Source organism: Pseudomonas sp. GW823-FHT02C02, from assembly GCF_058797635.1.
Genome location: NZ_JBXAJV010000012.1, coordinates 1 through 56,032, shown reverse-complemented (window position 1 = coordinate 56,032; position 56,032 = coordinate 1). Strand labels below are relative to the sequence as shown.

The 56,032-nt window shown below is 61.2% G+C and carries 52 protein-coding genes and 2 pseudogenes (1 of these 54 cut by a window edge); 26 read left to right on the top strand and 28 right to left on the bottom strand.

The features are described from left to right. Together AC1ROI_RS21030 and gcbA are read right to left on the bottom strand one after the other, a co-directional pair. A protein-coding gene (locus tag AC1ROI_RS21030) for a methyl-accepting chemotaxis protein (protein WP_370655148.1) crosses the window boundary here: on the bottom strand, window positions 1-863 show its 5' portion. Its footprint begins 181 nt before the window's first position; only the first 863 of its 1,044 coding nucleotides appear in the window; it begins with the start codon at window positions 861-863; its stop codon lies beyond the left edge, outside the window. A gap of 955 nt (window positions 864-1,818) precedes the next feature. Continuing rightward, entirely contained in the window at window positions 1,819-3,489 is a 1,671-nt protein-coding gene (gcbA, locus tag AC1ROI_RS21025; RefSeq protein ID WP_010463874.1) for a diguanylate cyclase GcbA, read from the bottom strand. Between the two features lie 288 nt (window positions 3,490-3,777). Here gcbA and AC1ROI_RS21020 point away from each other — a divergent pair, with 288 nt between their 5' ends. The 7 genes from AC1ROI_RS21020 (at window position 3,778) to AC1ROI_RS20990 (ending at window position 11,333) form a co-directional block, all read left to right on the top strand. Then, entirely contained in the window at window positions 3,778-4,845 is a 1,068-nt protein-coding gene (locus AC1ROI_RS21020) for a DUF2333 family protein (protein ID WP_102595311.1), read from the top strand. A 3-nt stretch (window positions 4,846-4,848) separates the two neighbouring features. Next, entirely contained in the window at window positions 4,849-5,406 is a 558-nt protein-coding gene (locus tag AC1ROI_RS21015; RefSeq protein WP_010463869.1) for an NUDIX hydrolase, read from the top strand. 178 nt (window positions 5,407-5,584) lie between these two features. Continuing rightward, window positions 5,585-5,956 carry a translation initiation factor Sui1 gene (locus tag AC1ROI_RS21010; RefSeq protein WP_010463867.1) on the top strand — a complete coding sequence of 124 codons (372 nt, stop codon included), beginning with the start codon at window positions 5,585-5,587 and terminating at the stop codon, window positions 5,954-5,956. 223 nt (window positions 5,957-6,179) lie between these two features. Then, window positions 6,180-8,093, top strand: coding sequence for an arginine decarboxylase (speA, locus tag AC1ROI_RS21005; protein WP_010463866.1), 1,914 nt, complete (start codon window positions 6,180-6,182; stop codon window positions 8,091-8,093). A gap of 232 nt (window positions 8,094-8,325) precedes the next feature. Next, on the top strand, window positions 8,326-9,645 hold the full coding sequence (locus AC1ROI_RS21000; RefSeq protein WP_102595310.1) for a type VI secretion system Vgr family protein: 1,320 nt from the start codon (window positions 8,326-8,328) through the stop codon (window positions 9,643-9,645). Further along, window positions 9,642-10,439 carry a DUF4123 domain-containing protein gene (locus tag AC1ROI_RS20995; RefSeq protein ID WP_102595309.1) on the top strand — a complete coding sequence of 266 codons (798 nt, stop codon included), beginning with the start codon at window positions 9,642-9,644 and terminating at the stop codon, window positions 10,437-10,439. Before AC1ROI_RS21000 ends, AC1ROI_RS20995 begins: the two co-directional genes overlap by 4 nt. A gap of 18 nt (window positions 10,440-10,457) precedes the next feature. Next, window positions 10,458-11,333, top strand: coding sequence for an alpha/beta hydrolase (locus tag AC1ROI_RS20990; protein WP_077748978.1), 876 nt, complete (start codon window positions 10,458-10,460; stop codon window positions 11,331-11,333). Here AC1ROI_RS20990 and AC1ROI_RS20985 read toward each other — a convergent pair. Together AC1ROI_RS20985 and AC1ROI_RS20980 are read right to left on the bottom strand one after the other, a co-directional pair. Further along, entirely contained in the window at window positions 11,327-12,676 is a 1,350-nt protein-coding gene (locus AC1ROI_RS20985) for an MATE family efflux transporter (protein ID WP_083375133.1), read from the bottom strand. The genes AC1ROI_RS20990 and AC1ROI_RS20985 overlap by 7 nt on opposite strands. Window positions 12,677-12,739: 63 nt before the next feature. Next, a complete protein-coding gene (locus AC1ROI_RS20980) occupies window positions 12,740-13,033 on the bottom strand; it encodes a hypothetical protein (RefSeq protein ID WP_010463857.1) in 294 nt (97 codons plus the stop codon). 235 nt (window positions 13,034-13,268) lie between these two features. Here AC1ROI_RS20980 and AC1ROI_RS20975 point away from each other — a divergent pair, with 235 nt between their 5' ends. The 5 genes from AC1ROI_RS20975 (at window position 13,269) to AC1ROI_RS20955 (ending at window position 17,545) form a co-directional block, all read left to right on the top strand. Beyond that, entirely contained in the window at window positions 13,269-13,571 is a 303-nt protein-coding gene (locus tag AC1ROI_RS20975) for a MazG-like family protein (protein ID WP_010463855.1), read from the top strand. Beyond that, window positions 13,571-14,320, top strand: coding sequence for a methyltransferase domain-containing protein (locus AC1ROI_RS20970; protein WP_010463853.1), 750 nt, complete (start codon window positions 13,571-13,573; stop codon window positions 14,318-14,320). The genes AC1ROI_RS20975 and AC1ROI_RS20970 overlap by 1 nt, the downstream gene beginning before the upstream one ends. Window positions 14,321-14,332: 12 nt before the next feature. Continuing rightward, on the top strand, window positions 14,333-14,950 hold the full coding sequence (locus AC1ROI_RS20965) for a DUF4136 domain-containing protein (RefSeq protein ID WP_010463851.1): 618 nt from the start codon (window positions 14,333-14,335) through the stop codon (window positions 14,948-14,950). A gap of 54 nt (window positions 14,951-15,004) precedes the next feature. Further along, a complete protein-coding gene (locus AC1ROI_RS20960; protein ID WP_010463848.1) occupies window positions 15,005-15,562 on the top strand; it encodes a DUF4136 domain-containing protein in 558 nt (185 codons plus the stop codon). Window positions 15,563-15,703: 141 nt separating this feature from the next. Next, a complete protein-coding gene (locus tag AC1ROI_RS20955; RefSeq protein WP_083375132.1) occupies window positions 15,704-17,545 on the top strand; it encodes a pilus assembly protein TadG-related protein in 1,842 nt (613 codons plus the stop codon). On the opposite strand, the gene AC1ROI_RS20950 is transcribed toward AC1ROI_RS20955, so the two are convergent. Both AC1ROI_RS20950 and AC1ROI_RS20945 read right to left on the bottom strand, forming a co-directional pair. After that, window positions 17,515-20,274 carry a PAS domain-containing sensor histidine kinase gene (locus tag AC1ROI_RS20950; protein ID WP_102595308.1) on the bottom strand — a complete coding sequence of 920 codons (2,760 nt, stop codon included), beginning with the start codon at window positions 20,272-20,274 and terminating at the stop codon, window positions 17,515-17,517. The genes AC1ROI_RS20955 and AC1ROI_RS20950 overlap by 31 nt on opposite strands. Continuing rightward, on the bottom strand, window positions 20,271-20,711 hold the full coding sequence (locus AC1ROI_RS20945) for a TadE/TadG family type IV pilus assembly protein (RefSeq protein ID WP_010463843.1): 441 nt from the start codon (window positions 20,709-20,711) through the stop codon (window positions 20,271-20,273). The genes AC1ROI_RS20950 and AC1ROI_RS20945 overlap by 4 nt, the downstream gene beginning before the upstream one ends. Before the next feature lie 75 nt (window positions 20,712-20,786). Here AC1ROI_RS20945 and AC1ROI_RS20940 point away from each other — a divergent pair, with 75 nt between their 5' ends. The 3 genes and pseudogenes from AC1ROI_RS20940 to AC1ROI_RS20930 all read left to right on the top strand — a co-directional run. Beyond that, entirely contained in the window at window positions 20,787-21,257 is a 471-nt protein-coding gene (locus tag AC1ROI_RS20940) for a prepilin peptidase (RefSeq protein WP_010463841.1), read from the top strand. Between the two features lie 124 nt (window positions 21,258-21,381). Next, window positions 21,382-22,164 (top strand): response regulator transcription factor, encoded by a 783-nt coding sequence (locus AC1ROI_RS20935; RefSeq protein ID WP_102595315.1) that lies wholly within the window; start codon window positions 21,382-21,384, stop codon window positions 22,162-22,164. 807 nt (window positions 22,165-22,971) lie between these two features. After that, a pseudogene (locus AC1ROI_RS20930) lies at window positions 22,972-23,267 on the top strand (DUF6124 family protein); the annotation flags it as partial. A 98-nt stretch (window positions 23,268-23,365) separates the two neighbouring features. On the opposite strand, the gene AC1ROI_RS20925 reads toward AC1ROI_RS20930, so the two are convergent. From AC1ROI_RS20925 to cpaB, 8 genes are read right to left on the bottom strand one after another with little or no spacing between them, the layout of a single operon-like run. Then, entirely contained in the window at window positions 23,366-23,635 is a 270-nt protein-coding gene (locus AC1ROI_RS20925) for a DUF3613 domain-containing protein (RefSeq protein WP_010463836.1), read from the bottom strand. 10 nt (window positions 23,636-23,645) lie between these two features. After that, complete coding sequence (locus tag AC1ROI_RS20920) at window positions 23,646-24,359, bottom strand: tetratricopeptide repeat protein (RefSeq protein WP_083375129.1); 714 nt, start codon at window positions 24,357-24,359, stop codon at window positions 23,646-23,648. Between the two features lie 10 nt (window positions 24,360-24,369). Next, window positions 24,370-25,260 (bottom strand): type II secretion system F family protein, encoded by an 891-nt coding sequence (locus tag AC1ROI_RS20915; RefSeq protein ID WP_102595838.1) that lies wholly within the window; start codon window positions 25,258-25,260, stop codon window positions 24,370-24,372. Next, window positions 25,257-26,141: a type II secretion system F family protein gene (locus AC1ROI_RS20910; RefSeq protein WP_102595839.1), complete on the bottom strand. Its 885-nt coding sequence runs from the start codon at window positions 26,139-26,141 to the stop codon at window positions 25,257-25,259. Before AC1ROI_RS20910 ends, AC1ROI_RS20915 begins: the two co-directional genes overlap by 4 nt. A gap of 10 nt (window positions 26,142-26,151) precedes the next feature. After that, window positions 26,152-27,432 (bottom strand): TadA family conjugal transfer-associated ATPase, encoded by a 1,281-nt coding sequence (locus tag AC1ROI_RS20905; RefSeq protein ID WP_010463832.1) that lies wholly within the window; start codon window positions 27,430-27,432, stop codon window positions 26,152-26,154. After that, on the bottom strand, window positions 27,429-28,619 hold the full coding sequence (locus tag AC1ROI_RS20900; protein ID WP_010463831.1) for a CpaE/TadZ family protein: 1,191 nt from the start codon (window positions 28,617-28,619) through the stop codon (window positions 27,429-27,431). The genes AC1ROI_RS20905 and AC1ROI_RS20900 overlap by 4 nt, the downstream gene beginning before the upstream one ends. Next, window positions 28,616-29,878 carry a type II and III secretion system protein family protein gene (locus AC1ROI_RS20895; protein WP_102595840.1) on the bottom strand — a complete coding sequence of 421 codons (1,263 nt, stop codon included), beginning with the start codon at window positions 29,876-29,878 and terminating at the stop codon, window positions 28,616-28,618. Before AC1ROI_RS20895 ends, AC1ROI_RS20900 begins: the two co-directional genes overlap by 4 nt. 21 nt (window positions 29,879-29,899) lie before the next feature. Further along, on the bottom strand, window positions 29,900-30,841 hold the full coding sequence (gene cpaB, locus AC1ROI_RS20890; protein WP_102595841.1) for a Flp pilus assembly protein CpaB: 942 nt from the start codon (window positions 30,839-30,841) through the stop codon (window positions 29,900-29,902). 326 nt (window positions 30,842-31,167) lie between these two features. Here cpaB and AC1ROI_RS20885 point away from each other — a divergent pair, with 326 nt between their 5' ends. Both AC1ROI_RS20885 and AC1ROI_RS20880 read left to right on the top strand, forming a co-directional pair. Next, complete coding sequence (locus tag AC1ROI_RS20885) at window positions 31,168-31,380, top strand: Flp family type IVb pilin (protein ID WP_102595842.1); 213 nt, start codon at window positions 31,168-31,170, stop codon at window positions 31,378-31,380. A 68-nt stretch (window positions 31,381-31,448) separates the two neighbouring features. Next, window positions 31,449-31,859, top strand: a complete 411-nt coding sequence (locus tag AC1ROI_RS20880; protein WP_010463827.1) for a response regulator — start codon at window positions 31,449-31,451, stop codon at window positions 31,857-31,859. Between the two features lie 107 nt (window positions 31,860-31,966). Here AC1ROI_RS20880 and AC1ROI_RS20875 read toward each other — a convergent pair whose 3' ends face one another. Both AC1ROI_RS20875 and AC1ROI_RS20870 read right to left on the bottom strand, forming a co-directional pair. Then, entirely contained in the window at window positions 31,967-32,821 is an 855-nt protein-coding gene (locus tag AC1ROI_RS20875; RefSeq protein WP_102642682.1) for a MaoC family dehydratase, read from the bottom strand. Between the two features lie 2 nt (window positions 32,822-32,823). Further along, a complete protein-coding gene (locus AC1ROI_RS20870; protein ID WP_102595221.1) occupies window positions 32,824-34,176 on the bottom strand; it encodes a 3-oxoacyl-ACP reductase in 1,353 nt (450 codons plus the stop codon). 222 nt (window positions 34,177-34,398) lie between these two features. Here AC1ROI_RS20870 and AC1ROI_RS20865 point away from each other — a divergent pair, with 222 nt between their 5' ends. Next, complete coding sequence (locus tag AC1ROI_RS20865; protein ID WP_083375122.1) at window positions 34,399-35,676, top strand: acetyl-CoA C-acetyltransferase; 1,278 nt, start codon at window positions 34,399-34,401, stop codon at window positions 35,674-35,676. Here the strand turns inward: AC1ROI_RS20865 and AC1ROI_RS20860 are convergent. Beyond that, a complete protein-coding gene (locus AC1ROI_RS20860; protein WP_102595220.1) occupies window positions 35,663-36,691 on the bottom strand; it encodes a bile acid:sodium symporter family protein in 1,029 nt (342 codons plus the stop codon). The two genes, AC1ROI_RS20865 and AC1ROI_RS20860, sit on opposite strands and share 14 nt — an antisense overlap. A gap of 84 nt (window positions 36,692-36,775) precedes the next feature. On the opposite strand from AC1ROI_RS20860, the gene AC1ROI_RS20855 reads away from it, so the two are divergent. Beyond that, window positions 36,776-37,567 (top strand): AraC family transcriptional regulator, encoded by a 792-nt coding sequence (locus AC1ROI_RS20855; RefSeq protein ID WP_077750211.1) that lies wholly within the window; start codon window positions 36,776-36,778, stop codon window positions 37,565-37,567. A 165-nt stretch (window positions 37,568-37,732) separates the two neighbouring features. On the opposite strand, the gene AC1ROI_RS20850 is transcribed toward AC1ROI_RS20855, so the two are convergent. Both AC1ROI_RS20850 and AC1ROI_RS20845 read right to left on the bottom strand, forming a co-directional pair. Beyond that, window positions 37,733-38,461 carry a methyl-accepting chemotaxis protein gene (locus AC1ROI_RS20850; protein ID WP_370654461.1) on the bottom strand — a complete coding sequence of 243 codons (729 nt, stop codon included), beginning with the start codon at window positions 38,459-38,461 and terminating at the stop codon, window positions 37,733-37,735. A 129-nt stretch (window positions 38,462-38,590) separates the two neighbouring features. Continuing rightward, a pseudogene (locus AC1ROI_RS20845) lies at window positions 38,591-39,523 on the bottom strand (cache domain-containing protein); the annotation flags it as partial. A gap of 603 nt (window positions 39,524-40,126) precedes the next feature. On the opposite strand from AC1ROI_RS20845, the gene AC1ROI_RS20840 reads away from it, so the two are divergent. Further along, window positions 40,127-41,020 (top strand): PA4780 family RIO1-like protein kinase, encoded by an 894-nt coding sequence (locus AC1ROI_RS20840; protein ID WP_010463815.1) that lies wholly within the window; start codon window positions 40,127-40,129, stop codon window positions 41,018-41,020. A 136-nt stretch (window positions 41,021-41,156) separates the two neighbouring features. Then, window positions 41,157-42,374 carry an MFS transporter gene (locus AC1ROI_RS20835; RefSeq protein WP_102595218.1) on the top strand — a complete coding sequence of 406 codons (1,218 nt, stop codon included), beginning with the start codon at window positions 41,157-41,159 and terminating at the stop codon, window positions 42,372-42,374. Here the strand turns inward: AC1ROI_RS20835 and cueR are convergent. The 3 genes from cueR to AC1ROI_RS20820 all read right to left on the bottom strand — a co-directional run bounded on the left by cueR (window position 42,328) and on the right by AC1ROI_RS20820 (window position 45,722). Beyond that, the gene (gene cueR / locus AC1ROI_RS20830) at window positions 42,328-42,741 is read right to left on the bottom strand and encodes a Cu(I)-responsive transcriptional regulator (RefSeq protein WP_010463810.1); all 414 of its coding nucleotides are present in this window, start codon (window positions 42,739-42,741) and stop codon (window positions 42,328-42,330) included. The genes AC1ROI_RS20835 and cueR overlap by 47 nt on opposite strands. Next, window positions 42,738-45,131, bottom strand: coding sequence for a heavy metal translocating P-type ATPase (locus AC1ROI_RS20825; RefSeq protein ID WP_010463808.1), 2,394 nt, complete (start codon window positions 45,129-45,131; stop codon window positions 42,738-42,740). The genes cueR and AC1ROI_RS20825 overlap by 4 nt, the downstream gene beginning before the upstream one ends. Window positions 45,132-45,338: 207 nt before the next feature. Continuing rightward, a complete protein-coding gene (locus tag AC1ROI_RS20820; protein WP_010463805.1) occupies window positions 45,339-45,722 on the bottom strand; it encodes a hypothetical protein in 384 nt (127 codons plus the stop codon). Window positions 45,723-45,869: 147 nt separating this feature from the next. On the opposite strand from AC1ROI_RS20820, the gene AC1ROI_RS20815 reads away from it, so the two are divergent. Further along, window positions 45,870-46,067 carry a cation transporter gene (locus AC1ROI_RS20815; protein WP_010463804.1) on the top strand — a complete coding sequence of 66 codons (198 nt, stop codon included), beginning with the start codon at window positions 45,870-45,872 and terminating at the stop codon, window positions 46,065-46,067. Between the two features lie 219 nt (window positions 46,068-46,286). Then, window positions 46,287-47,483 carry a multidrug effflux MFS transporter gene (locus tag AC1ROI_RS20810; RefSeq protein WP_102595216.1) on the top strand — a complete coding sequence of 399 codons (1,197 nt, stop codon included), beginning with the start codon at window positions 46,287-46,289 and terminating at the stop codon, window positions 47,481-47,483. Window positions 47,484-47,491: 8 nt separating this feature from the next. Here the strand turns inward: AC1ROI_RS20810 and AC1ROI_RS20805 are convergent, their stop codons facing one another. The 3 genes from AC1ROI_RS20805 to AC1ROI_RS20795 all read right to left on the bottom strand — a co-directional run bounded on the left by AC1ROI_RS20805 (window position 47,492) and on the right by AC1ROI_RS20795 (window position 49,155). Then, window positions 47,492-47,665, bottom strand: coding sequence for a hypothetical protein (locus AC1ROI_RS20805; protein ID WP_010463800.1), 174 nt, complete (start codon window positions 47,663-47,665; stop codon window positions 47,492-47,494). A gap of 150 nt (window positions 47,666-47,815) precedes the next feature. Continuing rightward, complete coding sequence (locus AC1ROI_RS20800; RefSeq protein ID WP_102595215.1) at window positions 47,816-48,829, bottom strand: zinc-binding alcohol dehydrogenase family protein; 1,014 nt, start codon at window positions 48,827-48,829, stop codon at window positions 47,816-47,818. Between the two features lie 32 nt (window positions 48,830-48,861). After that, complete coding sequence (locus AC1ROI_RS20795) at window positions 48,862-49,155, bottom strand: putative quinol monooxygenase (protein ID WP_102595214.1); 294 nt, start codon at window positions 49,153-49,155, stop codon at window positions 48,862-48,864. A gap of 116 nt (window positions 49,156-49,271) precedes the next feature. Between AC1ROI_RS20795 and vimR the strand changes: the two genes are divergently transcribed. After that, window positions 49,272-50,201: a transcription regulator VimR gene (gene vimR / locus AC1ROI_RS20790; protein ID WP_010463794.1), complete on the top strand. Its 930-nt coding sequence runs from the start codon at window positions 49,272-49,274 to the stop codon at window positions 50,199-50,201. A gap of 297 nt (window positions 50,202-50,498) precedes the next feature. Next, on the top strand, window positions 50,499-51,233 hold the full coding sequence (locus tag AC1ROI_RS20785) for an ArsR/SmtB family transcription factor (protein ID WP_010463793.1): 735 nt from the start codon (window positions 50,499-50,501) through the stop codon (window positions 51,231-51,233). Window positions 51,234-51,329: 96 nt separating this feature from the next. Here AC1ROI_RS20785 and AC1ROI_RS20780 read toward each other — a convergent pair whose 3' ends face one another. The 3 genes from AC1ROI_RS20780 to AC1ROI_RS20770 all read right to left on the bottom strand — a co-directional run bounded on the left by AC1ROI_RS20780 (window position 51,330) and on the right by AC1ROI_RS20770 (window position 54,557). After that, the gene (locus AC1ROI_RS20780; RefSeq protein WP_102595213.1) at window positions 51,330-52,283 is read right to left on the bottom strand and encodes an adenosine deaminase; all 954 of its coding nucleotides are present in this window, start codon (window positions 52,281-52,283) and stop codon (window positions 51,330-51,332) included. Between the two features lie 82 nt (window positions 52,284-52,365). After that, entirely contained in the window at window positions 52,366-53,331 is a 966-nt protein-coding gene (locus AC1ROI_RS20775; protein ID WP_102595212.1) for a 2-oxoglutarate and iron-dependent oxygenase domain-containing protein, read from the bottom strand. A 143-nt stretch (window positions 53,332-53,474) separates the two neighbouring features. After that, the gene (locus AC1ROI_RS20770; RefSeq protein ID WP_010463786.1) at window positions 53,475-54,557 is read right to left on the bottom strand and encodes a BMP family ABC transporter substrate-binding protein; all 1,083 of its coding nucleotides are present in this window, start codon (window positions 54,555-54,557) and stop codon (window positions 53,475-53,477) included. 298 nt (window positions 54,558-54,855) lie between these two features. Between AC1ROI_RS20770 and AC1ROI_RS20765 the strand changes: the two genes are divergently transcribed. Next, a complete protein-coding gene (locus tag AC1ROI_RS20765) occupies window positions 54,856-55,944 on the top strand; it encodes a calcium:cation antiporter (protein ID WP_010463784.1) in 1,089 nt (362 codons plus the stop codon). The last annotated feature ends 88 nt before the right edge of the window (window positions 55,945-56,032 follow it).

Here is a 56,032-nt window from a genome sequence, read left to right as displayed (position 1 = left end):
CGCACGGCGGTGTCGGAAATGGTCTGGATCGCCCCGACGATTTTATCCAATGCACCGTCGGCAGCCTGAGCCTGATTGGCCGTGGCTTCGGCGTGTTCGACCTGGGCGCGCATGCCTTCCACCGATTGCCGCGCGGCGGTTTGCAGGCCGGCGATCAAGGTCTGGATCTCTGCGGTGGCCCCGGCCGTGCGTTGCGCCAACGAGCGAACCTCTTCCGCCACCACCGCAAATCCACGACCCATTTCCCCGGCGCGGGCGGCTTCGATGGCGGCGTTCAGGGCCAGCAGGTTGGTCTGGTCGGCAATTGAGCGGATGACCGTCAGCACGCCGCCGATGGTCGCCGATTCTTCTGCCAGGTGTTCGATCATCTGCGCATTGCCTTGCACTTCACCCACCAGCGCATGCAGGCCGGTGAGGCTCAGACCGATAACTTTCTGGCCATGCTCGACCGCGATTCCGGCATGACGACTGGCGTCGGCGGCCTGGCTGGCATCGCCAGCAACTTGTTGGATCGTTGCTTCCAGTTCGCCGAGAGAATCGCGGATCAGCGCGGTGTCGCCGGCCTGATGTTCGGCACCGCTGTGCAAGTCGTTGCTCAACTCGGCCAAAGTGCGGCTACTGCCGGCGACCTGCTCGGCATTGAGACGAATAGTCCCGACCAGGTCCGCCAGGTATGCGCGCAAGCGGTTGAGCGAGGCTTCAATGTCATGCAGTTCGCGATTGGTCTTGCCCAATTGAATTTCCTGGCTGAAGTCGCCTTCGGCCCAGGTCGACAGGGCCGGAGCGAGGTTGGTCAGTGTCCGGGCCAGCTTGCGTTGCAAGGTGTCGATCAACAAGGCGATCAGCAGAATCAGGCCGATCATCACGCCCTGCATCAAGCGTACTTCGCCCTGGATCTGCCCGTGCTGGGCGCGGACCACCGGCTCCAGTCCGGCAATGGCGTGCTGTACGTCGGCGATCTTCAGGTGCGTCGCGGTGCTGAGGTCGGTGCGTTTCTGGATTTGCTCGCGAGTGCGCGCCAGTTCAGCGGGGTAACGCGTCAGCAAGCTGTTGAGTTCCCGTTTGAGGGCGACACCGGCATCTTCGGCGACGGTTTTTTCGGTGTTCTCCAGCCCCATCATCGCGGCGAAATCATCCGTGCCGGATTCGCTGCTGGCGGCCACCCCGAGCAGCGGCAAGGCGCCTATCAGCTCAGCCTGCGCACGAATGCTGGCGACTTCGCGTTCGACATCGGCGGCCAGTTCACTGCGACCGCTGCTGACCAGTTTGTCCCGCGCCAGCGACAGTTTGCCCAGGTGCTGGGACGCGGCGAGCAAGGGCGCGAGGTACGCTGCGTTCCCGCTGGCGTATTGGCTGAGCTGATCGAGGCTGGCGCCGAGTTCACGTTCAGCTTGCAGCAGCAAGGCTTGAGGGTCCCCGGCAAGTTTGCCGGCAGCCAGCAGGTCGGTCTTGCTGAATTCACTCAGGTTCGACAGGCTCGGACGCAAGGTGTCGGCCAGGGCTGGCGGTAATGCACCGAGTTCCTTTTGCAGGCTGTCGATGGCCTGGCTGGCGCTGCTCAGGCGCAGGGCATCGCCGCTGGCGAGATAATCCTCGACGTTGCGCGCCACTTCATTTTGAAATTGCTGGGACAAACCGAGGTAACGCTCCATCAGCAGATAGGGGCGTTCGAGGGCTTTTTGCGACCACCAGAGCGTCGCGCCAAGGGCCACGCACACGGCGACTAAAAGGAGGGTGTTGAGATTGGTCAGCAGCTTCAGGCGCATCGCGGGTCTACCAACGGCAGAATGGTAAGCGCCTGAAGTTATTGCGTTTCTGTTACAGGGTTATGACCGAATGGGTCCATTCCGATGAAAAAGTGGCACTTTGCTTTGACGTCCGCGCAGCCTGCACGCGGTTACGTCCACCGTCCTTGGCGCGGTACAGCGCTTCGTCCGCCTGGCTGGCCATCATCAGGCTGTCGGAGTGGTCGCACAGCTCCACCACTCCGGCGCTGAACGTGCACCACAAATCCTGGGGTTGGGCCGGGTAGTGGATTTCGGCAAACCGCTGACGTATTTCATCGAGCACTCTGTGGGCCGCTTCGAGATCGGTGTCCGGCATGACGATGGCGAATTCCTCGCCACCGTAGCGGCCGATGAAGTCTGTTTTGCGCAACCGCTGCTTGAGAAACAGCGCCAGGCTCTTGATGACCCGGTCGCCCATGGGGTGGCCGTGGCTGTCGTTGACCCGTTTGAAGTGGTCGATGTCGAGCATCGCAAAACTCAACGGCTTGCTCTCGCGGCGGGCGCGGAAGCTGCAGTCTTCGAGCAATTGCAGGATGTGGGTGTGGTTGTACAAACCGGTCAGGCTGTCGCGCACCATCCGTGCTTTCAGATTGCGTGCCCGCGCCGCGCGGTTACGCACAGTGGTGATCAGGTGCCGCGGCTTGATCGGCTTGGTCAGGAAGTCGTCGCCGCCTTCGCTCATGGCGTCGAGTTGCTTGTCCAGATCATCTTCGGCGGACAGGTAAATGATCGGTACGCTCACGTAGCGGTCGTTGTGCCGGATCACCTTGGCCAGTTCCGTGCCGGTGCAGGTCGGCATGTACATGTCGAGGATGATCAGGTCCGGCTGAAAGTCCGCCAGTTCGGCCATGGCCTGAATCGGGTCGATCAGGGTGCGCGTGACGATTCCGGCGCTGTTCAGCAGGCGCTCGGTGTGCAAGGCCTGGGCGCGGGAGTCGTCGATGATCAGCACTTTATAAGGTTCGTACTGGGCGACACAGGTCAGGACTTCGATCTTCTCCAGCAGGCTTGAGGCTTCGAGGGTGCCGGTGAGAAACTCCTGGCCACCGGCGCGCACGGCGGCGAGGCGGGTGGGAGTGTCTGTTTCGAGCAAGCTGAAGAACAACAGCGGTAAAGGCTCATCCAGTCCGACCTGGGCTTCGGCGGCCAGTTTCAGGCCGATGCCGGCGCCACTGAAGTCCACGTCCATGACGATGGCGGCGGGCAGGCGCTCGATCATAGAGGAGCGAAACGCCGCAACGCTGTCCAGGGATTGGGCGCTGAGCCCGAAAAACTCCAGCTGCTTGGCCAGGCGCTCGGCGCGGTCGTGATCCTGCAACATCACGTAGATCGGCTTGCGCAGCGGTGGCAGAAAGGTTTGTTCGAGCTGATCGCCGTGGCGCAGGCCGGTGCGCGACAGGCGCTGCATCAAGCGATTGAGGTCGGTGATCAGGCCACTGCTCAGGCGTCCGCGATTGGCGTCGACAGCCTCCAGCGACTGGCCGATGTGACGCGCCAGTTGCGTGTGTTCCGGTTGTTCGAAACGCTCGGCAAAGCGCAGCAGGCGCAGGTTGGCCTCGCTCAGTTCCGACAAATCGGTGTTGGACCACTCGCTGCGTTGCAGGCGCTGCCATATCTCAAGAATCTGACGTGCCTGATGAATTACCCGCTGGGCAAAGTGGTGCTTGAGGCGCTCACGGCTGGGGTCTTCTGGCTCGGTCATATCCTGACTACTAGTTAGGGTGCATGCTGAGATCGACTGGTGGCTCTATGCTAGCACCTCTTTTCAATCCCATGAGCATCGTGTGTCAATAATCTGCAAAGCGGCCTTATTCAGTTTCTGACTGGATGGTCGCATAGGCTCGCGGCTGTGCTTCATTTATAGTGGCCCCTGATCGCGGTCATTGTAAGTCCCGCCATTTCCCGCAGGATTTAATGCGCGGCAAACGAGGCACGATGGCGTAGGGTTGTGGTCGAACCGATGAACTCAAGTGATTGAAAGGATATCGCCATGCTGGACTGGAAGAATCGCGCGGGCAGCGCGCCTGAACGTGCCGCTGAACCGAAATCGGCCACCCGCAGTTACGTCGGCGGCCTGTTGTTCAGCCGGGCGCTGGCGACGCTGATTGGCCTTTACCTGCTGGTGACGATCGGGCTGGGTTGGTATTGGAGCCAGGAGCCGGCACTGTTCCCGGTTCAACAGAATGCGCAAGTGGCGGCCGAGAAAGAAGGCAAGCAAATGGTGGTCGGGTACACCACGGTGGAAACCCTCAAGACCGTCGCTGGTACATTGCTGAGCAAGCCAGGTGGCTATATTTCCAACGACCGTTTCCCGCCGGGTCTGTGGATGGACAATACGCCGAGCTGGGAATATGGCGTGCTGGTCCAGGTTCGCGACCTGAGTCGTGCAATGCGTAAGGACTTCGCCCGTTCCCAGTCGCAGTCCACCGAAGACGCTGACCTGGCCAAGGCCGAGCCGCGTTTCAACTTCGACAACAAGAGCTGGGTGCTGCCCTCCAGTGAGTCCGAATACCAGGAAGGCATCAATTCCCTGAGCCGTTACCAGACACGCCTATCCGATCCGAGTCAGAAAAGTGCGCTGTTCTATGCCCGCGCCGACAACCTGAACAACTGGCTGGGCGATGTCGGCACCCGTCTGGGTTCGCTGTCGCAACGGCTGTCGGCCAGCGTGGGCCGAGTCAAGCTCAACACCGCGCTGAAAACCGAAGTCTTGGCGCCGGGTCAGGTGCCACAGGTCGATGAAGAAATCGTCGAGACCCCGTGGATGCAGATCGATAACGTGTTCTATGAAGCCCGCGGCCAGGCTTGGGCGCTGTCCCATTTGCTGCGCGCCATCGAAGTCGATTTCGCCGATGTGCTGGCCAAGAAGAACGCCACGGTCAGCGTGCGTCAGATCATTCGTGAGCTGGAAGCCTCGCAAGAGCCGGTCTGGAGCCCGATGATCCTCAACGGCAGCGGCTTCGGTGTGCTGGCCAACCATTCGCTGGTCATGGCCAACTACATCTCCCGTGCCAACGCGGCAGTGATCGATCTGCGTCAATTGCTCAATCAGGGCTGAGTCATGGTCGATAACGCCAAAGAGGCTGCCCATCGCGCGGCCTCGGATGCCGAACACATCGCCTGGGTCGACGAACAGGACAACCTGCTCGGCGCCCTGGTCCGTTCTGACCTGCGCGAGCGGGGGCTGATCGGGCGTGGCACCTACATCATGCTGTTCAACTCGGTCGGTGAACTGTGCGTTCACCGTCGAACCCTGAGCAAAGCCATTTACCCCGGTTACTGGGATGTGGCGGCCGGCGGCATGGTGCTCGCCACCGAGACGTACGTCGAATCGGCTGCCCGTGAGCTGGAAGAAGAGTTGGGCGTGAGCGGTGTGGAATTGACCGCCCATGATCACTTCTTCTTTGAGGACACCGGCAATCGTCTCTGGTGTTCGGCGTTTTCGGCGGTGTGGGACGGCCCGTTGATCCTGCAACCGGAAGAGGTGCTGGAAGCGCGTTTCATCCCCATCGAGCAGGTCATGCTGGAAATCCAGCAAAAGCCTTATTGCCCGGACTCCCTGGCCGCGTTGAAGCGTTATCTGTGCGCCCTTGGGAAGGGCGTCGCAAAAGAGCAGTAAATTGGCGCCGATTGGCTCTTAGCAAGTCGGCTTTTTGCCGTTACACTGCGCGACCTTTTCAAACTGAGCCAGCGTTGTCTGGCCCAGTAGCGCTGCCCCTGCCTGAGTGGGGCTTCGCGGTCGATGGCAGCTTCCCAAGTTGCCGCGACCAGTCTTTGTCCTCCCAAGAGGATTGCCGGTGGCCAAAAAAGCCGCATCCTTCGCCGCCCTTGGTGGCCTGGTATTTTCCACCGACGCAGGTCGTCATTGCCCGGATTGCAGTAAACCGGTGGACGCCTGCATCTGCAAACAGACCGTTATCCCGGCTGGCGACGGCATCGCTCGCGTGCGTCGCGAAAGCAAGGGGCGTGGCGGCAAGACGGTGACCACCATCACCGGCGTGCCGTTGGCGGAAGAAGCGCTCAAGGACCTGGCCACCACGTTGAAGAAACGCTGTGGCACCGGGGGTGCGTTGAAAGACGGAATCATCGAAATCCAGGGCGATCATGTCGAGCTACTCTTGGCTGAACTGATCAAGCTGGGTTTCAAAGCGAAGAAGTCCGGCGGCTAGCAGCCTCTGTGAAAACCACCCTCGGCTTGATCCAGTCCTGATTCAACTCTGGCCTGGCGTCGTCTACATGGTTTTCACAGAGCCTGTTCTGACCGGTTTCTAAACTCAGCGCTGAATGTGAGGTCTATGGCCCTTGCATGCAGGCTAATCGTCATTTTCATTCTTTAGACTGCGCCGGCCTGAACCCAGGCGACGCTCTATGACTTCTTTATAGGGGACTTCAATGTCCGTACGACGCACACGCAAAGACGATGGCAGCCAATGGACAGTTGCGGACAGCCGCAGTGTTTACGGGATTCGCCATTGGGGGGCCGGGTATTTCGCGATCAATGACGCCGGTCGCGTCGAAGTTCGTCCGAACGGTCCGACCAGTTCGCCTATCGACCTCTTCGAGCAAGTCGACCAGCTGCGCAAAAGCGGCCTGTCCTTGCCGCTGCTGGTGCGTTTCCCTGACATTCTGCAAGACCGCGTGCGTCAGCTGACCGGCGCGTTCGACGCCAACATCGAGCGCCTGGAATACCAGAGCAAGTACACCGCGCTGTACCCGATCAAGGTGAACCAGCAGGAAGCGGTGATCGAAAACATCATCGCCACCCAGGATGTGTCCATCGGCCTGGAAGCCGGCTCCAAGCCTGAGCTGCTGGCCGTATTGGCCCTGGCGCCAAAGGGCGGCACCATCGTTTGCAACGGTTACAAGGACCGCGAGTTCATCCGACTGGCGCTGATGGGCCAGAAGCTGGGCCACAACGTGTTCATCGTGATCGAGAAAGAATCCGAAGTCGGCCTGGTGATCGAAGAAGCCGCCTCGCTGAAGGTCAAGCCTCAAGTCGGCCTGCGCGTGCGTCTGTCGTCCCTGGCCTCAAGCAAGTGGGCGGACACCGGCGGTGAGAAGTCCAAGTTCGGTCTGTCGGCGGCGCAGCTGTTGTCGGTGGTCGAGCGTTTCCGCGCGGCTGGCCTGGATCAAGGCATTCGCCTGTTGCACTTCCACATGGGCTCGCAGATCGCCAACCTGGCGGACTACCAGCACGGCTTCAAGGAAGCGATTCGTTACTACGGCGAACTGCGTAACCTCGGCTTGCCGGTTGACCACATCGACGTCGGTGGCGGTCTGGGCGTCGACTACGACGGCACGCACTCGCGCAACGCCAGTTCGATCAACTACGACATGGACGATTACGCCGGTGTCGTGGTCGGGATGCTCAAGGAGTTCTGCGATGCGCAGAGCCTGCCGCACCCGAACATCTTCTCCGAAAGCGGCCGCTCGCTGACCGCTCACCACGCCATGCTGGTGGTGCAAGTGACCGACGTCGAGAAGCACAACGACGACGTGCCGAAGATCGACAACAAGGAAGAGCTGCCGGAGACCGTGCAGTGGCTGGTTGACCTGTTGGGCCCGACCGACATCGAGATGGTCACCGAAACCTACTGGCGCGCCACGCACTACATGAGCGATGTGGCCACCCAGTACGCCGATGGCAAGCTGACCCTGGCCGAGAAAGCCCTGGCCGAGCAATGCTACTTCGCCGTGTGCCGTCGCCTGCACAACTCGTTGAAGGCGCGTCAGCGTTCGCACCGTCAGGTGCTCGATGAACTCAACGACAAGCTGGCCGACAAGTACATCTGCAACTTCTCGGTCTTCCAGAGCCTGCCGGACACCTGGGCCATCGGCCAGGTCCTGCCGATTCTGCCGCTGCACCGTCTCGACGAAGAGCCGCTGCGCCGCGCCGTGCTGCAGGATCTGACCTGTGACTCCGACGGCAAGATCAAGCAATACGTCGACGAGCAGAGCATCGAAACCAGTCTGCCAGTCCACGGTTTGAACGAAGGCGAGGACTACCTGCTGGGTATTTTCCTGGTCGGCGCCTACCAGGAAATTCTCGGCGACATGCACAACCTGTTCGGTGACACCGACTCGGTGAACATCTACCAGAACGCCGACGGTAGCGTGTATCACGCGGGTATCGAAACCCACGACACCATCGAAGACATGCTGCGTTACGTGCACTTGTCGCCGGAAGAACTGATGACCCACTACCGCGACAAGTGCGCAAGTGCGCGCATCACTGCCGCCGAGCGCACCCAGTTCCTCGACGCTCTGCGCCTGGGCCTGACCCGTTCGTCTTACCTGTCTTCTTGAGGTAAGGCACTGGTCTCATCAGGTTGTCGGAAAATGTTCCGCGCGCTGCGGAAATTTCAGATGACCTGGTGGGACGCCTCCCTGAATTCAAGCGAAATGGCTCACATCCTCGCTATCCAAGCGACGTGGTCCTTTTTTCGCGTAGGTCATTTCCTAAGTTGTACTTCGGCTCTCTACTCGGCCAACTCTCTCGGAGAGAATCCCCGGCCGCCCCTCCTGTAGAGAATCGCCGATGTTCGATCCAGTCAACGAGCCGTCATTTCGTCTGGATGTAGAGGGTCTGCCCGACCCCGTTGAGGTCTTGGCCTTTACCGGCAGTGAAGCGATCAGCGAACCCTTTGTGTTTGACGTGGATCTGCTGATCGAAGACCCGACACTGGACCTGGCAAGCCTGCTGTACCGTCCAGCCTTTTTGCATTTCGGGCCGCCGGGGACCGGTTTTCACGGGCAGTTGCATGAGCTCGTCCAGACGGGTCATGGTGCTGCGCCCAGGCTTTGCCGTGTGCGCCTGAAGCCGAAACTGGCTTGCCTGGCCCAGCGTTTCAGCCAGCGCATCTTCAGCAACCGTTCAGTGCCCGAAATCCTCGCCCAGGTGCTCAAGGAGCATGGCATTACCGGTAAGAATCGGCGCTTTGATTTGAGCGGCGATTACCCGCCGCGTGATTTCTGTACGCAGTACCGGGAATCGGATCTGCAGTTTCTCCAGCGCCTGTGTGCCCAGGAGCGGCTCCATTACCACTTCGAGCATCACCCGCGCGGGCACTGTCTGGTAGTTGGTGATAAGCAGGGGCCCTTTCAGCAGGGCGCCGAGATGGTTTTTGCACCCGACCCCGAACAGCCTGGGGTGCGCCGCTTCAAGGTTCACGGCAACACGCAGGCGGGCGAAGGTCAGACGAATTTGACCACGTTGCGCAGCGGCCAGCGGGTTCTGCTGTCCGGCCATCCGTGTACGGACTGGAACCGTCGCTGGCTGCTGATCCAGGTCGAGCATCAGGGTGGGCAGACACCGGGGTTTGCCTACGGCAACAAGATCCGCGTTGTCGGGGCGGTACCGCTTGCGGCGCCTCATTCGGTCATGAACCCCAGGATGCACAGTCTGCAGCGGGCGTGGGTGGTCGATGTCGATGAGCCGCAACCCGATTCAACCAGGCCCGTTGCCGTGCAATTTGACTGGGTCTATCAGGGCGAAGGCGCTGCGCCCAGCCACTGTTGGCTGCCATTGGCGCCGGAGTTGGGCGGCGCGCATGCCAAGCCGTTGAGAGAAGGCGCGCAGGTACTGGTGAGCTTTATCGAAGGCGATCCGGATCAACCGTTAATCACCGGGTATCTTCCCGGCCCCTCTTTCACCCACGCGTCAGGCTTGTCTGAACCTCCACCCACCACCACAACAGATGCCGACACTGCCAGCGTCGGATTGCTGCGTTTGTTGCAATCCAGCGAACCGATCGTGCTGCTGTGTCTGTTGCCTGGCGGGGGTAGTTTCAGCCATTGCGCGCAAGCTTTTTGCACCTGCCGGGCCGCGACAAGGCTTGGCCAGAGCGGTGCGGCATGATCGTCGCTCAGGCGCCGGACTCAACCGCACAATGGCTGTTGCTCGACGTACCGGGGCAGCCCCGCGCCGGCGCGAGGCTGATCCAGCAGTTTGCGCAGGCCCGACGGTTCTGGCTGTTCGATAGCACCGAGTTGCAGCCGTTACGCGAGCACGGTCCGGTGTTGGTTGACCTCAAGGGATGCCCGGCGTTGGCCGAGCTGTGCCTGCGCGAACCGCACCTCTGGAGCGGTTTGTTATTGGTCAGTGAGGCTTCGCCGTCGCAGTTGCTCGAGCATTTGCGTCGCATGCTGACCGTCACTTTTGGCCTGCATCACCGTGCTTTGTTGAGTTACTACAACCCCCACACCGCCAGTTACTTTTTTGATGCCTGCGATGCCCTGGAATTGAGTCGCTGGCTGGGGCCGATCAGTCAGTTGCGCTGGTTCGGCGGAACCTGGGCCGACCGGGCAATCGGCAGTCAGGGTTGGCAGCAGTTGTTCAATCCCGGGCTTGCTGTCAGCCCGTTGGCCATCGAAGAAAACCTCACGCCCCGGCAGCGTGACACCTTGCAAACCTGCCTGCTGGAACAGCACGTCTGGCATTGGAGCCGGTCCACCGGGACCGGCTACAACAGTCTGTGGGCCCTCGTGCAGGAAGGGCTGGCGCTGGGTTTCAGCGAACGCCCGGTGCTCGATGGCTGGTTATGGCTACGCTTGCAGTATCCCGACGCTTCACCCGTGCATTCGCTACCGGGTATCACTCAGCAGGAACGTCTCGATAGCTTGCGCAATCTATGGCAGAACGATCAACCCTGAACACGAGGTTCGACATTGATGGCGAGCACAACGCGCTGGCTGTTCGGCCTGACCATGGGCATTTGTTTGCTGACCGTGATAACGGCGTGTTCACCGCTGAAAATGCTCAATGCGCTGACCCCCGACAGCACGTTCGACAAGACCGAAGGGATTGCCTATGGCGATGATCCGCGGCAGAAACTCGATGTGTATGTGCCTCGTCACCCTCTGGAGAATGCCCCGGTGGTGGTGTTTTTCTACGGCGGCAGCTGGAACAGCGGTTCACGCAGTGATTACTCTTTTGTCGGCGAGGCGCTGGCGTCGCGCGGAGTGGTTGCGGTGCTGGCGGACTATCGACTGTATCCACAGGTACGCTATCCCTTGTTCCTGGAGGATGGCGCTAAAGCCGTGGCCTGGACTCACGATCACATCCACAGGTTTTCCGGTGACCCGCAACGGTTGTACCTGATGGGCCACAGCTCCGGGGCCTATAACGTCGCGATGCTGGCGTTGGACCCCGGTTTGCTGGGGGCCGTGGGGATGTCGCCGCACGATCTGCGCGGCTGGATCGGTCTGGCCGGGCCTTATGATTTTCTGCCCATCCAGAATCCGGACGTGCGGCCCGTGTTTTTCTGGCCGGATTCTCCGCCGCAGTCGCAACCGATCAATCACGTCAGTCGAGGCGCGCCGCCGGCGTTGTTGATGGCTTCGCGCGACGACGATCTGGTCAACCCGACGCGTAACACTGGCGGCCTGGCGCGCAAGCTGCGCCAGGCCGGAGTGCCGGTTCAGGACTTCTATTTTGCCCGCACCGGCCATGCCACGCTGGTGGCGACACTGTCTCGGCCCATGCGGGGTTTGGCGCCGGTGCTGGATGAGGTCAGCGCCTTCATCAGAGCCACGCCGACTCAGTAAACCTTGCCCGCGAACCAGCCGTCGTTCTTGCGCAAGTACCAGGCGAAAGCACCGAGGGTCAGGCTGCGCAGCAACATGAACAACAGGAACGTTATCCAAAGCCCATGGTTGCCAAAACCTTGCAGTGCCCAGGCGAACGGCAGCAGCAGAACGACCGTCAGCAGCATGCCGTTGCGCATTTCCCGGGCCCGCGTGGCGCCGATGAACAGTCCGTCGAGCAGGTAACTCCACACGGCAATCAGCGGCAGCGCGGCGAGGTAGGGCAGGTAGATAAACGCGGTGTCGCGCACACTCTGGATGTCGGTCTGCATCTCAATGAACAAATGCCCGGCGAAGGCGAACAGCACGGCAAATCCCAGGCTCGCCAGCAACGACCAGCCGCAGGCGACCACCAATGAGCGACGCAGCGCCTCTCGATCGCGCGCGCCGATGGCATGCCCGCACAGGGCTTCCACGGCATGGGCCAGACCGTCCAGCGCGTGGGCCGTCAGCAGCAAGCCGTTGAGCAGCAGGGCGTTGGCGGCGACGGTGGCATCACCGAGCCGTGCGCCCTGCACGGTGATCAGGAAAAACACCGATTGCAACGCCAGGCTGCGGATGAAAATGTCGCGGTTGACGGCCAGCAGTGGCCGCCAGCTCTGCCACAGCGCCAGCGCGGCCCAGGCGATGTGGCCGGGATAAGCGCGCAGGGCTTTGCGGGTCATGAACAGGCCGATCAGGGCCCCGGTCCATTCGGCGATCACCGACGCCCGGGCTGCACCGACCACGCCCCAGTCCAGTCCGAGCACGAACCACAGGTTCAGCGCGATGTTCACCAGGTTGGTGCTCAGTAGAATCGCCAGCGGGGCCCGGGCGTTCTGGGTGCCCAGGAACCAGCCGACCAGCGCATAACTGGCCAGCGCCGCCGGCAGGCCGAATAGCCTTGTATGGAAAAATTCGCGGGTGAGTTGGTCAAGCTCGGCGGAGGGTTGCATGAAGTGCAGCGCGACGCCGCTCAACGGAACGCCCAATGCGCCCAAGACAATCGCCAGCCCCATCGCCAGCAACAAGCCCTGCAACAAAATCTGCCGCAACGCCGCGCCATCCCCGCGCCCGGCGGCCTGGGCGGCAAAACCGGTAGTGCCCATGCGCAGAAAGCCCATGCCCCAGGCCAGAAAGGTATACAGGCTGGCCCCGACCGCGACGGCGCCCAACTGATGGGCGTGGGGCAGGTGGCCGATGACGGTACTGTCGACCAGTGCCACCAGCGGAACGGAAATGTTCGAAAGAATCATCGGCGCAGCCAGCGCCCAGACCCGACGATGGGTAGGGCGGTCGCGCCAGTCGGCAATCAGGTTGGACATGCAGGCTCCTTGAGGAGCGGGCATTGTAGCGGGAGGTGTCGTACTAATGTGGGAGCGGCGGTGTCAGTGGATGATCCAGCTCAGCAGCCAAAGGCCCAACACCAACCAGATAATCCCCATGATGATCGACGCATTCATGAACGCCCGGATCGCCGACCACAACAGCATCAGCCCCAGGATCAGCGCAATGATGCTGATGATCGATGTGTCCATGCCCAGTGCCCGGGACAAGCCTTCGACAAAATTGCTGCCGGCATGGCTCAGCAGGTTGAACAAGCCGCTGAGGCCATCAACGATAAACCGGATGACCGAACCGAGTGCCTGGCCGAGCCATTCGAAGAAACTTTCTACCTGCATGTCGTGAACGTCCTGATGTAAGTGGTGGCGTGCTTGCCGGACTTGGGCCATGGATTACGGTGCCGAGTTCCCCACAAGCATAGAGCGTTGCATCGACCCTGTGGGAGCGAGCTTGCTCGCGATGGCGTTTTGTCAGTCAACATCCGGGCTGGATTAAGTCCGCGCTCTCACATTCAACTGCCCACTTGCCATCCCCGGTCATCCCCCCGAAGCTATACGCCTTCAGGAGAGCCCGATGAACCTTGTTGAACTGACCGAACGCCTGCACGCCATCCGTGACCGCAACGACTGGCGGCAATTTCACAGCCCGAAAAACCTGGCCATGGCCGCGAGCGTGGAAATGTCCGAGCTGGTGGAGATTTTCCAGTGGCTGACCGAAGACCAGTCGCGCCAGTTGCCGGCGGACAAACTGGCCCACGCCGGGCAGGAAGTGGGTGACATCGTCCTCTATCTATTGCTGCTGTGCAGCGAGTTGGGGCTGGACATGAATGAAGTGGTACGCAACAAACTCGCTGACAGCGAAAAGAGGTTCAGCTGATGAGCGATCGTCATTTCGATCAACTGGCGACCCGGTTTGCCGAAAAAATCTACGGTGGGGCGAAAGGTGCGATCCGCCTGGCGGTGCTTCAGGCCGACCTGGCCGAAACCCTGCCGGACCGGCCGCTGCGCGTGTTGGATATCGGCGCGGGCCTGGGCCACATGTCGTTGTGGCTGGCCCAGCGTGGCCATGACGTCACGCTTGCCGAACCCGCCGAACCGATGCTCGAAGGCGCCCGCCAGCGGTTCGCCGACGCCGGGCAGAGCGCCACGTTCATTCAGGCACCGTGGCAGGAATTGCTCGGCCAGCTCACCGAGCCCTATGACCTGGTGCTGTGCCATGCCGTGCTGGAATGGCTTGCCGAACCCCATGCCATCCTGCCGGTGCTGCATCAACTGACCAAACAGGACGGCTGGCTCTCCCTGGCCTTCTACAACCGCGACGCGCTGATCTACCGCAACCTGCTCAAAGGCCATTTCCGCAAGATGCGCAAGAACGACATGGCCGGCGAGAAGCAGAGCCTGACCCCGCAGCAACCTCTCGATCCGCGCGAACTGGCGGCGCAACTTGAGGGCCTGTGGCAGGTCGAAAGCCAGAGTGGGGTGCGGGTTTTCCACGACTACATGCCAGTGGAATTCCAGGCCCGCGCCGAACTCGTGGACTTGCTCGAAATGGAGCTGGCCCACCGCCGTCACCCGAGCTTTGCCGGGCTTGGGCGCTATTTGCACTGGATCTGTCGGCCGGTCTGATCGGAGCGAAACATGAAAAGTCGTTCAGGGTTACTGGTGATCTGTCTCGGGTTGGCGGCCTGCCAGGGCAGCAATCCCTATGTGGCGACCTCCAAGCCCTTGCCGCCGGCACCGCCTCAGGCGGCCAACACCTTCGACCGCAGCGCCTACCCGGCACCGCCGCGTGACTATGGGCGTTACCGCAGCTGGGCCTGGCTCAACGGGCAGCTGCCACCGGGCAGCGCCTGGGCAGACTCGGCCCAGGTCGCCGAAGCGGTCAGCAACGCCCTCGATCAGCGCGGCCTGCGTCCGCTGCACGACAACACCCGCCCGGCCGACCTGTTTGTCAGCGCCGATCTGCACCTGGAAACCCGGTTGCGCCAGGTTCGGGACGACTACGGTTATTACGGCGGTGGTTATGGCGGCTACAACCGCTACGGCACCGGTTATGGCATGTACAACACGGTGCCGATCGTGCGCACGTATCAGGAACAGGTCGTGGTGGTGCGAGTGGATCTGTTCGATGCGGGCACAGGCCAGCCAGTGTGGAGTGCCAGCGCCGAAACCGGCAGTCGGGGCAGTCAGAGTGAGCGTGGCGATGCGATACGTGAGGCTGTGGAAAAGGCCATGTCGGCGTATCCTCCCAGTTAACTTCTCACGTTGAGAGGGCGTTCACAGGTTCATGTCTTCAACCGGAGAACCATCATGATCCGTCGTTTCGCTTTACTGGCTGTGGCCGCGCTGCTCAGTGCCTGCGCCGCCAACCAGGTCAATAATGACTTCGATGCCAGCCGCGACTTCGCCGCCTATCGCACCTGGAGCTGGAAAGAACCTGCACTGCAATATCGCCCCGACGACCCACGGATCAAGAGCGACCTGACCGAACAGCGCATTCGTCAATCGGTGGCCGATCAACTGGATCAGCGTGGCCTGCGCCCGGCCGCCGCTGGCAGCAAGGGTAATTTGGACGTCCAGACTTACCTGATCGTCGAAGAACGCCAGCAACAGGTGACCACCAACTATGGCGGCGGTTGGGGGAATCCATGGAATGGCTACTGGGGCGCGCCGATGTACAACGAAACCCGCAGCGTCAGTTACAAGGTGGCGACCATCCAGATCGATTTGCTCGATGGCAAGGACGGCAAACTAGTGTGGCGTGGCAGCGATGAGCAACTGCTCAGCCGCACGACGAACCCCGCTGATCGCAGCAATGCGATACGCGAAACCGTCGCACGAATCCTCGCCAACTATCCACCGCACTGACCATCCACCCAGCCTGAAACACAAGCCCACTCTCACAAACGGTTGTGGGGTGGCTTGTTGCCAGCAGCCTTGCCCAGCGTTGTCTACACTGTTTTTCCATGGAGGTAACCCCCCGACGGTTCACCGGCAAAGGAGTGCATGATGTCTCCACGCTTGCAATTTTGCGGCCCGTCCCGGCAACGGGGGGCGATAGGCTTGATGGCGGCGCTGACATTCGCATTGGCGCTGGTGTTCCTGCTGGTGGTGATCGACAGCGGTCGGCTCTACCTGGAAAAGCGCAACCTGCAGCGCGTCGCTGACATGGCCGCGCTCGAAGCCGCCACCCGTGGCGGTGACTGCGGCGTCGGTACAACCGCGCTCATCTACGCCACTGCCAGCGCCCAACGCAATAATTTCACCGTGCCCGGTGCGGATCGCACACTGGCCGTTGCCTGTGGTGCGCTGACCGTCGGCGCCAACAACCTTCGGGTTTTCGGCGTTGACCCGAGCAAAAGCGAAGCCATCCGCGTGATCGCCAGCCATGGGGTGCCGCAAAGTCTCGTCGGTGGAATCGGCGCAATGTTCGGGGGCGCACCCGCCAACTCGACCATCACCCTCAGCGCCACTGCGGTGGTCGGGCTGCCGGGGCCGCCGGTCGCCCAACTGACCATTCGCAGCACCCTGGTCGACGTCAATTTGTTGAACGGCTTCCTTTCCGCGCTCGCGGGAGCGTCCATCAACCTCCCTCTCGCGAGTTGGAACGGGCTGTTGGGCGCCGACATCAACTTGCTTAAATACATGGACCAGTTGGCCATTGACCTGCAGGTCACGGCAGGCGATTACACGGGGCTGCTCGGTGCTGATGCCACCGTGGGCCAGTTACTTCAGGCTGCTGCCACGGTGGCGCGACTCAATGGGGCGACGGCGGACGTGCAGGCCGGTTTCGACAGCTTGGCCATCGCGGTCGTCAGCCCGCTCAAAGTGCATTTGGGGGACCTGTTGAAACTGCAGGCAGGCACCACGTCTGCCGGCCTGAACGCCAACGTGAACGCGCTTCAATTGGTGCAGGCCTTTATCGAACTCGGCAACAGCAAGAGCGCCGTGGCAGGCACCATTCCCGTGAATCTGCTGGGGCTTGGAGTCGGGGCCAGCGCAAAGATCAAAGTCATCGAACCTCCGCAGTGGTCGGCGGTGGGCAATCCCGCACTGGCAAAAATGGCGCCCTTGGGCGCCAATCGAATCTATGTGCGCACCGCTCAAGTCCGGGTGCTGGTGACATTGGATTTGTCATTGGTCACCGGTCTGCTTGGCGCGGTGACGGGGACTTTGTCCGTGGTCACCGGGTTGCTCGGGCTCGACTTGTACGTGTTGCCCAGCCCCAACCTGGACGTCAGCCTGGAAGCCGGTGGCGGCAACAGTTACGTCACCGATTACACCTGCCCCAGCGAAATCAATAAAAGCCTGACCGTGAACACCACGACCACCGTGGCTGAATTGCGCGTTGGAAGGGTCAATGCGGACTGGGATTCATCGTCCGTGCCCCTGACGGTCACGCCGGTCACCCTGCTCGATATCCGCAAGGCGGGTGTACCCTTTTCCGGCGGTGGCGCTGAGCTGCAAATTTACAGTCCCGTGCTGCCGGCCAATGCCACCTCGACGTTCATCAACCCGCCGAAAGTGGGTTTGCCCCCGTCGGATCCGCCATACACCTTGACCGCTACCAACGCGGTTTCCGGATTGTCGCAAACCGTCAATGACGTGAACCTGATCGTCCACGCGCCGTCATTCACGCCTAACTTCCTGTTGGCCGCGACGTTCGAATTATTGAAAACACTGCTCAATGGCGTGATGTTGTTGCTGAAGACGACACTTGAATCAATCCTCGGTCCGCTGCTGGATAACCTGCTCGACACGCTTTTGAAAACCCTGGGAATCGAGGTCGGGAAAATCCAGGTCGGTGCCAACCTCAGTTGTTACTCCGGGCGGCCGGCGCTGGTGATCTGATCCACCGGGACCACCGGCAACTCAATGCAAAACAGCGCACCCTGCACCGAGTTACGCACACTCAGCCGCCCCTCCATGTTCTCGATGATGCCGTAACTCACCGACAACCCCAGCCCGGTGCCGATGCCCACCGGTTTAGTGGTGAAAAACGGCTCGAAAATCTTCTCCATCAACCGAGGATCTATCCCGCCACCGTTGTCCTCGACCCATATCCGCACGCATCGCTCATCCCGTTCGGCGTATAGCGCAATCCACGGATTGAACTCACGGTCGGCTTCGCGTTTGCTCAGCAGCGCATCCCGGGCGTTGACCATCAGGTTGATCAGCACTTGCTCCAGCTGGTCGATAAAGCCGCGGACCTGCACGGCAAAACCAATCTCGCCGATGCGCAATTCAACCCCTTTGCCGCGCATGCCTTCGGCGAGCAGCGACAGCGTGCCTTCGATCGCGTCGGCCGGGTTGAACGGTTGCTGCTCGATGTCCGAGCGACGGCCAAACACGCGCATATGATCAACCACCCGTGCGGCGCGCTGGACCTGTGAATCGATGCGGTTGAGCTTGTCTTTCAAGTAATCGATCTGCACGTCGCCATTGTTCAAGCGCTTGAGCACATTGACGATGGCCATGCGCATCACGTTCAGCGGCTGATTGATTTCGTGAGCGAGTCCCGTGGCCATTTCGCCGAGGGTGGCCATTTTCGCGCTCTGGGTGAGTTGCTGCTGCGAGCGGCGGACTTCGGTGTTGTCGCGGCCGACTGCCTGCACTTCCAGCAAGCGACCCTCGGCGTCGAACACGCCGCGGTCCGACCAGACCCACCAGGCGTGTTCCCGCCCCGGCAGTTGCAGATAGATTTCAGCGGTACTGACCGGGGCTTGCGGCGTCAGTTGGCTGAGTCGCAGCACGAATGCCTGGCGCTGATCGTCCGACATCCAGTGGCCCAGGTTCACGCCGGGCAGTTGATCGGGCTGACATTCCAGATACGTCGCCAACGGCCGGTTGCCGAAGGTCAGGGTCAGGTCCGGGCGATAGCGGCAGATCATCGCCGGGGAGTCCTCCACCAGGATTCGATAGCGCTCTTCACTCTGTTTCACCTGTTCGGTGGCGAGGGTCGCTTCGGTGACGTCCAGCCACAAGCCGACAGCTTCCACCGGCAGGCCGAGGTCGTCGCGCAACACCTTGGCTTCGTCAAGCAGCCAGTGGTACTCGCCGTGGCTGTCGCGCAACCGGTAACGGGCGCGCACCGTGCCTTCACGCAGCAGCCGTCGGGTGCGCTCGAAATAGTGCTCGCGGTCTTCTGGATGCACCCTTTCTATCAAGGCTCCTGCGGTGCAATCGGCGAGTGTCAGGCTGAGCAACGGCAGCAGGCTGGCGCTGAAAAACGTCGGCAAGAGCGCGCCTTCAACATAGCGCTGCACGTAAATCACGGCCGGCGAGCTGGCGATCAGGTTGTCCAGTCGGGCATGGGCGGTGGCGGCGTTCTGTTCCTGGTTTTTGATGTCGCTGATGTCGAGCATGAAGCCCACCAGTCGGCGGTTTTTACCCATGCCAATGGCCTGACCTTGCAGCCGATACCAGACGGGCGCTTGCTCACAGTGCCAGCGCACGCAGAGCAGCAACGGGGTGCCGGCGTCCTCCAGGGCGTGCAGGCGGCTGCGCAGTTCTTCGCGGTCGGCAGGGTGCACGTGATCGAGCCATTCGCCGAGCGTCAGGCGGGGGCTCGCCAGGTTCAGCGAGCTGGCCAGCGAAGGGGCCAGTTGCATTTCGGCGCTGTCGCTGAACACTTCCCACCAACCGGTGCCGAGTAGCGCTTGCAGCGACGCCAGGCGCTCCAGCTGCAAATGATGCCGATGCTCGCGCAAGCGTTCCAGCAGGGGGCTGGCGAGGGCGGCGGTGAGCTGCAACCAGTCGCCATCGTTCAATTCGGGCGCCCGCTGCTGCGCTGTGTAAAAACCGCAGAGCAACCAGGTGGCCACGCCGTGAGCATCGTAATAGGGCACCGCAAGTCCTTCGGCATGCCCGAAGATTTCTTGCAAACGCGGGTGCTCGCCACGCGCCAGGTGTTGCGGGAAAGAACCGTTCAGGCTGTCGAGCCCGGAACCCAGGCGCTGTCCGTTCTGCCACAGCATCGGTGCATCGAAGGCCGCGTAATACTGATGGATTTGCCAGCCCTGGTCCTGCTCATCAAGCAGCGCCACCGCAATACACGGAATGTGAAAGCGCTGAGCCAATACCTGAAGCTGCTCCTGCAACACATCGGGCAGACGGGTGAGGCTGCACAGGCGCAACTGTTCGCTGATCCTGGCCGCGAGAAGCTGGTTCTGTTCGCGGCGGCACGATTGTCGACGTTCAACCAACACATCGCTGATGTCCAGCAACTGCAACAACCAGTTGTCCGCCAGCGGAAGGACCCAGCCGCGCAGGTGCAGTGGGTGCCCGTTGACGCTGTGAAAGTCCAGGTCGAGGATTTGGCCTTGCCAGTCGGCGGGGATACCTTCGATGACCAGGCTGCTGTGGGGCATCAGGTAATCGAGTAGCGGTGGTGCCTGTGTGGAGAGCGGTTGCGGGGCGAGCGTATGGCGCAATGGGCCGGTCAGGTGCAGCACCCGGCCTTCGCCATCCAGGTGCACCTGCAAGCCGACACTCGGCACGCTCAGGGTGTCCGGCGCAACCTGAGGTGGTGGCGATTGGCGGTTGAGCAGGCGCCCGAAGAGTTTTTCCCCGGAATTCAAAATTGCAGGCTCGAACTGGCCGAGAGGGTCGTCGGCAGGTTAGGCACCGCGCCGATGCCCGGCAGCACCAGAAACGGCAGCACCTGGTTGAGTTTGGTGGTGGGGTAATCGATGTTGACCTTGAGCATGCCGCCGACGAAGGTGATGGTCGAATCGGTGGCGACATTGAAGTTCAGTGCGGCGGGAATCCACGCCAGTTGCCGGGTCAGTTCAGCTGAGGCTGTGGCTTGGACGTTGGCGGCGTAACCGGGCGTGCCCGGGTCCACCGCCACGCTGCGCCGCACCGCTTCGGCAGTCGACTGGTTGAACGACTGCATCAGCAACAGCGGCAGGCTGTAACTGACAATGGCGTAAAACACAGCGAAAAAAATCACGAACACCAAAGCGAACTCAATCGCTACGGCGCCTTTTTGCTGGCGGGGGAGGCTCGAATTCATGACTGCGTCTACCCTGACTGTCACTGCGTAATATCAGCATAGAATCATTCAGCCAAAAGGGACTTTTTTTACGCAATGCAAACTTTTGTCCTACTGATCTGGCTGACGCTTTGCGCAGCGCAGGACGCCCGTGAAAAGCACATTGCCAACTCGTTGACCCTTGGCGCGGGGGTGTTGGCGTTGGCGTTTCTGCTATGGACCGACACCACTTGGCTGGGGGCAGAAGGGGCGCAGGGCGGCTGGGCTGCTTTTCTGGCACTGGCCTTCACGTTGCCCGGTTACGCGCTGAGGCGATTGGGCGCCGGGGATGTGAAATTAATGACAGCCTTGGGTTTGGCGACGGACGGAATGCATCTGCTGGGCAGCTTTGTCGGGGCCGCGCTGGCCAGCGTGTGCTGGCTGCTGCTCGCGCCAAAAGTATGGCCTCATATGAGTCAACGGGTTAGGGCGCGTCTTCGATATTTAGGCCCTGGGCTGTCAAAAAAGCAGCCATTTGCGCCGTTCGTGCTGATGGGTTTTTCATTGGCCCTGCTTTGGATTCGCTAGTCATGTTGTTCCATCCCCCCTATGTACATAGTCGGAAAGTGCGTCTACTTTTCAGATTGATAGTCGTACGGCCAGTGGCTTTCGTACAGGAACGGTCAGCTGTAGACCGAGCATGGAGTGGCGCGTGAACAAATTCACCTCGGCAGTAAAAGTCCTCGTGGTTGATGATCAGGCGTTGATTGTTGAAGAACTTTGCGAGTTTCTGGAGGCGAGCGGCTATCGCTGCGTTCCCTGTGAATCGAGCAAGCAAGCCATTTCCCGTTACGGCGAAGACCTGCAAATCGGCTTGGTGCTGTGTGATTTGCATATGCCTGACATGGACGGGATTGAGCTGGTGAAGGAGTTGCAGCGGATGTCCGGCAAGCACCGGGCCTTCGAGGCGATCATGCTGACTGGGCGTGCGGACAAGCAGGATGTGATCAAGGCCTTGCGGGCAGGGATTGCCGATTACTACCAGAAGCCGATTGATCTCGATGAGTTGCTCGAAGGGGTTCAGCGACAAGAGGTGGCGTTGCAAGATCGGCAGAAGAACCTGCAGTTGGGGCATTTGAATCAGAAGCTGCAGTACCTGACTGAGTCGATCGATGATTTGTATCAGGATCTGGATAAGGTGCGGCGTGGTCCGCAGGGGGCGGATTCTTCCGGGGCTGATGTCAGTGATGTGGATCGGGTGGAGATCCCGGCGATTTTCAATCAGTTGTCGCCCCGGCAGCTGGATGTGGCGCGGTTGGTGGGGAAGGGGCAGACCAATTATCAGATTGCCTGTGAGTTGGGGATTACCGAGAACACGGTGAAGTTGTATGTGTCGCAGGTGTTGCGGTTGACGCATATGCATAATCGGACGCAATTGGCATTGGCGTTGTCGCCCGGTAACTCCGGGATGCGCCAGCGGGTTACGGCTCACTGAGTGTGGTGGGTCGCTTTTGGCGGCCTTTGGGCCGACCATGTTCTTGGTGGTTGTGTGCATATCCATTTGTGCGGTAACGGCGGCTGGCGGTTTCGCCCTTACGGCGAGTCCCTTTTGTCAAACGCCCGGAGTGCCGGCCCAGCCAAAAGGAACCAAAAAGTCTCGCCCCAAGCGTCCGGCCCCTCGCTAAGGCTCGGCGTACCTTCGCTCCGGTATCCATCCGGGGACACTGCCCTCCGGTCTGCTTCGCGACGACCTACATGCAGCGTGTTCGACTGCGTCGAACGGCGCTGCGCGCCACTCCCCGGATGAACACCTCCACTCAGCCTCCCGAAAGGGGCGGGTGGATCAAGATCAAGAGCTGCAGGCGAGCTAACGCTCGGCCTGATGAGTGGTGAGAATCAAAAGCTGTACGCTGAATTCTTGTAGGAGCGAGGCTTGCCCGCGAAGGCGGCCTGACAGCCGACCAATCTCTTGCAGGTACACACATTCCACTGTAGGAGTGAGCCTGCTCGCGATGGCGGCCTGACAGCCGACCATTTTTTTTGCGGATGTACACCAAACCCTGTGGGAGCTGGCCTGCCAGCGATGGCGGAGTATCAGACGACGTGAATGCCAGATGCCGGACCGCAATCGCGAGCAGGCTCGCTCCCACAGGGGGAATGTGTGTGGATTTGAGGGCTGTGTTTAATAGTGTTTAGCGTTACTTCCTGAGAGCTACAGTTTCTTGCTCCTTTGCCTACGACTACGCCAGAATCCGCCGGCTTGTGCGCTTTGTGACGGCTCCATTAATCAGGGAGTTTCACCATGTTCAAAGCCACACCCAATCCCCCGGAAGCCAACGACGTTTCCCCCTACGATCCGCTCAATCCCAAAAAGCTCAACGAAGCCGCCGACCGCGCGCTGGATCACTACCTCAATCCGTCTGCCCTCAAGGCCCCCGTCATCCGCAAGGTCAGCACTATGTTCATCGTCGCCCCCGATATCGATAACGAAAGCCTGTTGGCCCACGCTTGCGAGTCCTTGGCGTGGCGATCCAGCAGGTCATCATGCTGGCTGAGTTGGCGGTGAATCGAGCGCTGGATAATGTGGATGTGCCGCAAGCGATGTACCGGTTAGACCGCGTCATCGTTCTTCGCGGGCGCGTCGGATCGCTGCACCGCTCGCGAAGGCGATGAATTCGATGCAAGAAAGCCTGACGCTACCCCCCCGCCCCACCGTTCACTGTCCCCCCTTCCTCCTGATCGAAAAACATCGGAATCTCATGCTGATAGCTCTTCAGCCAGCGCTGCATGCTCAGCTCTCGTTCGGTCGCGGTTGAGGTCTGTGGGGTGTGTGAGGCGGCCTGGTGGCTGATCTGCAATTTCAACCAGCCTTCGGTTTCCTGTTGTTGTGGTGAGGCGGGGCCGTCGAGGGCGTTGGCGGTGAGTGGCAGGGCCAGCAGGGCGAGGTAAAGGAGGATCGGTTTCATCTGTCTGCTCCTATTGAAGGCCCGGCGTCGCGACGGCGGCGACCTGGTTTGCGGGTGTCGGAATCACCTTGGTCGGGGCCTTGAGTTTTTGTGCGCGTTCCTGGGCTTCGGTGACCTGGGCGGGGCTCAGGCCGACGCGGCTGACGAGTTCGGCGGCGCGGCTCCAGTCATCCTGGTAGATCAGCAGCGTCACCATATTCAACGCCGCCAGTCGATCGCTTTGCTTGAGCTCCATGGCCGTCAGGAATTCGAAGCGTGCATCGTCGACGCGCCGTTGGTTGAGGTAGACCACGCCGAGGTCGTTGCGGATTTTTTCATCGGTTGGCGCCAGTCGGGCGGCGCGTTGCAGGTGGGCCTGGGCCTGGCCGTTGTCGCCCCTGGCTGCCGCGAGCTGGCCGAGGCCGTGTTCGGCAGCGGCGGCGAGGCAGGTGCCGAGCAGGCTGCGGTAAAGTGGCTCGGCTTCGCTGCGACCCAGCAGCCGGTTTACCTTGGCCCGGCGCAAGCGCACGTCGGCGACGTTGTCGGGCAGGCTTTGCAGGTTGGCGAGGCTCGCGTGCAGTTTGCCGTCGTTGGCCATGTCATCGGCCAGGTTCAATTTCAGCTGTTCATCGGAGCCCAACTTGCTGCAACTGGCGCTTTGGGTCAGGGCGTTCCATGGCGCCTGGCCGTCGGTGGCGCAACCGCTCAACAGGAGCAAACTCAAACCGGCAATCATTGCTTTCATCGCGATCCCTCTATGAGCCAATGGCCCGGGCCAGGGCGGTGAAGCCCGGGCCGGCCAGGACGATCAATAACGCCGGGAAGAGAAACAGCATCATCACGACGGACATTTTGGCGGACATCTTGGAGATGTATTCCTGCAAGCGCGTGAGGCGCCGGTCATCGAACAGTTGCTTGAGCGCCAGTAGCGATTTCATCGCACCACCACCCTGGTGGATCAGCTGTTGAAGGATCACGCAGGTGTCCGTGAATTCGTCGACCGCCAACAAGCGGCTGGCCTTGCTCAGCTCTTCGCCCAACTCCAGGCCGGAATCGACACGGGCCAGAACCAGGCGCAGTTCGTGGGTCAATGCGGGCATCAGTTGCTTGCCTTCCTGGCTCAGCACGCGCAGCGATTGCTCGACGGCCATGCCCGATTCAAACAGGATGCGCAGCAGCGGAATGAAGGTCGATATCTCCAGGGCCAACTGTTTTTGCCGGCGTTGAGACGCGGCGGCGAGCAGGCGTTTGGGCAGCAGGTAACCGATGGCCGTGGCGAAGAGCGGGGCGATCCAGTGGTTTTGCACGCTGGGGTAGAACACGCTTTGAATCAGCAATGCCAAGGCCAGCGCCAGCACCGGCACTCCCACCTGGAACGCCGCGAACTGTGAGCGGCGGCGGGCGCTGCGCCAACCCAAGCGGTTGAGCAGGGTTTGGGTTTCGTTGTCCAGATTGACCGAACGCTGACCGATGCGGCTGTTGCCCAGCGCTTGTAGCCAATGACCCATGCGGTCGTGGTCAACGGCTTTGCCGTCCAGCCGTTGAGCCACCTGACGCGCACGCCGGCGCTGGTCCAGCAGGCTGCCGAGCAGCAACAGCGCAGCCGCCATAAACAGCAGGGCACTGATCAGCAGCGGTATTTTCATACGCTGCGCAACATGCGCCAAAGCGCCAGGCTGCCCACCGCCTGCAAGCCAAACGCGCTCGCGAGCATCATTTGCCCTGAGCTGTCGTGCCACATTGCAAGCAGGTAAGCGGGGTTGGCGGCCAGGAAATAGGTGGCCAGGCCCAGCGGCAAACTGCCTAGCACCCAGGCCGTCACGCGGGTTTCACCGGTCATGGCGCTGAGCTGGCGGGCGGCCTGTTCGCGTTCACGGATCATCTTGATCAGGTTCTCCAACAATTCGCTGGCATTGCCGCCGTAGCGGTGATTGACCTTCAGGCCGAGGGCAAACAGGCGCAGTTCATCCTTCTCATACAGCTCGGCGAAGTCCGACGCGGCATCCGGCAGGCTGACGCCCAACTGCACGTTGCGTTGTACCCGGCCCATGGCCTCTTTGAGCGGATTGTCGGCGGCATGGATAGCGCCCAGCACCGCGTCGGCCAGAGTGCGCCCGGACTTCAGGCTGCGCACGGTGTGATCGAGCAACGTCGGCAGTTGTTCGATCATGCGCTTGAGCCGGCGCTGATAACGCCAGCTTATGAACAGCCGGAACGCGAGTGGCGGTACCAGCAAACACACCACGAGCCCGATCCAGCCACCGGCAGCGAAGCCGATCAACGTACCGAACGCCCACAACAGCATCCAGCGTCCCAGTTGTTCGTTCGGGCGCCCAAGGCCCGCGCGCAGGAACGCCCGTTCCAGGCCTGCCCAAGAGGTTTTTTCCACCACCAACTGCGGTTGCCCCTGGGCCAGGCGATTGAGCACGCGCTCGGTGCCAGTCTGGCGCAAGCCTTTGAGCAGCAGGTGAATCGACACGCCGAGCATGATCAGGCAAACGAGGATGAGCAACGCCGGTTTGAGCATGCCGTGAGCCTCAGTACGGTGATGGCGGGAGCGCCGACTCGCGGCGCAGTTTATCGCCGGCCGGGTTGACGGCCTCGCGCAGAAACCCGAATCCGCTGCGCCGGTCGAGGCGGAACAGCGTATTGGTGACGTAGACATCGTCACGGACGCCCACCACCTCCACCACTTCACTGACGCAGCGTCGACCATCGGGCATGCGCGTCAACTGGATGATCACGTCCAGTGCCGCGCAGATCATTTGCCGCAAGGTCTTTTCGGCAATGACGCGACCGGTCAGGCCGACCAGGGTTTCCAGGCGCAGCAGCGCATCCTGGGCGTTGTTGGCGTGCACGGTGCTCATCGAACCGTCGTGGCCGGTGTTCATTGCGGTGAGCACGTCGAGCACTTCGACACCGCGAATTTCGCCGAGGATGATCCGGTCCGGGCGCATCCGCAGGGCGTTGCGGATCAAGTCGCTGGACTTCACTTCACCGTGGCCCTCGGCATTGGGAGGACGGGTTTCCAGGCGCACGACATGCGGGTGGCCGAGTTGCAATTCGGCGACGTCTTCGATGGTGACCAGCCGCTCGTGTGGGTTGATCAACTGGCTGAGAATATTCAACAGCGTGGTTTTACCGGTGCCGGTGCCGCCGCTGATCAAGACGTTGCAGCGCTTGCCCACGGCTTCCTGGAGGAAATCGAAGATCGGCTGATCGATGGTTTGCATCGTCACCAGGTCGTTGCTCTTGAGCATGTCCTTGCGAAATTTGCGAATCGACAGGCAGGGGCCGTCGAGGGCGATCGGTGGAATGATCGCGTTGACCCGGCTGCCATCCGGCAGGCGAGCATCGACCATCGGCGAAGACTCATCGAGCCGCCGACCCAGTGGTGCGAGAATCCGTTGCATGACGCGTTCGACGTGGTGCGCATCAATGAAGCGCAAGTCACTTTGATGCAGCACACCGTCGCGCTCGATGAATACCCGGTGCGGGCCGTTGACCAGGATCTCGGTCACCGCCGGATCGCGCAGCAGCACTTCAAGCGGACCGAAACCGGTGAGTTCGTCGACCAGTTCTTCGGCCAGTCGCTCCATTTCATAACGGGAAATCGCCAGGTGCAGTCGCGCAATGTACTCAGCCACTTTGTCGGTGACGAATTGCGACAGTACCTGGCGCGAACCCTCCAGCAGGTTTTTTCCGGACTCTTCGATGGCGTCGATGATGAAACGGTGCAACACCAGTTTCAGGCCTTCATGGTCGGCGTTGGCGCTCGAAGCGCGTTGCGGCGCACCGAACAGTTTTTCACTGCTCATTGCGCACCTCGAAGCCGGTTGAACCAACCGGTCCTGGGTTTGGCCAAGGCTTCGGAGCGCTTGGCCAGACATTCACCGAGGGCCCGCAGGCCTTGGCTCAGGCCTTCGCGAGGGGCTAGTTCGAACAGGCTGACGCCCTGATTCTTGGCGTTGAGCCGCACTTCCGGGCTGTAGGCGAGGGTGGCGATGATCTCCATGCCGAAACTTTTACCCAGGGTTTCCGAGTCCGGCGCGACGTGGCGCAAGTAGCGGTCGATGAGCAATCTGGCGTGGTCAAGCTTCATGCCTTTCTCCCGCCACAGATTCAGCAGCGCGAGGTTGCGGCGACAGTCGAGCACGTTCTGATCGGTGTACCAGAGCAGCTTGTCGCAATGGCTGATAAATGTGCGCAGTGCCTCGCTGTCCGGCTGGCCGGTGAGGTTCACCACAATGTGCTGGAAGTGTTGGCGCAGGGCGCTGAGCAGCATGTACAGCTCGGCGGCGCTGGTGTGTTCCAGCGGTTCGTCGTGACTGGCGTACGCCAGAATCCGCAGTCCGTCACCGTCGCTGGTGAACGCACTGTCGATCAGCGTTGCGTCCAGCCGCCGCAAATGGCGCAGGGCATCGCCGAAGTGAAACGAGCTCTCCAGGCCGAGCAGGGCCAGGCTGTCGCCGCGTGGCAGGCCGAGGTCGAGCAGCAAGGTTTGCTGTCCGCTCTTTTGCACCACCTGCGCCATATGGTTGGCGAGCAGCGCGCCGTCGGCACTGCTTTGCACGCCATATAGCACGGTCAAGCCACCCAGGTGGGTATTTGGAGCCACCGGTGGCAGGCGTTTACTGAGACGCCGCACCAGCCCCGCGACTTCGCTGGAGCGCGAGCCATACGCGACGAAATCCCGGGCGCCGGCCCGCATCGCGTTGAGCACGAGCTGGTTGTCCATGCCGTCGCCCAGCGCGACGATGGCCAGCATCGGTTTGGCTTCAAGTGCACCCTCAATCAAGGTGCTCTGCGCCACCACGTGTTCGCGATCCAGCCCCACGAACACCAGGCTGGCGAAGGTCACGTCGACCAGCGTCAGCAGTTCGTCGAGGCTGCCGCCACCGGCACTGACGACCTGGCCCAACGGGGCGAGGGCGCCTTGCAGCCATTCAAGGTCGGTGGGGTTGCGGGTGATTGCCAGGAAGGTCTGGCTCAGGTTCTGGCTCATTGCGATAACCCGCTGCGTTTATCGAAGTTGCCGTTTTCGAGGAAGTACATGCGATAGAAACCGGGGTCGTAGTTGCGCAGTTGTTCACCGGGCAGTGACGGTAATTTCGCGTTGGCCGCCAACGGCTGCACCAAGTGCGGCGTGACGATCATCAGCAGTTCGCGCTCCTCGCGCTTGATCGATGAACTGCGGAAAAACGCACCGAGTATCGGGATGTCGCCAAGACCGGGAAATTTGTCGACCTGCGAGGCGTTTTGCGTGCTGATCAAACCGCTGATGACGAAACTTTCGCCATCGGCCAGGGAGATGCTGGTGTCAGTACGGCGGATGGTGAGCGCCGGGACTGTGGTGCCGCCGATGGTGACGCCGTTGTTGTAATCCAGCTCACTGACTTCCGGTGCCACTTTCAGGGCGATGCGTTGGTTGCTGACGACGGTCGGTGTGAGTGTCAGGCGAATGCCGAATTCCTTGTATTCGATCGAGTAGCTGTTGCTGTTGGCGCTGGGCACCGGAATCGGGATTTCACCGCCGGCCAGAAAGCTCGCGCTCTGCCCGCTGATCGCCACCAGGCTCGGCCGCGCCAGGGTGTAGGCGAAGCCGCTGCCTTCCATGGCGTTGATGATGGCGAGGAAATTACCGCCGCCGGCGACGATGTTGTACATGTCGTTGGCCAGCGGAATGCTTGGCACGGCAATGCGTGGATCGATGTTGCGCAGCGGCAGCACACGCGGTGTGACTGCCGTATTGGGCACGGTGCCGGGTGAGCCGAACAGGAAGTTCGAGTTTTTACCGTAGATCGAGGTGCTGGCCTCTTTCAGTTTGGTCCGGCTGACCTCGACGAAGCGAATATCGGTCTGCACTTGCGACGCCAGCATCGGGTCTTCGGAGGGCATCGACGCCGCGCCGGTCATCGCTGCTGTGGCCCGGCCCTGAACGAACACCATGCTTTGGCGCGGTGTGCTGGCGCAGGCGGTCCAGACCATCAGGCTGGTGGCGCCCGGCGCCATGCCGGTGAGCAGAAACGCCTGATTGCCGTTGACGCGCACGTCGGCGATTTTCGGATCGCCCACGGCCAGTCGCGTGATCGCTACCGGCGATTGCAGTTCCTGCTGCAACCCTTCACCGACTTCCAGCACCGCCGGCAGGGGCCCTAATGCAGAGCAATTGCCCGCGGCGGCGAATGTCATGTCGAGCGGTTGAGCGCCCAGCAAGGAGACACAGAGCAGGCCTTGGAACATGGACATGGAACGTCTGCGCATTTAAAGGCGTCCTTGCTCGACTCAGGGGGTTTGTTGGGAGACTTGGTTGCCGCGAATGACTTCCACGCCTGATTTGCGCGGTGCCGTGCTGCCGAGGGTAAGTGCTTTGGGGGGGCCGACGAGGGCCAGTTGGCTGAACTGCACCAGGTCGCGATCAGCCCGGGCAAGGTGGGCGTTTGAATCGTTTTCGCCGGCCCAATATTGCGCCAGGCGTTTCTCTTCGGCACTGCGCACGGCCAGGCGCAGCACCCCGGCCTGGGTCGCCAGCATCAGCCGGCTCAGCAGCGACTCGGGCACGGCGAGCACCACCGAACGGGCGTTGGTGCGCTGTGGGTCCTGCTTGAGTTGTTCTTCGTTGCTGCGCACCGGTTTGGCCGGGCGCCCATCGTTGGTCAGTCCCAGTTGTTCGCCGACGCCGAGCACCCGCAACGCGGGGATGACGACCTGAGCCGACGGCTGAACGTTGTTGGCGTCTGCACGCAGAAACAGCATCACGTCGACATAATCGCCAGGGCTCAGTTGCCCGCCGGCATTGATCACTTCATCCACCGCGACGGCGAGCGCACGTTCATCGGGCCGGATCATTCGCGACAATGCACTGCCGGCTTCGAAGCTTTCAGCGTTGAGCCAGGTGCCTGCGGTCAGTGCGCGCCACGGCGTGCGACCAATGGCCTGATCGAGTCTGGTCAGACTGCCGGCCGGGGCGGTGCGCAGTTTTTCCAGGGTCACGTCGGCGGCGGTGATTTGAACGAAGGGCGCCACATCGCGCAGCAGCACGACAACGGGTTGGCGGGTGGGATCGTCTACCGGCGCAGGTGCCGGGACAGGTGCGGTGGCGACAGCGTTCGGCGGGGTGACGGGGTCGGGGGCCGGTTGTCGACTCAGTGTCAGCCCCCAATAACCGGCAATGATGGCACCCACCAGAAAAAAACCGGCCAGACCCATGGTGACTCGGCTGTTCATCACGGCTCTCCCTTTCCTGCTGCTTGATGACTCGTAAGGTCCAACGAGATAACTTCGCAATCAGGCAGCTTTGACCTTCTAACTATTTCGCTATTTGACGTTAGCGCAGGTAGATCAAAATGCCATTACTCCTTGGAAAATATCTAACGAAAGTAAGAGGCTATCGTGCCAAACCTGGTTTTTTGGCGTCGATTGGCCGGTTAATACTTAAGTATTAATTCGTTCTTACAGTTGTTGGTAAGCGGAATGCCGACAATGCTGATGCTGGCACAGGGGAATCATGTTGCGGCCATGCAACACCCGGCACCCTCCAAGGAGAAAACGTCATGTCCCTCACTCAGTTTGTTCAGCGGCTGAAGTCTGAAGTCGTCTTCTACATCAACCTGGCGAAAGACACCGAAGGGGCTTCGGGTATTGAGTACGCCATTATCGCGGGGATGGCGGCGGTCGCGCTGGCAGCCTTCATGACGCCGATCTCGGGTTCGATTACTTCGATCTTCAACAGTATCAAGGCGGTACTGCCGGCGGCGGCTTCTTGATCGTTGCCGTTTGCCAACGGGCCTGAGTGGTTCTAACGTCAGCGCTTAGTCCAACGCAGGAAAACCCTATGAACGCTCTCGCATTCCCACGCCAACAACTCCTTCTGGTCGATGACGAGGAGGATGCGTTGCTGGAACTGGCGGAGCTGCTTGAGGGCGAGGGCTTCAATTGCTTTACCGCAACCTCGGTCAAACTCGCCCTGAATCATTTGACCCGCCATCCCGATATCGCCCTGGTGATCACTGATCTGCGCATGCCGGAGGAAAGCGGCATGTCGCTGATCAAACGGCTGCGCGAGCACACCTCCCGCCAACATTTACCCGTGATCGTGACATCCGGCCATGCAGACATGGAGGATGTCAGCGACATGCTACGCTTGCAGGTGCTCGACCTGTTCCGCAAGCCGATCTATCACGTGCGGTTGCTGGAGACGCTCAATAACCTGTTTCCGCAGCCAAGCGCGCACTTCAATCACTGAACCAGCCCTTTTCGCGAGCAGGCTCACTGCCTCAGACGACTCGCAAACGCGGTCCCCTGCAGGCGTGAACCTGCTCGCGACGGCGATTTCACAGATGATCAACCGGTTCAGGCAATCGGCCGCCAATGTCCCACCATATGTTCAAGATCCCCCGCCCCCAGCAGCTGAAAGTCCCCACTGGACCCCGCCGCGCTGGCCAGCAACGTCACCTCACTCGGCAACCGCACCGGTTTCCTGAACTGCACCGCCATCTCGACATTCGCCGAGGGCAGATGCTCACTCAACGCTGCCAATGTCCGGGCCTTGTTCCACAACCCATGAGCAATGGCCGTCGGAAAACCAAACAGCTTGGCGCTCGCGGCACTCAGGTGAATCGGGTTGTAGTCCCCGGATACTTTTGCGTACTGCCGGCCGATGTCCGCCGGCGCATTCCAGCGAGCCACTTGCGTCATCTCCAGGGTTGATGCCAACACGTCCTCGACCGGTTCGCCTTCGAGCTTGACCCCGCGGCACAGCATCTGGCTTTCAGCTTCCCATAACGGCCCCAACTGATCGTCAAGCGACGTCACCAGATCGAACGTCGCACCCTTGGCATGGGGTTGCAGGTTCTGCACCTGCACGCTGACCCGAACGCGGTTGACCCCACCCATGGGGCGCAATACACGAATGCGATTGCTCAGGTGAATCAGCCCCAGCAGCGGGAACGGAAAGTCCTTGGCCGTGAGCAATTGCATCTGCAAGGCAAACGCCAGGATGTGTGGATAGGTCGGCGGCAGCAAACCGTTATCGGCAAAACCACAGACCTTGCGATACGCCGCCAGGCGTTTCGGATCGACCTCGAGCCAGCAGCGCAATCCCGTGTCGGGCAACGTGGTGCCGGTGATTTTGCGCCGTGTTGCCGCCTTCACGTACAGCCCCGTCAGGCTCGGTTCGCGGTTGAGGGTGTGCCAATCGGTGATCATGTTCATGCCCCCAGGACGCTTTGGCCGCAGACTCGCAACGCTTGCCCGGTGAACGCGCCGGTCCCCGGCTGAGCAAGCCACGCGACGGCTTCGGCAACGTCTTGTGGCAGGCCGCCCTGGCCCAAAGAACTCATACGTCGCCCGGCCTCACGGATGCCAAACGGCAGGTGCGCGGTCATCTGGGTTTCGATGAACCCCGGCGCCACCGCATTGATGCTGATGCCGCGTTGACTCAGCAGCGGCGCCCAGGCCTGGGCCAGACCGATCAGCCCGGCCTTGCTCGCCGCGTAATTGGTCTGCCCGCGATTGCCGGCGATGCCGCTGATGGACGCCAACAGAATCACCCGCCCGTTGTCATGCAAGGCGCCGCTGTCAAGCAGGGCCTTGGTCAGCACTTGCGGCGCGTTGAGGTTGACGGCGAGCACCGCGTCCCAGAATTCGGGGGTCATGTTGGCCAGGGTTTTGTCGCGGGTGATGCCGGCATTGTGGACCACGATGTCGACGCCGTCGGGCAGCAGTTCGATCAGCTGCGCGGCGGCGTCTTCGGCGCAGATGTCCAGGGTGATGCTGCGCCCGCCGAGGCGCGCAGCGAGTGCATCGAGGTCGGTTTTGGCCACAGGTACGTCAAGCAGGATGACCTCGGCACCGTCACGGGCCAGGGTTTCGGCGATGGAAGCGCCAATGCCGCGCGCGGCACCCGTGACCAGCGCCTTGCGCCCGGCCAGTGGGCGAGTCCAGTCCGACACCTGCGTATCGCAAGCCTTCAAACGAACCACCTGGCCTGACACAAACGCACTTTTGGGCGAGAGGAAAAACCGTAGAGGCCCTTCGAGTTGATCCTCGGCGCCGTCACCGACATAGACCAGCTGCAAGGTGCCGCCGCTGCGCAATTCCTTGGCCAGCGAGCGACTGAAACCTTCCAACGCACGCTGTGCGCTGGCGGCGAACGGGTCGGTCAACGTCTCTGGCGCACGCCCCAGAATCACCAGGTGCGCGCTGTGATCGAGGTTCTTGATCAGCGGCTGGAAGAACTCGCGCAGCTGTTTGAGCTGATCGGTCTGCACTAGGTTACTGGCGTCGAACACCACGGCTTTGAGCTTGGGGCCGTGGCCGGGAATCCACGCGGTGGCCAGCGAGGGGTCAGTGCCGTAGCTGTAGATCGCATCGGTCAGGCGATTGGCAAAAGCGCTGACTTTCTCTGTCAGCGGGCCGCCGCCAATCAACAGCGCCCCCTCGACAGGCCGCAGTCGGCCTGCTTGCCACCGCTCCAGGCGTACCGGAGACGGCAGTCCCATGGCCCCGACCAGACGATGGCCGATGGAGGAATTGGCGAAGTCGATATAACGGTCAGACATGGAACGCACTCCGGCAGCTGGGGTTCAAAGTGTGGACCACGAATGGCAATCAGTCGTTCGATCCACGATATAAGGCCTACGCTTGAACAGTGTAGGAGCGAAGCTTGCTCGCGAAGACGATGTTTCATTCAGAGGAGATATTGAATGTGCCGGCGCCTTCGCGAGCAAGCTTCGCTCCTGCAGGGCAGGTGTTTACATCTGATTTTTTGACAGGAGCTTTTCATGACCCAGCTGCGCCGCGTCGCGATTATTGGCGGTAACCGAATCCCCTTCGCCCGCTCCAATGGGCCTTACGCCACCGCCAGTAACCAGGCGATGCTCACCGCAGCGCTCGAAGGCCTGATCGAACGCTACAACCTGCATGGCCTGCGGATCGGCGAAGTGGTCGCGGGGGCGGTCCTCAAGCTGTCCCGAGACATGAACCTGACGCGCGAGTGTGTGCTCGGTTCACGGTTGTCCCCCGGCACCCCGGCCTATGACATTCAGCAGGCGTGCGGCACGGGCCTTGAAGCGGCGTTGCTGGTGGCGAACAAGATTGCCCTGGGACAGATCGAGTGCGGCATTGCCGGTGGCGTCGATACCACCTCGGATGCGCCGATCGGTGTCAGTGAAGGTTTGCGCAGGGTGCTGTTGCAAGCCAATCGCGCCAAGACCACCGGCGACAAACTGAAAACCTTTCTGCAGCTGCGTCCCCGGGACTTGATACCGGAGTTCCCGCGCAACGGCGAACCGCGCACCGGTTTGTCCATGGGCCAGCACTGCGAGTTGATGGCCCAGACCTGGAACATCCCCCGCGAAGAACAGGATCAGCTGGCGCTGGAGAGCCATCGGAACCTGGCCGCGTCCTACGCCGAAGGCTGGCACAACGACCTGATGACACCGTTCCTCGGCCTGACCCGCGACAACAACCTGCGCCCGGACCTGACCCTGGAAAAACTCGCTTCGCTGAAACCGGCCTTCGAGAAAAGCGCCAAGGGCACGATGACGGCGGGCAACTCCACGCCGCTCACCGATGGCGCGTCGCTGGTACTGCTGGGCAGTGAAGAATGGGCGAAGGAACGAGGCTTGCCGATCCTCGCCTATTTGCGTGACGGCGAGGCCGCGGCAGTGGATTTCGTCAACGGCGCCGAAGGGCTGTTGATGGCGCCGGTGTACGCGGTGCCCCGTTTGCTGGCGCGCAATGGCCTGACCTTGCAGGACTTCGATTACTACGAAATCCACGAAGCCTTCGCCGCGCAGGTGCTCTGCACGTTGAAGGCCTGGGAAGATCCGGAGTATTGCAAAACCCGTCTCGGCCTCGATGCGCCGCTGGGCTCCATCGACCGCAGCCGCCTCAACGTCAAAGGCAGTTCACTGGCGGCCGGGCATCCGTTTGCCGCGACCGGCGGGCGCATCGTCGCCAACCTGGCGAAGTTGCTCGACGCGGCGGGCAAGGGCCGAGGCTTGATCTCGATCTGCGCCGCTGGCGGCCAAGGGGTGACGGCGATTATCGAGCGCTGATCAGTTCGGCGTTCTGCTGCGCAATGCGTTCACGGTTGCGGTTGGCGTAGCTCTCGGCCATCACCGAGCAGACGATCAACTGCAACGGGTGATAAATCATGATCGGCAGCAGAATCAGGCCCAGGCCAGGGTTGGCGCCGAAGATCAGCGCCGCCATCGGCGCACCGGCCGCGAGGGATTTTTTGCTGGCGCAGAACACCGCAGCGATCTCATCCGCCGGGCTGAATTTCAGTGCGCGAGCGGTGCGGGTAGTCATCCACAGGATGACCGCCAGCAGCATCACGCTGCCGATCAGTGCGCTGAGAATTACGCCGTTGCCCTGTTGCTGCCACATCCCCGAGACCATCGAGTTGCAGAACGCCGAGTACACCAGCAACAGAATCACCAGCTTGTCGACGATGTTGGTGTAGCGCTTGTGGCGGGCAAAGAACTTGCCGAACATCGGCCGCAACAGTTGGCCGAGCACCAGCGGCACCAGCAACATGGCGCAGAGGTCGAGCAGCGTCGAGCCCAGATCGATGCCGCCAGCACCGCTGCCGACCACCAGACTCACCAGCAACGGCGTCAGGAAAATCCCCAGCACGCTGGACAGGCTCGCATTGAGTATCGCCGCCGGCACGTTGCCGCCCGCGCTGCCAGTCAGGGCCACAGACGACGAGATGGTCGACGGCAGGGCGCAGAGGTAGAAGAAGCCAAGCATCAACAGCGAAGGCACGTGCGAACCCAGCAGCTTGTCGCTCAGCAACCAGATCAGCGGGAACACCATGAAGGTGAAACCCTGGACCATCACGTGCAGCTTCCAGTTCTTCAGGCCATGGCTGATCTGCTCGCTGGAGAGGTTGACCCCGTGCAGGAAGAACACGAGGAACACGCCGATGTTGATCACATATTCCGCGTGCATCCCGCCACCCGTGGCGCCGAAGACCGGGAAGAAATACGCCAGCAGCGTGGCGATCAGCATGCCGCACAAGAACCAGTCGGTGACCACGCGTTTGAGGTGTTTGAAGGCATGCATAACGGCCACCGAATACATTTGTAAGAATTGATGACTTAGCCTAACGTCGGCCCTATCTGCCGTCTTGCGACATAAGGCCAATCAATGCCGGCTAACGGACAACTTTCCCTCGAACGGGCCATTCCGACGCTGAAGGCGCTACCGCGTCCGCTGTTCGCTCGGGCGGAAAGTCTGAATGCCGGGTCGTGGACGCCACCTCATCGCCACGATTGGGTGCAGTTTTCCTACGCCATCAGCGGCGTTCTCGGCGTGCACACGGCTGAGGGCAGTTTCTTTGCGCCGCCGCAGTGGGGGATCTGGATTCCGGCGGACCTCGAACACCAGGTGGTGACCTCGATGCGCGCCGAAATGCGCAGCCTTTACGTGCGCCGCGAGGACTGTGAGTGGGCCGATGGGCGTTGTCGGGTGCTGGAAGTCACGCCGCTGGCCCGGGAGCTGATCAAGCGTTTTTGCTTGCTGCCGGTGGAGTATCCGCAGGGCGACAGCCAGGAAACGCGGCTGGTGAATGTGCTGCTGGATCAGTTGGCAAATCTGCCGGAGGTGGGGTTTTCCCTGCCGTTGCCGCGTCATGAACGGCTGCTCGGGTTGTGCAATGAGCTGATCGAACGTCCGGAGCTCAGTGTGACGTTGCAGGAATGGGCGCAACGCCTGGGCACCTCGGAGAAGACGCTGATGCGCTTGTTCCAGCGCGAAACCGGGCTGAGCTTTCGCGGGTGGCGACAGCGAGTGCGGTTGCTGTCGTCGCTGAGTTTGCTGGAGGAGGGCGACAGCGTGACCCATGCCGCGCTGTCTTGTGGGTATGACTCGACGTCGGCGTTTATTGCGGCGTTCAAGGGGTTGTTCGGCTTCACACCCGGTGAATTGTTCAAACAGTAATTGTGGCGAGGGAGCTTGCTCCCGCTGGAGCGCGAAGCGGTCCCAATTCAGTAAACACGCTGTATCAGGTATTCCGTGTTTACCGGTTTGCGACCGCTTCGCGGCCGAGCGGGAGCAAGCTCCCTCGCCACAGGTATCGGTTTTCGACCCGTTAGATCAGCGACCTCAGGTCCTGAAGCGGCGAACCAACCCGTCCAGTTCATTCGACAGCCCGGCCAGGCTCTGCGAGTCCAGGCGCGCCGAGTTCGCCAGTTCTGCCACCAACTGCGCGTCGCCATGGATCTGGCTGATGTGCCGGTTGATGTCTTCGGCCACCTGATGCTGTTCTTCCGCCGCCGTGGCGATCTGCGTGTTCATGTCGCGAATCACATCCACCGACTCACGAATCAGCCCGAAACTGCTGCGCGCTTCACCGATGCGGGTCACCGATTGTTGCGACACTTCCAGGCTCGCATGCATCTGTTGAGTCACTTGGCTGGTGCGCTTGGCCAGGTTGCCCAGCAAGCCATCGATTTCCGCCGTGGAATCCGCCGTGCGTTTGGCCAGTGCCCGGACTTCATCCGCCACCACTGCAAACCCGCGACCTTGCTCACCGGCCCGCGCAGCCTCGATGGCGGCGTTCAGGGCCAGCAGGTTGGTCTGTTCGGCAATCGAGCGAATGGTCCCCAGGATCGACTGGATGTCGTTGCTGTCGCGTTCGAGCTGTTGCATCGACTGCGCCGACTGTTCGATTTCCTGGCTCAGGCGATCAACGCTGGTCACGGCCGCATCAATCTGTTGCTGACCTTGACGCGCCTGGCGCTGGCCACTGTCGGCGGATTCTGCCGCCTGGCTGCATGAGCGCGCGACTTCGTTGGCGGTGGCGACCATTTCATGGAACGCCGTGGACACCATGTCCACCGCCTCACGCTGGCGCCCGGCGGCTTCAGCCATGTCGCTGGAAACCTGGGTCGAGCTTTTGGAGGTGGCGAGGATCTTGGTCGCGGCACCGCCGATGCTTTGGATCAGGTTACGAATCGCCGTCAGGAACTGATTGAACCAGTTGGCCAGTTGCGCGGTTTCGTCGCTGCCACGGATTTCCAGGTTTTTGGTCAGGTCGCCTTCACCTTGGGCGATGCCTTCCAGGCCGCTGGCGACGCTGCGGATCGGTCGCACGATGACACTGGCGAAACTGGCGCCAATGATGGCGAAGAACACTGCCAGAACGGCGGCGATGATTGCGATCAGCCAAGTCAGTTGAGTCGCGGAGCTCATCACATCGTTTTGCTTGATCAGGCCGATAAAGGTCCAGCCCAGTTGCTCCGACGGCCAGACGTTGGCCATGTAGCGTTCGCCGTTCAACTCGACTTCCACCAGGCCTTTGCCGGCCTTGGCCAGTTGCGCATAACCTTCGCCGAGGCTGCTCAGGGCTTTGAAGTTGTGTTCCGGTTGTTTCGGATCGACCAGCACGGTGCCGGTGTTTTCCAGCAGCATCAGGTAGCCGGTTTCACCCAGTTTGATCTGCTTGACGATCTCGGTGAGCTGCTTGAGCGTCACGTCGATACTGACCACGCCGCCGTTGGTGCCCAATTGGTTGTCGATGGTGCGCACGGTGCTGACGTAGGTCGCATCGTCCTGGGCCCAGTAATAGGCCTCGGTGCGAAATGGTTTGCCCGGCTTGGCCTGGGCCGCCTTGTACCAGGGGCGCTGGCGCGGGTCGTAATTGTTCAGCTTCGCGTCGTCCGGCCAGGACACGTAACCGCCCGCCGCAGTGCCGAGGATGGCATAGGCGTAGGACGGATGGCTGTTGCCCAGGTCCTGCAGGAGGCTGAAGACCTTTTTGTCCATCTCGCCTTGGGGAATGCTCTCGGCGTTGGCGCTCATGTAGGTCTTGAGGCTGTCGTCGGAGTTCTTGATCAGCGGTTGTCTGGCCAGGTAGTCGACGTTCTGGCTGATGCCGTCGAAGAACAATTGCATGGCGTTGCTGACCTGACGAATTTCACGACCACTGCCGTCGACGAAATTCTCCTTGGCGTCACTGCGCAAATTCAGCACCACGAGGGTGGCGACCAGCACCACGGGCAGGCAGGCGATGATTGCAAACGCCCAGGTCAACTTCTGTTTGATGTTCATCCGCGCTCCAGATTTTTCTTGTAGGCCCACGCAGTGCAGATGACTCGCGGATTATTGGCAGCCGTAAACGTATTTGATCAACCCGGATCCCTGAGCGCGCCATCGTTTTTGTGGTCGGAACGATTGTCGGACAAATCACTCTGTCACTGAGGACTTCGGCTGAATTAATGGGAAATTGAGGCTTGGTGAGAAATATCCTACGAAGGGTGTGAATTAAGGTGTCAGCTTCTGTCGCAAATGCCCTCGCACCCCTTCGCCACACAGGGGTGCAGGCTCAGCTATGATCTCGGGCGGCCGATGACGACCGAAAGGAGTTGGCCGATTAATTCGGCACATTGTGTGCATCACGACGTTCATAGGTCGGCAACCCCTCCCCCGAACGAGTGGATTGCCGTATAACGAATGACTTTCGCGTGTTTGGTAATAAAGGACCCACAATAAAAGCTGATGAAGACTCCAAAACGCATTGAACCCCTGATCGAGGACGGTCTGGTCGACGAGGTGCTGCGCCCACTCATGAGTGGTAAAGAAGCAGCTGTTTATGTGGTGCGCTGCGGTAACGAGCTACGTTGCGCGAAGGTCTACAAGGAGGCGAATAAACGCAGTTTCCGTCAGGCGGCCGAATATCAGGAAGGCCGCAAGGTGCGCAACAGCCGCCAGGCTCGAGCGATGGCCAAAGGCTCGAAATTCGGCAAGAAAGAAACCGAAGACGCCTGGCAGAACGCCGAAGTGGCGGCGCTGTTCCGTCTGGCCGGTGCCGGTGTTCGGGTGCCCAAACCGTATGACTTCCTCGAAGGCGTACTGCTCATGGAGCTGGTGGCCGACGAGTACGGCGATGCCGCGCCGCGTCTGAACGACGTGGTGCTGGAGCCGGACCAGGCGCGCGAATATCACGCGTTCCTGATTTCGCAGATCGTGCTGATGCTGTGTACCGGTCTGGTGCACGGTGACCTGTCCGAGTTCAACGTGCTGTTGACTCCGACGGGCCCGGTGATCATCGACTTGCCGCAAGCGGTAGACGCGGCGGGCAACAACCACGCGTTCAGCATGCTGGAGCGGGACGTGGGCAACATGGCGTCTTACTTCGGCCGGTTTGCGCCAGAGTTGAAAAAGACCAAATACGCCAAGGAAATGTGGGCGCTGTACGAAGCCGGCACCTTGCACCCGGCCAGCGTGTTGACGGGCGAGTTCGACGAACCGGAAGAATTGGCCGACGTCGGCGGTGTCATACGCGAAATCGAGGCGGCACGCCTGGATGAAGAGCGTAAACAGGCGGTGCGCGCGGCAGATGACGCGCCACCGGGCAAAACCGAAGAACCGCCTCCACCGTGGATGCAGTGATCGGTTGACGAAAACCCGGCTTCGGCCGGGTTTTTTGTAAATGCTGATCCCTAAACACTGGAGATCATTTGTGGGAGTGAGCCTGCTCGCGCCTACAGTGGATGTTCCCTGCGACTCCCACACTCAAGGACTGAATGTGAACCCCTCCACCCGCAATGCCCAACTGATCATCGCGGCCCGTCTGGTCTCGGACTTCGGCGCCTTTCTCAACATGGTCGCCCTGGCCACTTACGTCTACCTGCTCAGCAACAGCGCCATGAGCGTTGGCATTTTCCTCGCCAGCCGGGTGGGCGGAGGGGTTTTCGCCAGCTTGATCGGCACCTCGTTCTATCGCCGCTGGGCCGGGCGCATGCCGCTGATTGCCTTTGATTTGCTGCGCGCAGGGTTGTTGGGCCTGTTGCTGGTGCTGCCGGTCGCCCAGCAAGCGCTGCTTTTACCGTTGATCGCGTTCGGCCTGGGGTTCGGCAACTCAATGTTCGCCATCGGCCTCAACAGCCAGTTGCCGCACCTGATCGAAGGCGAGCACTTGCTCAAGACCAACGCCTGGATCACCTCGGCCTCGTCGGCGGCCATGGTCGGTGGGAGCCTGGTGGCAGGACTGTTGGTGGCGGCCTTCGGCTTTGAAACGGTGTTCGCATTGAACGTGGTCACTTATCTGCTGGCCGCGTTGTTCATCCTGCCGTTGCGGTTTTCCCGACCAGCCCCCGATCCCGAACCAACCCAGCCTCGTAGTGAGTGGCACGCCTTGCGCCAAGGCTTGCGCAGTACGCCCGTGGTGTCCGCGATGCTCGCCGTCACCATGGCCGACACCTTGGGCAGCGCGGCGCACAACGTCGGCTTTCCGATCATTTCCCGGCTACTGACGCCCGAGTCGGCCAGCACCACGCTGGGCCTGATGCTGGCCGTCTGGGCGTGCGGAAAGCTGATCGGCGCGCGAATCGCCAGTCGCCTGAAAGGGTCGGACAATGCACACCTGGAGCGGCGATTTTTCTTCGGGGTATTGCTGATGTCCTGCGGTTTTATCCTGATGTTCCAGCAGCAGACCCTCTACGGTTTGCTGTTGTTCTCGTTACCGGCCGGATTGGGTGACGGCTTCTCTGAGGTCGGCCTGATGTCGCGTCTGCAACGTGAACCGGACAGCCTGCGCCTGCCGATCTTCAGCTTGCTGACACTGCTGCAAATGACCGGTTTCGGGGTCGGCATGTTGATCGCCGCGCCGTTCTATTCGTGGTGGACGCCGGGGGCCGTAGTGCTGCTGTTCCACGGCGTTCCCCTGACCACGTTGCTGGTGGTGAAGGTGCTCGCGATCAGGGGCGAACGGGTGACGCGCAGCAGCCCGACTCCAGGTTCTTGAGGATCGGACAATCGGGACGATGGTCGCCCTGACAGTGTTCGACCAGGTCCTGCAGGGTGTCGCGCAACTGACCCAGCTCGCGGATCTTCTGGTTCAGCTCGTCGATGTGCTGGCGGGCCAGGGCTTTCACGTCGGCGCTGGCCCGTTGGCGGTCCTGCCAGAGGGTCAGCAACTTTCCCACTTCTTCCAGCGAAAACCCCAAGTCCCGGGAGCGTTTGATGAACGCCAGCGTGTGCAGGTCATCGTCGCCATAAATGCGGTAGCCGCTGTCGGTGCGGTGGGCGGCCTTCAGCAAGCCGATGGACTCGTAATAACGAATCATCTTCGCGCTCAGGCCGCTGTGCCGCGCTGCTTGGCCGATGTTCATCGATTGTCCTCCAGGTCCTTGGGTTTCCAGGTTTTCAACAGTAACGCATTGCTCACCACGCTGACGCTGGACAGCGCCATCGCCGCGCCGGCCAGCACCGGGTTGAGGAAGCCGAACGCTGCCAGCGGAATGCCGATCAGGTTATAGACGAACGCCCAGAACAGGTTTTGCCGGATCTTTGCGTAGGTCTTGCGGCTGATTTCCAGCGCGGCGGGCACCAGTCGGGGATCGCCGCGCATCAGGGTGATGCCGGCCGCGTGCATGGCAACGTCGGTGCCACCGCCCATGGCGATGCCGATGTCGGCGGCCGCCAGGGCCGGGGCGTCGTTGATGCCGTCGCCGACCATCGCCACCACGCCGGTTTTTTTCAGTTCGGCGACGGTGGCGGCTTTGTCTGCCGGCAAGACTTCGGCGTGGACATTGGTAATGCCCAGCGCTTCGGCAACCACTTTGGCACTGCCGCGGTTGTCGCCGGTCAGCAAGTGGCTGCTGATGTGGCGTGCGCTGAGCTGTTGCACAGCGTGCAGCGCGCCGGGTTTGAGGGTGTCCCCAAACGCGATCAGGCCCAGTACCTTTGGCTCGGGGCTTTGTTCGATCAACCAGGAGAGGGTGCGGCCTTCGGTTTCCCACGCGGTTGCGGAGTCGGCCAGATCCCCTGCGCTCAAACCGCTTTCTTCCAGCAGCCTGCGATTACCCAAGGCCAAACGACGGCTGTCGAGCGTGCCGGCGATGCCGCGACCGGTCAGCGATTGACTGTCGCTGACGTCGGCCACGGTCAAAACCCGTTCGGCGCAGGCGTCCAGAACCGCCTTGGCCAGCGGGTGTTCACTGCCGCGTTGCAGGGCGCCGGCCATTTGCAGCAGGGCGGCTTCGTCACCGTTAGTGGCACTCAGATGAGCGATTCGCGGCGAACCCGAGGTCAGCGTGCCGGTCTTGTCGAACACTACGGCGCTGACTTCATGAGCGCGTTCGAGCGCTTCGGCGTCCTTGATCAGAATCCCATAGCGGGCCGCGACGCCGGTGCCGGCCATGATCGCGGTCGGCGTGGCCAGCCCGAGTGCGCAAGGGCAAGCGATGACCAGCACGGCGACGGCGTTGATCAACGCGGTTTCAATCGGCGCGCCGTACAACCACCAGCCAATCAGCGTCGCCAACGCGATCAACAGAACGGTAGGCACAAATACCTGACTGACTTTATCCACCAGCTTCTGAATCGGCGCTTTGGCGGCCTGGGCGTCTTCGACCAGACGGATGATCCGCGCCAGCACGGTTTCCGCCCCCAACGCTTGAGTGCGAACCAGCAACCGGCCTTCGCCATTGATGGCACCCCCCGTGACCTTGTCACCGGGCTGCTTGGGCACCGGCAGGCTTTCGCCGCTGATCAGCGCTTCGTCGGCGTGGCTCTGGCCTTCGACCACTTCACCGTCCACCGGGAAGCGTTCGCCGGGTTTGACCATGACCAGGTCGTTGAGGCGCAAGGCGCTGATGGCAACGTCCTGCTCGCGGCCGTCGATCACCTGAATGGCGCGTTCCGGGCGCAAGGCTTCGAGGGCGCGGATGGCGCTGGCGGTCTGGCGCTTGGCACGGCTTTCCAGGTATTTGCCCAGCAACACCAAGGCAATCACCACCGCCGAGGCTTCGAAATATAGATGAGGCATGCGCCCGGCCGCCGTGGCCCATTCATAAAGACTCAAGCCATAGCCGGCGCTGGTTCCGAGGGCGACCAGCAAATCCATGTTGCCAGCCCCGGCGCGCACGGCTTTCCAGGCGGCCACATAAAAACGTGCGCCGAAAATGAACTGCACCGGCGTGGCCAGCGCGAATTGCACCCAGGCCGGGAGCATCCAGTGCACGCCAAACGGTTGCAGGAGCATTGGCAACACCAGCGGCAGGGCGAGGGCGATCGCCATGATCAACGCCCAGCGCTCACGGTGCAGGCGCTGCTGTTGCTGATCGGTTTGCGGGTGTTCGACTTCCCAGACGCTGGCGCTGTAACCGGCTTTGGTGACCGCGGCGATCAGGGTTTGCGGATCGATATGTCCGAGCAGTTCCAGATGCGCCCGTTCGTTCGCCAGGTTGACGCTGACGCTTTTCACCCCGGGCACTTTGGCCAGCGCCCGTTCGACGCGGCCGACGCAGGAAGCGCAGGTCATGCCGTCGATGCTCAACTCCAGACTTTGCTGCGGCACGCTGTAGCCGGCCTGCTGCACCGCGTCGATCAAGGCCGGCAGGCTGTCGCCGGGCGCCTGGACCCGCGCCTGCTCGGTGGCGAGGTTGACGCTGACGGCAGAAGCGCCGATGACTTTGCTCAAGGCACGCTCGACACGCCCCGCGCAACTGGCGCAGGTCATGCCGGCAATCGGCAGATCGAACGTAGTGGATTCGGACATCGGTCGCGCTCCCTGTAGAAGATGTCTACAGGATCAACCTTGCCATGCTGGCAAGGTCAAGCGCCATGTCTCAGATCAAAAGACCTGTCGTTCCCACGCTCTGTGTGGAAATGCAGCCGGGACGCTCCGCGTCCCATTTAAAAGCCCAACGCAGAGCGTCCGTTGAAGTGTTCCCCCCGCAGAGCATGGGAACGATCGGTGTGGCGATTAGTAGTCGAGAGCGGTGGGCTTCAGGTACATCCCTTCCTGCGTCATCGCAATCCGGAACTTCAACACGTCCCCGGCCTTGAGCGTGATGTTCTGCGAACCCGGTGCGAGCATGCCCGGGTTGCAACCCGGTGCCTGGCCCGGCAACAGTTTGAGGCGCAGGGACACAGTGCCCGGCGGCAGGTTGAACGAGGTGCTTTGTTCCTGGAACAGCCGCGCCGACAGTTGGTCCTGGATGTAGACGCCGATCTCGCAGGAGGTCGCGACTTCGAGGCGCTCGCGAGAAATGATCAGTACGCCATAGTCCTCCCCGGCGGCTTGAACCGAAGGTGTCGCGGCAAATAGGCTGAGGAAGCCAAACAGGCTGAGAGCTGACCAGCGCATGGCTGAATCTCCTGAAGTCGAGTCATTGATGCACGCAGCTTGGCCGAGCGCGACACCGATTGCCAGCCCGGCAGATATCGGCAGAACTTGACCTTGCCATGGTGGCAAGCCCGAGACTGCTCGCAACCTCATAAAAGGAGCCACACCATGCAAGTGTTCAACGTTCAAGGCATGTCCTGCGGTCACTGCGTCAAAGCCATTACCCAGGCGCTGCAAGCCAAGGATCCGGCGGCCAGCGTGCGGGTCGATCTGGCAGCCGGGGAAGTCGGTGTGGAAAGCGCGCTGACGACCGAGCAAGTGATCGCTGCGATCACGGAAGAAGGCTACGACGCCAAACTCGCTTAAGCCCAGGCACAATCCCCTGTAGGAGCGAGCCTGCTCGCGATAGCGGTGTGTCATTCAGCGTTGATGTTGACTGGCACCCCGCTATCGCGAGCAGGCTCGCTCCTGCAGGTTTTATATTTATCCAATGATATTTAATAGTTAGCGAGCTATCGGAATGTTCAAGGCGTCCATGCGCGGCTAGACTGTCGGGCTGCCGACCCATGCCCAACTGGATGCCTGATGAACTTCCGTACCATTTTGATTCTTGGCGCCCTGAGCGCTTTCGGTCCGCTGGCAATCGATTTCTATCTGCCGGCGTTCCCGGCGATGGCACTCGCGTTCGGTACCGATGAGAAACACGTCCAGCTGACCCTGGCCGCGTACTTCCTGGGCCTGTCCCTGGGTCAACTGGCATACGGACCGGTGGCGGATCGCTTCGGGCGAAGGATTCCGTTGCTGACAGGCGTCGGGTTGTTCACCGCGGCGTCCCTGGCCTGCGCGTTTGCGCCAAATCTGGAATGGTTGATCGGCGCGCGATTCATCCAGGCCCTCGGTGGTTGCGCCGGGATGGTGATCGCCCGTGCGGTGGTCAGTGACAAATGCGATGCGGTGGGCTCGGCGAAAGTCTTTTCGCAACTGATGCTGGTGATGGGCCTGGCACCGATTCTCGCGCCCATGCTCGGTGGACTGCTGGTCAACACCACCGGCTGGCAGTCGATCTTCCTGGTGCTGACCGGATTCAGTGCACTGGCAGGGTTGGCCGTGGCAATCGGGTTGCCGGAAAGCCTGCCGGCACACGTTCCGCGTCAACCGCTGTCGGGGGCGTTGCGTCAGTACGGTCGGCTGTTGTCGGATCCGGTCTACCTCGGCCACGCCTTGACTGGCGGTATCGCCATTGCCGGGATGTTTGCCTACATCGCCGGTTCGCCGTTCGTCTTCATCAAACTCTACGGGGTCCCGGCCGAGCATTTCGGCTGGCTGTTCGGGACCAACGCGGCGGGTTTCATTCTGGTGGCGCAGGTCAACGCACGACTGCTGGCCAAGCGTGGCCCAGCATTTCTGCTGGTGCGTACCGTGTGGATTTACCTGGGGGCAGGCTTGACGCTGCTCGCCGTCAGTGCGCTGCACACCGAACAGTTATGGCCGCTGCTGATTCCGCTGTTTATCTGCATCGCCAGCCTCGGTTGCATCCTCCCCAATGCCTCGGCCTGCGCCATGAACGGGCAGGGCGCTCGCGCCGGCAGTGCGTCGGCGATGCTCGGGTGCCTGCAATTCAGCGTCGCCGCCGGAGCGGCCGCATTGGTCGGTGTTTTACACGATGGCAGCGCCGTGCCGATGGCCATGGTCATCAGCCTGTGCGGGATTCTGGTGGTGAGCGCGGCGGTGCTCACCCGGCGTTTGCAAAATGCCCGGGCATTAGCGCAAACCCAGGTCTGAGGGCGGACTCAGCCAGCGGCGCGCTGTTGTTGGCGGTCGGGAATTTGATGGGGCGCGAGCAATCGCGCTTCAAGGGTCTTGGTGAAGGCTAGCGCTTCAGCTTCGCTGCGGAACGTAACAGCGTGTTGGTCCAGACGAACCTGCCACTGGGATTTAGCCACTTCTTTAATCAGGATCTTCATTGCTGAACTCTCCTCTCTTAAAAGATGTTGCGTAAAAGATTGCATCGCAGAGGTTTCGATTGTAGACCCGAATACGATCGTAATTGTGACATGGGTCAATTCTCGGACTGACGGTGTCGTCCATCCGGACGACACTTGTCTCAATCTGTTTCAGAACCCTTCGAGCACAATCTTGCCCTTGGCCTTGCCGCTTTCCAGCAGCTCATGGGCGCGTCGCAGGTTGGCCGCGTTGATGGTCCCGAAGTGCTCGCCGACCGTGGTTTTCAGCGTCCCGGTGTCGATCAGCCCGGCCACGCGGTTGAGTAAGTGGTGCTGCTCGATCATGTCCGCCGTTTCGAACAGCGAGCGGGTGTACATGAATTCCCAGTGCAGCGACAGGCTCTTGCGCTTGAGTTTGGTCACGTCCAGCGCTTTCGGATCATCAATCAGCGCCAGTTTGCCTTGTGGCGCCAATGCCTCGACCAGTTGATCCAGGTGATGATCGGTCTGGGTCAGGCTGGCGACGTGGGTCACATGGTCTACACCTGCGCGTTTGAGTTCTTCACTCAAAGGCTGGCTGTGATCAATCACCAGATCGGCGCCCAGTTCGCGTACCCAGCTCTGGGTTTGCGCACGGGAAGCGGTGCCGATGACCTTCAGCCCGGTGAGTTGGCTGGCCAGTTGCGTGAGGATCGAACCCACACCGCCCGCCGCGCCGACGATCAGCAGGCTCTGGCCTTCATCGGTTTTACCTTCGCGCACTTGCAGGCGTTCGAAGAGCAATTCCCAGGCGGTGATGGCGGTCAGCGGCAGTGCGGCGGCTTCGGCGAAACCGAGGGTTTTCGGCATATGGCCGACGATGCGTTCATCCACCACGTGCAATTCGCTATTGCCCCCCGCACGGGCGATAGAGCCCGCGTAAAACACCTTGTCGCCGGCCTTGAACAGCGTGACTTCGCTGCCGACAGCCTTGACCACGCCGGCCACGTCCCAACCCAGCACTTTCGCCGCGCCGCCTTCAGGCTGGACGTTCTGGCGGACCTTGGTGTCGACCGGGTTCACCGAGATGGCTTTGACTTCCACCAACAGGTCGCGCGGACCGGCAACCGGTTCTGGCAGTTCGATGTCTTGCAGGGCATTGGCGTCGCTGATCGGCAACGAGGTGTAGTAGGCGATGGCTTTCATGTGGGGCTCCTGAACAGTAATAGATGAAGGGATCAAGCCACGGTGCGCAGGCGCTTGAGGTCGAAGTGCTCGAGAAAGTCGCCGGCCTTGGCGCGGAAGTTCTGTACATGGGCGCTGGCGTCATGGGCTTGCAGGGCTTCGTCGCTGCTCCAGTGTTCAATCATGTAAAACGCCAATGGATTGGCCAGGTCCTGATGCAAATCGTATTGACCGCAACCGGCCTCGGCGCGGGTCGGCTCCACCAGCGCACGCAGGTGTTGTTCGAGGGCGTCTTGCTGGCCGGGTTTGGCAATGAGGGTGGCAATGGCGGTGAAAGACTGGGACATGGTCGCTCCGCAAACAGGTTGATTTCGATGGGACAGATGATTGGCTATTTCTCTGCAAGATAAAACCCGCTAAAAGAGCAGTCTCTTTCAATATTTTTTTGATAATCGGGGCTGAAATGCTGCGTTTCGATGACTTGCAGTTATTTGTCCGGGCTGCTGACCTGGGGAGTCTGTCGGCTGCGGCGCGGGTGATGGACATGTCGGCGGCGGTGGCCAGTGCGGCGTTGAAGCGCATCGAACAGCAACTCGGCGCGCGCTTGCTGGCGCGCTCCACCCGCAGTTTGCGTCTGACCGCCGAAGGTGAGGGCTTTCTGGAATATGCCCGGGCCGCCCTGAGCAATCTCGACGAGGGTCGTCGCTTACTGGCCAGCGGTCAGGATCAGGTCAGCGGGATTCTGCAGTTGTCGGCACCGTCGGACTTTGGCCGCAACCTGTTGCTGCCGTGGCTCGACGAGTTCCAGCGCGAGCACCCTAAACTGACCGTGCGCCTGTTGCTGGGGGACCGTATCGCCGACCTGTTCCGCCAACCGGTGGACATTGCCCTGCGTTACGGCGAGCCGGAAGACTCAAGCCTGGTGGCACTGCCCATCGCGGCGCAGAACCGCCGAGTGCTCTGCGCCGCGCCGAGTTATCTGGCCAGGCACGGCGAGCCGCGGCATCTGGAACAACTGGCGCAGCACAATTGTTTGTTGTTCATGCTCGGTAGCCGGGTCCATGACCATTGGAGTTTCCACGACGGCAAACGCGAAGTCGGGCTGACCGTCAGCGGCGATCGCTTCAGTGACGACGCCGATGTCGTGCGGCTGTGGGCAGTGGCGGGGGCCGGGATTGCTTACAAGTCCTGGCTCGATGTCGCCGCCGATGTGCTCGCCGGCCGGTTGAAAGTGCTGATGCCGGAGTTGCTCTGTGAGCGCGCACCGCTGAATTTGCTGTGCGCCCATCGCGCACAATTGAGTAAGCCGGTGAACCTTCTACGGGAAATGCTTGCCAGCCGATGCGCTCTTTTAGGCAGTCAATTTCCGACAATATCGGGCATCGATCATTAGTCGCAGGCAAATAGCGAAATTTCTGTCAGGAACTATCACCACCCGCGCTTTCCCAAGGGCAGGAACCGGCGGTTAACCCGCTTATACTAGCGCCCGCCTCATGTACGCACCGTCGACCTCGCAATGGCGATGGCCTCACGGTCAAGCATCCGACCTTCGGCGCACCTGCGAAGCAATGGCATGGGGGAGAAGGGGCTTTGCCCGGCTTATGGCGGTTTCCGCGTCTTGGCCGACGACACATTACTGGTCAAGATGTCTCTGAGCAGCAGACGAAACGATTCAACAGGGAGTGAATACATGGAACATGCACCTTGCATCAGCCAGATCGCCACGTTGCTGGCTGACCCCAAGCGCAGCGCAATGATGTGGGCCTTGATGGATGGCTCGGCGCGGCAGACCGAAGAGCTGGCGCTATTGGCCGGCCTGTCACCGTCTTCGGCCAGTGCACACCTGGGGCGTTTGTCCGCCGGAGGTCTGTTGAAAGTCGAAATCCGTGGGCGCAAACGCTTTTTCCGCCTGGCCGCGCCTGAAGTGGGCGCGGCAATCGAAGCACTGGCCAGCGCGACGCTGGCCAGCACGCCGCAGCCCGTCCCGGACGTCTTCAAACGCACCAGCCCCATTGCCAAACCTCAGGCGGCGCCATCGTCGTTGTTGCGGGCCCGACTGTGCGACGACCATTTGGGAGGCACCCTGGCCGCCGATCTTTACCAGCGGTTGCTGGATGCCGGCTGGATCGAGCAGTTCGAACAGCGCGTCATGATCACCCACAAGGGTTCCACACAACTGGCCTCGCGCGGGGTGTTCATCCAGGCCCTGGCTCATCGCAACAGTCGAGTGGCCTGTGCGTGTCCCGACTGGAGCGAAAGACGCCCGCACATGGGCGGGTCGCTGGGCGCTGCATTGTTGCAGCTGTTCATGCAGTCCGGCTGGCTGAGCCTGCCCAATGATTCGCGCGCCTTGCAGATCACGGCCGCGGGGCAGCGGGAGATCCATCGATTCGCCAAGGAAACCGAGCTGGAGATGGCGCTTTAGAGCTGTTTGATTGACTGAATCGCTAGCTGGCTGAACACAGAGCCTGTGGGAGTGAGCCTGCAACATAGACTCTCCCACAGGGGGCTGCGCTAAGGCTTATGGTTTTACCAACCGCGCATCCAGGCTGTTTTGCGCCAAACGCTTGGCCTGATCCTGGGTCATGCCCAGGTCGGTGTACAGCGCATGGAAGTTCTCGGTCACATACCCGCCAAAGTACGCCGGGTCATCCGAGTTCACGGTCACTTTCACGCCACGCTCAAGCATGTCGAGGATGTTGTGCTGGGACATGTGATCGAACACCCGGAGCTTGGTGTTGGACAGCGGGCACACGGTCAGCGGGATCTGCTCGTCGATGATCCGCTGCATCAAACGCTCGTCCTCGATGGCGCGCACGCCATGGTCGATGCGCTGGATTTTCAGCAGGTCGATGGCTTCCCTGATGTACTCAGGCGGGCCTTCTTCACCGGCGTGGGCGACGGTCAGGAAGCCTTCGTGGCGGGCACGATCAAACACACGCTGGAACTTGCTCGGCGGGTGGCCCATCTCCGAGCTGTCCAGGCCCACGGCCACAAACGCTTCACGAAACGGCAGCGCCTGGTCGAGGGTTTTCTGCGCTTCGTCTTCGCTCAGGTGGCGCAGGAAGCTCAGGATCAAACCGCTGGTGATGCCCAGTTGCTGCTCGCCATCCTTGAGCGCCGCCGCGATGCCGTTGAGCACCACTTCAAACGGAATGCCACGGTCGGTGTGGGTCTGCGGGTCGAAGAACGGTTCGGTGTGAATCACGTTCTGCGCCTTGCAACGCAACAGGTAGGCCCAGGTCAGGTCGTAGAAATCCTGCGAGGTGCGCAACACGTCGGCGCCCTGGTAATACAGGTCGAGAAACTCTTGCAGGTTGTTGAAGGCATACGCCTTGCGCAGGGTTTCTACATCGCTCCACGGCAGGGCGATCTTGTTGCGTTCGGCCAGGGCGAACAGCAACTCGGGCTCCAGCGAACCCTCGAGGTGCAGGTGCAGTTCTGCCTTGGGCAGGGCGTTCAGCCAGTCGTACATAGTCTTTTCTCATCAGGTGCAGATGGCGAGCATTCTACAGATGCCCGTAGAAACAATTAGCAAAACCTGACCAGCCGGTTCATCACACCACGGCCTGTTCCCGTCGATAGGCGTAGGTGTCGGCGAAGCGCGAGAGCAGGAATTCAGCGCAGGTAGTGGCCGGGTACTTCGCCGGGTGCGATTCGTCCTGGCAACCGGGCAGGCATTCAATGGGCGTATCGGGGTGTGGTTCGGCGAAGAATGGCATCGAGTAACGATCGACGCCCAGCGGGCTGATCACCCGGTGCGGCGTCGACAGGTAACGGTCATTGCTCCAGCGGGCCATCATGTCGCCGAGGTTGACCACGAACGTGCCTTCGATCGGCGGCGCATCGATCCATTCGCCTTTGACGTTGCGCACTTGCAGGCCACCGGCGGCGTCCTGGTACAGCAGGGTAATGCAGCCGTAATCGGTGTGGGCGCCGGCGCCTTGCTGCTCCTCGGAGCTGGCGGTATGTCGCGGCGGATAATGGATCATCCGCAGCACGCTGACCGGTTCATTGAAGCGCGTGTCGAAGAAGTCGCGCTCGATGTTCAGCGCCAGGGTCATGGCACGCAGCAGGGTTTGGGCGAGGGCCTGCATGTCGATGTAATGCTGTTCCATCAGCACTTCCCAGCCGGGCATCGAGGGATGGCGGTTGGGACCGCGCAGCGGTTTTTCCGCCAGTACTTGCGGGTGGTCGGCCGGCAGGTGCAGGCCCATGTCGAAGGTTTCTTTCAGGTCGCTGGGTTTGCTCGGGTCGAGTTGCTCGGTGGCGATGGCACCGTAGCCGCGATGGTGGCGAGTCTGGGTGATGTCGATCTTGAGCTTTTCGGCGGTGGGCAAGGCGAAGAAGCGTTGGGCATGGTCGAGCACAGCGTGGATGCGTGACGCGGAGATCGGATGCCCCTTGATGTAGAAAAAGCCCCAGTCGCGGCAGGCGCGGTCGATCTTTTCGGCAACGGACTTCCAAGCGTGTTGGTCTTCGCTATAGAGCGGGGCGATGTCGATGATCGGAAGTTGGTTCATGCGCAATTCTCAAGGACGCTGAAAATTCATTGTAGGAGTGAGCCTGCTCGCGATCGCGGCGTGTCAGTCGACATTGATAGCGTCTGACACTCCGCCATCGCGAGCAGGCTCACTGCTACAAGGTTTTGTGTTGGGTTGGGGAGCTACTTCGGAATATCGGCCTTCATCCCTTCAACGTAGTAGTTCATCGACGCCAGTTCCGCATTGCTTGCCGTCGCGCCCGTCGGGATTTTTTCGGTGCCGGCCTGATCCTTGATCGGCCCGGTGAACGGGTGGAAGGCGCCGCTCTTGATGTCCGCAATGATCTGCTCGGCCTCGGTTTTCACCGCCGCTGGCACCAGGTCGCTGATCGGCAGTTCAACTGTGCCTTCTTTCAAACCGCCCCAGTAATCCTGCGATTTCCAGGTGTGGTCGAGCACGCTTTGGGTCGCTTGAATGTAATGCGGCCCCCAGTCGTTGACGATCGACGTCAGCACCGCTTTCGGCCCGAAGTGCGCCATGTCCGAAGCGTAGCCCACGGCATACACGCCGCGGCGTTCGGCTGCCTGAATCGGTGCCGGGCTGTCGGTGTGCTGGAACACCACGTCGACGCCCTGGTCGATCAGTGCGTTGGCGGCGTCGGCTTCCTTGCCCGGATCGAACCACGAGTTGACCCATACCACCTTGATCTCGGTGCCTGGGTTGTATTTGTTCAGGGCCAGTTGAATAGCGTTGATGTCGCGGATCACTTCCGGGATAGGGAAGGACGCGACGTAGCCGATCTTCTTGGTCTTGGTCATCTTCGCCGCGAGGAAACCGCCGACGTAGCGACCTTCATACGTGCGCGCCAGGTAGGTGCCGAGGTTCTTGTCCTGCTTGTAGCCGGTGGCGTGTTCGAAGGTCACCTTGGGAAACTGCTTGGCGACTTTCAGGGTCGGGTTCATGTAGCCGAACGACGTGGTGAAGATCAGGTCGTAGTTGTCCTTGGCCATGTTGCGGATCACTCGCTCGGCGTCGGCACCTTCGGCGACGTTCTCCACATAGTTGGTGGTGATCTGATTGCCGAACTTCTCGGCCAGCGCCTTGCGCCCCTGTTCATGCTGATACGTCCAGCCGTGGTCACCGATCGGGCCGATATAGACGAAGCCGACTTTCAGCGGGTCGGCGGCGCTGGCGGTCAGGCTCGCGCTCAGACCAATAGCCGCGGCAACGGCGCAAAGCAGCTTCTTCAACGGACGTTTGTGCATGAATTCGAACTCCATGTTGTTGTGAGGTGGGCAGAGGCAATGCAAATTGCTGACCAACAGGACAACAAAAACGCCGAAACCGTGTAATGGCCTTCGCGGGCAAGCCTCGCTCCTACAAGAGCGACGCCAACCTGCAGGAGCGAGGCGTGCCCGCGAAGAGCCCCGCAAGGCCAATAAAAGTGCACGTGTCAAACCTGCTGCCATCCACTGGTGCGCTAAGGTGTAACGAAACGTTAGCGCCGCCCCGCAGTCAGTAGCTCATCACCCTGATCGCTTCACTCGGCACAAAAGGCCCGCAATGCTCACACTCCTCAAGCAAGAAAAGTTTCTGTTGCTGGCCGTGATTGCCGCGCTCGTCGCTTATCCACTGGAACACTGGATGCTGCACAGCGGCCAGCCCATCGCGCTGACCGCTGGCCTGGTGCTGATTGCCTTCATCGTCGTCGCCTCCATGCGTGTCGCCCATCACGCCGAACTGCTCGCGGAAAAAGTCGGCGACCCTTACGGCACCATGATCCTGACCCTGGCCGCCGTGCTGGTGGAAGTGGTGATCCTGGCGATCATGATGAGCAACGAAGCCTCGCCAACCCTGGTGCGCGACACGATTTACTCGGCGGTGATGCTCGACATCAACGGCATCCTCGGCCTGGCCGCGTTGATGGGTGGGATCAAGCACGGTGAGCAGTCGTACAACGACGACTCGGCCCGCAGTTACAGCGTGATGATCCTCACCGCCATGGGCGTTTCCATGGTGGTGCCGGAGTTCATTCCCGAAGCTAACTGGAAGCTGTATTCGGCGTTCACGATTGGCGCGATGGTCGTGCTCTACACCCTGTTCCTGCGTATGCAGGTCGGGCCGCACAGTTACTTCTTCAGCTACAGCTACCCGGAAAAACGCCGCAGGAAAGTCCCGGAGGAGGAACCTGAACCGGTCAATCTGGCGCTGAGTATCGGCACGTTGGTGTTCGGCGTTGTGGTGATCGGCGCCTTGGCCGAAGTGATGTCCAAGACCCTCGACCTGGGCCTGGAAGGCACGGGTGCTCCGCCGGTGATTACGGCGATTCTGGTGGCGGCCATTTCCGCGGCGCCGGAGATCCTGACGGCATTGCGCGCGGCCTTGGCCAACCGCATGCAATCGGTGGTCAACATCGCCATGGGCGCGTCATTGTCGACGGTGATCCTGACGGTGCCGGTGATGGAAGCGATGGCGCTCTACACTGGCCAGCCGTTTCAGATGGCGATGACCCCGGTGCAGACGGTGATGATCTTCCTCACCCTGATCGTCAGCGCAATCAACCTCAACGACGGCGAAACCAATGCCATCGAAGGCATGACCCATTTTGTGTTGTTTGCGACGTTCATCATGTTGTCGCTGCTGGGCCTCTGAACACACCACAAATCCCCTGTAGGAGTGGGGGGGGGGGGGGGGGGGGGGGGGGGGGGGGGGGGGGGGGGGGGGGGGGGGGGGGGGGGGG

Coding starts and splice junctions, on each gene's coding strand:
- gcbA (WP_010463874.1), bottom strand. CDS start 3,489: ATGACCGAGCCAGAAGACCCCAGCCGTGAGCGCCTCAAGCACCACTTT.
- AC1ROI_RS21020 (WP_102595311.1), top strand. CDS start 3,778: ATGCTGGACTGGAAGAATCGCGCGGGCAGCGCGCCTGAACGTGCCGCT.
- AC1ROI_RS21015 (WP_010463869.1), top strand. CDS start 4,849: ATGGTCGATAACGCCAAAGAGGCTGCCCATCGCGCGGCCTCGGATGCC.
- speA (WP_010463866.1), top strand. CDS start 6,180: ATGTCCGTACGACGCACACGCAAAGACGATGGCAGCCAATGGACAGTT.
- AC1ROI_RS21000 (WP_102595310.1), top strand. CDS start 8,326: ATGTTCGATCCAGTCAACGAGCCGTCATTTCGTCTGGATGTAGAGGGT.
- AC1ROI_RS20995 (WP_102595309.1), top strand. CDS start 9,642: ATGATCGTCGCTCAGGCGCCGGACTCAACCGCACAATGGCTGTTGCTC.
- AC1ROI_RS20990 (WP_077748978.1), top strand. CDS start 10,458: ATGGCGAGCACAACGCGCTGGCTGTTCGGCCTGACCATGGGCATTTGT.
- AC1ROI_RS20985 (WP_083375133.1), bottom strand. CDS start 12,676: ATGTCCAACCTGATTGCCGACTGGCGCGACCGCCCTACCCATCGTCGG.
- AC1ROI_RS20980 (WP_010463857.1), bottom strand. CDS start 13,033: ATGCAGGTAGAAAGTTTCTTCGAATGGCTCGGCCAGGCACTCGGTTCG.
- AC1ROI_RS20975 (WP_010463855.1), top strand. CDS start 13,269: ATGAACCTTGTTGAACTGACCGAACGCCTGCACGCCATCCGTGACCGC.
- AC1ROI_RS20970 (WP_010463853.1), top strand. CDS start 13,571: ATGAGCGATCGTCATTTCGATCAACTGGCGACCCGGTTTGCCGAAAAA.
- AC1ROI_RS20965 (WP_010463851.1), top strand. CDS start 14,333: ATGAAAAGTCGTTCAGGGTTACTGGTGATCTGTCTCGGGTTGGCGGCC.
- AC1ROI_RS20960 (WP_010463848.1), top strand. CDS start 15,005: ATGATCCGTCGTTTCGCTTTACTGGCTGTGGCCGCGCTGCTCAGTGCC.
- AC1ROI_RS20955 (WP_083375132.1), top strand. CDS start 15,704: ATGTCTCCACGCTTGCAATTTTGCGGCCCGTCCCGGCAACGGGGGGCG.
- AC1ROI_RS20945 (WP_010463843.1), bottom strand. CDS start 20,711: ATGAATTCGAGCCTCCCCCGCCAGCAAAAAGGCGCCGTAGCGATTGAG.
- AC1ROI_RS20940 (WP_010463841.1), top strand. CDS start 20,787: ATGCAAACTTTTGTCCTACTGATCTGGCTGACGCTTTGCGCAGCGCAG.
- AC1ROI_RS20925 (WP_010463836.1), bottom strand. CDS start 23,635: ATGAAACCGATCCTCCTTTACCTCGCCCTGCTGGCCCTGCCACTCACC.
- AC1ROI_RS20920 (WP_083375129.1), bottom strand. CDS start 24,359: ATGAAAGCAATGATTGCCGGTTTGAGTTTGCTCCTGTTGAGCGGTTGC.
- AC1ROI_RS20915 (WP_102595838.1), bottom strand. CDS start 25,260: ATGAAAATACCGCTGCTGATCAGTGCCCTGCTGTTTATGGCGGCTGCG.
- AC1ROI_RS20910 (WP_102595839.1), bottom strand. CDS start 26,141: ATGCTCAAACCGGCGTTGCTCATCCTCGTTTGCCTGATCATGCTCGGC.
- AC1ROI_RS20905 (WP_010463832.1), bottom strand. CDS start 27,432: ATGAGCAGTGAAAAACTGTTCGGTGCGCCGCAACGCGCTTCGAGCGCC.
- AC1ROI_RS20900 (WP_010463831.1), bottom strand. CDS start 28,619: ATGAGCCAGAACCTGAGCCAGACCTTCCTGGCAATCACCCGCAACCCC.
- AC1ROI_RS20895 (WP_102595840.1), bottom strand. CDS start 29,878: ATGCGCAGACGTTCCATGTCCATGTTCCAAGGCCTGCTCTGTGTCTCC.
- cpaB (WP_102595841.1), bottom strand. CDS start 30,841: ATGAACAGCCGAGTCACCATGGGTCTGGCCGGTTTTTTTCTGGTGGGT.
- AC1ROI_RS20885 (WP_102595842.1), top strand. CDS start 31,168: ATGTCCCTCACTCAGTTTGTTCAGCGGCTGAAGTCTGAAGTCGTCTTC.
- AC1ROI_RS20880 (WP_010463827.1), top strand. CDS start 31,449: ATGAACGCTCTCGCATTCCCACGCCAACAACTCCTTCTGGTCGATGAC.
- AC1ROI_RS20875 (WP_102642682.1), bottom strand. CDS start 32,821: ATGATCACCGATTGGCACACCCTCAACCGCGAACCGAGCCTGACGGGG.
- AC1ROI_RS20870 (WP_102595221.1), bottom strand. CDS start 34,176: ATGTCTGACCGTTATATCGACTTCGCCAATTCCTCCATCGGCCATCGT.
- AC1ROI_RS20865 (WP_083375122.1), top strand. CDS start 34,399: ATGACCCAGCTGCGCCGCGTCGCGATTATTGGCGGTAACCGAATCCCC.
- AC1ROI_RS20860 (WP_102595220.1), bottom strand. CDS start 36,691: ATGCATGCCTTCAAACACCTCAAACGCGTGGTCACCGACTGGTTCTTG.
- AC1ROI_RS20855 (WP_077750211.1), top strand. CDS start 36,776: ATGCCGGCTAACGGACAACTTTCCCTCGAACGGGCCATTCCGACGCTG.
- AC1ROI_RS20850 (WP_370654461.1), bottom strand. CDS start 38,461: ATGGTGTCCACGGCGTTCCATGAAATGGTCGCCACCGCCAACGAAGTC.
- AC1ROI_RS20840 (WP_010463815.1), top strand. CDS start 40,127: ATGAAGACTCCAAAACGCATTGAACCCCTGATCGAGGACGGTCTGGTC.
- cueR (WP_010463810.1), bottom strand. CDS start 42,741: ATGAACATCGGCCAAGCAGCGCGGCACAGCGGCCTGAGCGCGAAGATG.
- AC1ROI_RS20825 (WP_010463808.1), bottom strand. CDS start 45,131: ATGTCCGAATCCACTACGTTCGATCTGCCGATTGCCGGCATGACCTGC.
- AC1ROI_RS20820 (WP_010463805.1), bottom strand. CDS start 45,722: ATGCGCTGGTCAGCTCTCAGCCTGTTTGGCTTCCTCAGCCTATTTGCC.
- AC1ROI_RS20815 (WP_010463804.1), top strand. CDS start 45,870: ATGCAAGTGTTCAACGTTCAAGGCATGTCCTGCGGTCACTGCGTCAAA.
- AC1ROI_RS20810 (WP_102595216.1), top strand. CDS start 46,287: ATGAACTTCCGTACCATTTTGATTCTTGGCGCCCTGAGCGCTTTCGGT.
- AC1ROI_RS20805 (WP_010463800.1), bottom strand. CDS start 47,665: ATGAAGATCCTGATTAAAGAAGTGGCTAAATCCCAGTGGCAGGTTCGT.
- AC1ROI_RS20800 (WP_102595215.1), bottom strand. CDS start 48,829: ATGAAAGCCATCGCCTACTACACCTCGTTGCCGATCAGCGACGCCAAT.
- AC1ROI_RS20795 (WP_102595214.1), bottom strand. CDS start 49,155: ATGTCCCAGTCTTTCACCGCCATTGCCACCCTCATTGCCAAACCCGGC.
- vimR (WP_010463794.1), top strand. CDS start 49,272: ATGCTGCGTTTCGATGACTTGCAGTTATTTGTCCGGGCTGCTGACCTG.
- AC1ROI_RS20785 (WP_010463793.1), top strand. CDS start 50,499: ATGGAACATGCACCTTGCATCAGCCAGATCGCCACGTTGCTGGCTGAC.
- AC1ROI_RS20780 (WP_102595213.1), bottom strand. CDS start 52,283: ATGTACGACTGGCTGAACGCCCTGCCCAAGGCAGAACTGCACCTGCAC.
- AC1ROI_RS20775 (WP_102595212.1), bottom strand. CDS start 53,331: ATGAACCAACTTCCGATCATCGACATCGCCCCGCTCTATAGCGAAGAC.
- AC1ROI_RS20770 (WP_010463786.1), bottom strand. CDS start 54,557: ATGCACAAACGTCCGTTGAAGAAGCTGCTTTGCGCCGTTGCCGCGGCT.
- AC1ROI_RS20765 (WP_010463784.1), top strand. CDS start 54,856: ATGCTCACACTCCTCAAGCAAGAAAAGTTTCTGTTGCTGGCCGTGATT.